At 65.2% G+C, this 57671-nt stretch carries 47 protein-coding genes (2 of these 47 cut by a window edge); 16 read left to right on the top strand and 31 right to left on the bottom strand.

Annotated elements, in window-relative coordinates:
- The 6 genes in view from G6N61_RS13820 to G6N61_RS13795 are tightly spaced (at most 45 nt apart) and all read right to left on the bottom strand, a layout consistent with a single transcriptional unit that may run on beyond the window.
- On the bottom strand, window positions 1-24 hold the beginning of the coding sequence (locus G6N61_RS13820) for an endonuclease/exonuclease/phosphatase family protein (RefSeq protein WP_163919045.1). The gene continues 951 nt to the left of window position 1, outside the view; 24 of the gene's 975 nt are visible here — the first part of the coding sequence; it begins with the start codon at window positions 22-24; the stop codon falls past the left edge of the window.
- The gene (locus tag G6N61_RS13815) at window positions 21-929 is read right to left on the bottom strand and encodes an SDR family oxidoreductase (protein WP_163919044.1); all 909 of its coding nucleotides are present in this window, start codon (window positions 927-929) and stop codon (window positions 21-23) included. Before G6N61_RS13815 ends, G6N61_RS13820 begins: the two co-directional genes overlap by 4 nt.
- Window positions 930-950: 21 nt before the next feature.
- A complete protein-coding gene (gene rfbA, locus G6N61_RS13810; RefSeq protein ID WP_163919043.1) occupies window positions 951-1820 on the bottom strand; it encodes a glucose-1-phosphate thymidylyltransferase RfbA in 870 nt (289 codons plus the stop codon).
- Between the two features lie 33 nt (window positions 1821-1853).
- Window positions 1854-2375 carry an arsenate reductase/protein-tyrosine-phosphatase family protein gene (locus G6N61_RS13805; protein WP_163924808.1) on the bottom strand — a complete coding sequence of 174 codons (522 nt, stop codon included), beginning with the start codon at window positions 2373-2375 and terminating at the stop codon, window positions 1854-1856.
- A 45-nt stretch (window positions 2376-2420) separates the two neighbouring features.
- Window positions 2421-3887, bottom strand: coding sequence for a sugar transferase (locus tag G6N61_RS13800; RefSeq protein ID WP_163919042.1), 1467 nt, complete (start codon window positions 3885-3887; stop codon window positions 2421-2423).
- Window positions 3888-3918: 31 nt separating this feature from the next.
- A complete protein-coding gene (locus G6N61_RS13795) occupies window positions 3919-6240 on the bottom strand; it encodes a UDP-glucuronate decarboxylase (RefSeq protein ID WP_163919041.1) in 2322 nt (773 codons plus the stop codon).
- A 596-nt stretch (window positions 6241-6836) separates the two neighbouring features.
- On the opposite strand from G6N61_RS13795, the gene G6N61_RS13790 reads away from it, so the two are divergent.
- Window positions 6837-8114, top strand: coding sequence for a glycosyltransferase (locus tag G6N61_RS13790; protein WP_163919040.1), 1278 nt, complete (start codon window positions 6837-6839; stop codon window positions 8112-8114).
- Between the two features lie 49 nt (window positions 8115-8163).
- Here the strand turns inward: G6N61_RS13790 and G6N61_RS13785 are convergent, their stop codons facing one another.
- Window positions 8164-8571 carry a hypothetical protein gene (locus tag G6N61_RS13785; protein WP_179973622.1) on the bottom strand — a complete coding sequence of 136 codons (408 nt, stop codon included), beginning with the start codon at window positions 8569-8571 and terminating at the stop codon, window positions 8164-8166.
- 347 nt (window positions 8572-8918) lie between these two features.
- Here G6N61_RS13785 and G6N61_RS13780 point away from each other — a divergent pair, with 347 nt between their 5' ends.
- Window positions 8919-9740, top strand: a complete 822-nt coding sequence (locus tag G6N61_RS13780; protein ID WP_163919039.1) for a class I SAM-dependent methyltransferase — start codon at window positions 8919-8921, stop codon at window positions 9738-9740.
- A 51-nt stretch (window positions 9741-9791) separates the two neighbouring features.
- Here the strand turns inward: G6N61_RS13780 and G6N61_RS13775 are convergent, their stop codons facing one another.
- The 7 genes from G6N61_RS13775 to G6N61_RS13745 all read right to left on the bottom strand — a co-directional run bounded on the left by G6N61_RS13775 (window position 9792) and on the right by G6N61_RS13745 (window position 17096).
- Window positions 9792-10844 (bottom strand): glycosyltransferase family 4 protein, encoded by a 1053-nt coding sequence (locus G6N61_RS13775; RefSeq protein ID WP_163919038.1) that lies wholly within the window; start codon window positions 10842-10844, stop codon window positions 9792-9794.
- A 20-nt stretch (window positions 10845-10864) separates the two neighbouring features.
- Complete coding sequence (locus G6N61_RS13770) at window positions 10865-11593, bottom strand: FkbM family methyltransferase (RefSeq protein WP_163919037.1); 729 nt, start codon at window positions 11591-11593, stop codon at window positions 10865-10867.
- Between the two features lie 134 nt (window positions 11594-11727).
- On the bottom strand, window positions 11728-12510 hold the full coding sequence (locus tag G6N61_RS13765) for an FkbM family methyltransferase (protein WP_163919036.1): 783 nt from the start codon (window positions 12508-12510) through the stop codon (window positions 11728-11730).
- A 176-nt stretch (window positions 12511-12686) separates the two neighbouring features.
- Entirely contained in the window at window positions 12687-14159 is a 1473-nt protein-coding gene (locus G6N61_RS13760; RefSeq protein ID WP_163919035.1) for a lipopolysaccharide biosynthesis protein, read from the bottom strand.
- Window positions 14160-14225: 66 nt separating this feature from the next.
- Window positions 14226-15353 (bottom strand): glycosyltransferase, encoded by a 1128-nt coding sequence (locus G6N61_RS13755; RefSeq protein WP_163919034.1) that lies wholly within the window; start codon window positions 15351-15353, stop codon window positions 14226-14228.
- A gap of 85 nt (window positions 15354-15438) precedes the next feature.
- A complete protein-coding gene (locus tag G6N61_RS13750) occupies window positions 15439-16029 on the bottom strand; it encodes an acyltransferase (RefSeq protein WP_163919033.1) in 591 nt (196 codons plus the stop codon).
- A 275-nt stretch (window positions 16030-16304) separates the two neighbouring features.
- Window positions 16305-17096 (bottom strand): hypothetical protein, encoded by a 792-nt coding sequence (locus G6N61_RS13745; RefSeq protein WP_163919032.1) that lies wholly within the window; start codon window positions 17094-17096, stop codon window positions 16305-16307.
- 237 nt (window positions 17097-17333) lie between these two features.
- Between G6N61_RS13745 and G6N61_RS13740 the strand changes: the two genes are divergently transcribed.
- Both G6N61_RS13740 and G6N61_RS13735 read left to right on the top strand, forming a co-directional pair.
- Complete coding sequence (locus G6N61_RS13740) at window positions 17334-18137, top strand: class I SAM-dependent methyltransferase (RefSeq protein ID WP_163919031.1); 804 nt, start codon at window positions 17334-17336, stop codon at window positions 18135-18137.
- A gap of 137 nt (window positions 18138-18274) precedes the next feature.
- Complete coding sequence (locus tag G6N61_RS13735) at window positions 18275-19222, top strand: NAD-dependent epimerase/dehydratase family protein (RefSeq protein ID WP_163919030.1); 948 nt, start codon at window positions 18275-18277, stop codon at window positions 19220-19222.
- Between the two features lie 12 nt (window positions 19223-19234).
- On the opposite strand, the gene G6N61_RS13730 is transcribed toward G6N61_RS13735, so the two are convergent.
- From G6N61_RS13730 to G6N61_RS13655, 16 genes are all read right to left on the bottom strand, one after another.
- Window positions 19235-20161 (bottom strand): class I SAM-dependent methyltransferase, encoded by a 927-nt coding sequence (locus G6N61_RS13730; protein WP_163919029.1) that lies wholly within the window; start codon window positions 20159-20161, stop codon window positions 19235-19237.
- The gene (wzy, locus tag G6N61_RS13725; RefSeq protein ID WP_163919028.1) at window positions 20154-21692 is read right to left on the bottom strand and encodes an O-antigen polysaccharide polymerase Wzy; all 1539 of its coding nucleotides are present in this window, start codon (window positions 21690-21692) and stop codon (window positions 20154-20156) included. The genes G6N61_RS13730 and wzy overlap by 8 nt, the downstream gene beginning before the upstream one ends.
- A gap of 139 nt (window positions 21693-21831) precedes the next feature.
- Complete coding sequence (locus tag G6N61_RS13720; protein ID WP_163919027.1) at window positions 21832-22740, bottom strand: class I SAM-dependent methyltransferase; 909 nt, start codon at window positions 22738-22740, stop codon at window positions 21832-21834.
- Window positions 22741-22825: 85 nt separating this feature from the next.
- Window positions 22826-23806 carry a GDP-L-fucose synthase family protein gene (locus tag G6N61_RS13715; RefSeq protein WP_163919026.1) on the bottom strand — a complete coding sequence of 327 codons (981 nt, stop codon included), beginning with the start codon at window positions 23804-23806 and terminating at the stop codon, window positions 22826-22828.
- On the bottom strand, window positions 23806-24855 hold the full coding sequence (gene gmd, locus G6N61_RS13710; protein WP_163919025.1) for a GDP-mannose 4,6-dehydratase: 1050 nt from the start codon (window positions 24853-24855) through the stop codon (window positions 23806-23808). The genes G6N61_RS13715 and gmd overlap by 1 nt, the downstream gene beginning before the upstream one ends.
- Window positions 24856-24910: 55 nt before the next feature.
- The gene (locus G6N61_RS13705) at window positions 24911-26437 is read right to left on the bottom strand and encodes a tyrosine-protein kinase domain-containing protein (RefSeq protein ID WP_163919024.1); all 1527 of its coding nucleotides are present in this window, start codon (window positions 26435-26437) and stop codon (window positions 24911-24913) included.
- A gap of 142 nt (window positions 26438-26579) precedes the next feature.
- On the bottom strand, window positions 26580-28319 hold the full coding sequence (locus tag G6N61_RS13700; protein ID WP_163919023.1) for a DUF4012 domain-containing protein: 1740 nt from the start codon (window positions 28317-28319) through the stop codon (window positions 26580-26582).
- A gap of 181 nt (window positions 28320-28500) precedes the next feature.
- Entirely contained in the window at window positions 28501-28983 is a 483-nt protein-coding gene (locus G6N61_RS13695) for a hypothetical protein (RefSeq protein ID WP_163919022.1), read from the bottom strand.
- 254 nt (window positions 28984-29237) lie between these two features.
- Entirely contained in the window at window positions 29238-30134 is an 897-nt protein-coding gene (locus G6N61_RS13690; protein WP_163919021.1) for a cyclopropane mycolic acid synthase family methyltransferase, read from the bottom strand.
- A 140-nt stretch (window positions 30135-30274) separates the two neighbouring features.
- A complete protein-coding gene (locus G6N61_RS13685; protein WP_163919020.1) occupies window positions 30275-31147 on the bottom strand; it encodes a cyclopropane mycolic acid synthase family methyltransferase in 873 nt (290 codons plus the stop codon).
- A gap of 115 nt (window positions 31148-31262) precedes the next feature.
- On the bottom strand, window positions 31263-32141 hold the full coding sequence (locus G6N61_RS13680) for a cyclopropane mycolic acid synthase family methyltransferase (protein ID WP_163919019.1): 879 nt from the start codon (window positions 32139-32141) through the stop codon (window positions 31263-31265).
- Between the two features lie 122 nt (window positions 32142-32263).
- Window positions 32264-33172: an alpha/beta fold hydrolase gene (locus G6N61_RS13675; RefSeq protein WP_179973621.1), complete on the bottom strand. Its 909-nt coding sequence runs from the start codon at window positions 33170-33172 to the stop codon at window positions 32264-32266.
- A gap of 4 nt (window positions 33173-33176) precedes the next feature.
- Window positions 33177-34565 (bottom strand): ABC1 kinase family protein, encoded by a 1389-nt coding sequence (locus G6N61_RS13670; protein WP_163919017.1) that lies wholly within the window; start codon window positions 34563-34565, stop codon window positions 33177-33179.
- Between the two features lie 69 nt (window positions 34566-34634).
- Window positions 34635-35633 carry an oxygenase MpaB family protein gene (locus G6N61_RS13665; protein WP_163919016.1) on the bottom strand — a complete coding sequence of 333 codons (999 nt, stop codon included), beginning with the start codon at window positions 35631-35633 and terminating at the stop codon, window positions 34635-34637.
- A gap of 45 nt (window positions 35634-35678) precedes the next feature.
- Entirely contained in the window at window positions 35679-36275 is a 597-nt protein-coding gene (locus G6N61_RS13660) for a DinB family protein (RefSeq protein WP_163919015.1), read from the bottom strand.
- Window positions 36275-36829 carry a DinB family protein gene (locus tag G6N61_RS13655; RefSeq protein WP_163919014.1) on the bottom strand — a complete coding sequence of 185 codons (555 nt, stop codon included), beginning with the start codon at window positions 36827-36829 and terminating at the stop codon, window positions 36275-36277. Before G6N61_RS13655 ends, G6N61_RS13660 begins: the two co-directional genes overlap by 1 nt.
- 95 nt (window positions 36830-36924) lie before the next feature.
- Here G6N61_RS13655 and G6N61_RS13650 point away from each other — a divergent pair, with 95 nt between their 5' ends.
- Together G6N61_RS13650 and G6N61_RS13645 are read left to right on the top strand one after the other, a co-directional pair.
- Complete coding sequence (locus tag G6N61_RS13650) at window positions 36925-37392, top strand: DUF2243 domain-containing protein (RefSeq protein ID WP_163919013.1); 468 nt, start codon at window positions 36925-36927, stop codon at window positions 37390-37392.
- Window positions 37393-37431: 39 nt separating this feature from the next.
- A complete protein-coding gene (locus tag G6N61_RS13645) occupies window positions 37432-38388 on the top strand; it encodes a helix-turn-helix transcriptional regulator (RefSeq protein ID WP_163919012.1) in 957 nt (318 codons plus the stop codon).
- Here the strand turns inward: G6N61_RS13645 and G6N61_RS13640 are convergent.
- Window positions 38379-38540 carry a hypothetical protein gene (locus tag G6N61_RS13640; protein ID WP_163919011.1) on the bottom strand — a complete coding sequence of 54 codons (162 nt, stop codon included), beginning with the start codon at window positions 38538-38540 and terminating at the stop codon, window positions 38379-38381. The genes G6N61_RS13645 and G6N61_RS13640 overlap by 10 nt on opposite strands.
- Before the next feature lie 140 nt (window positions 38541-38680).
- Between G6N61_RS13640 and G6N61_RS13635 the strand changes: the two genes are divergently transcribed.
- The 10 genes from G6N61_RS13635 to G6N61_RS13590 all read left to right on the top strand — a co-directional run.
- Window positions 38681-42886, top strand: coding sequence for a glycoside hydrolase family 38 N-terminal domain-containing protein (locus G6N61_RS13635; RefSeq protein WP_163919010.1), 4206 nt, complete (start codon window positions 38681-38683; stop codon window positions 42884-42886).
- Entirely contained in the window at window positions 42883-43491 is a 609-nt protein-coding gene (locus G6N61_RS13630) for a DUF7158 domain-containing protein (protein WP_163919009.1), read from the top strand. The genes G6N61_RS13635 and G6N61_RS13630 overlap by 4 nt, the downstream gene beginning before the upstream one ends.
- Entirely contained in the window at window positions 43491-44411 is a 921-nt protein-coding gene (locus G6N61_RS13625) for an ROK family protein (protein WP_163919008.1), read from the top strand. Before G6N61_RS13630 ends, G6N61_RS13625 begins: the two co-directional genes overlap by 1 nt.
- A 285-nt stretch (window positions 44412-44696) precedes the next feature.
- On the top strand, window positions 44697-45236 hold the full coding sequence (gene rplJ, locus G6N61_RS13620) for a 50S ribosomal protein L10 (protein WP_163919007.1): 540 nt from the start codon (window positions 44697-44699) through the stop codon (window positions 45234-45236).
- Between the two features lie 47 nt (window positions 45237-45283).
- The gene (gene rplL, locus G6N61_RS13615; RefSeq protein WP_163919006.1) at window positions 45284-45673 is read left to right on the top strand and encodes a 50S ribosomal protein L7/L12; all 390 of its coding nucleotides are present in this window, start codon (window positions 45284-45286) and stop codon (window positions 45671-45673) included.
- A 200-nt stretch (window positions 45674-45873) separates the two neighbouring features.
- The gene (locus G6N61_RS13610; RefSeq protein ID WP_163919005.1) at window positions 45874-46977 is read left to right on the top strand and encodes an ABC transporter ATP-binding protein; all 1104 of its coding nucleotides are present in this window, start codon (window positions 45874-45876) and stop codon (window positions 46975-46977) included.
- Between the two features lie 18 nt (window positions 46978-46995).
- Window positions 46996-47745: a class I SAM-dependent methyltransferase gene (locus G6N61_RS13605; protein WP_163919004.1), complete on the top strand. Its 750-nt coding sequence runs from the start codon at window positions 46996-46998 to the stop codon at window positions 47743-47745.
- A gap of 80 nt (window positions 47746-47825) precedes the next feature.
- Window positions 47826-49931: a lipocalin family protein gene (locus tag G6N61_RS13600; RefSeq protein ID WP_235887530.1), complete on the top strand. Its 2106-nt coding sequence runs from the start codon at window positions 47826-47828 to the stop codon at window positions 49929-49931.
- A gap of 391 nt (window positions 49932-50322) precedes the next feature.
- Window positions 50323-53823: a DNA-directed RNA polymerase subunit beta gene (gene rpoB / locus G6N61_RS13595; RefSeq protein WP_163924806.1), complete on the top strand. Its 3501-nt coding sequence runs from the start codon at window positions 50323-50325 to the stop codon at window positions 53821-53823.
- A gap of 64 nt (window positions 53824-53887) precedes the next feature.
- Window positions 53888-57671: the 5' portion of a DNA-directed RNA polymerase subunit beta' gene (locus G6N61_RS13590; RefSeq protein WP_163919003.1), read on the top strand. The gene runs 170 nt beyond the window's last position; the window shows 3784 of its 3954 coding nt (coding positions 1-3784); it begins with the start codon at window positions 53888-53890; its stop codon lies beyond the right edge, outside the window.

Raw genomic sequence — 57671 nt, 5'->3', positions numbered from 1 at the left:
CCCCGCGGTTCCGCGACGTCTCATGCCTCGCCGCCCGAGGACGCGCGGCCCTCGACGTATCGTTCGACGTAATCTGCCAGTGCCGTATCGGCTTTCGCAGGCGTGAAACCCGCAGCGGTGATCTTGGCCAGGTCCAACTCGCTGTTCCCCGGCCGTGGGGCGACGGGGCCTGAGGCCCGCGCGAAGTAGTCCCGCGTGCTGACGCCGGTGACACGACTCGGATCGTGGCCGGCGAGCGCGAAGGTGGAGCGAGCGACGTCGGCCCAGGTCGTCGTCGCGCCTGCTCCGGTCACGTTGTAGACGCCGTACGGCGCGCGCCTTCGAGCGAGGTACCCGATGGCACGGGCCAAGTCGGTGGTGAAGGTGAGCCGGCCCCGTTGGTCGTCGACGACGGCGGGGTCGATGCCGCGCTCCGCCAGCGACAACATGGTCGAGACGAAGTTCCGACCGTCGCCGATGACCCAGGACGTGCGCACGACGTAGTGGTGGGGGACCGTTGCGACCACGTAGTCGGCGGCCGCCTTCGTCTGCCCGTACACGCTCAGCGGTGCGACGGGGTCGTCCTCGGTGTAGGCCCGCGTGGCGGTGCCGTCGAACACGTAGTCGCTCGACACGTGAATCAACGTGATGGCGTGCTCGGTGGCGATACGCGCCAGTGCGGTGGTGCCTGCGACGTTGACTGCCCAGGCCGACGCACGGCCTTCCGGCGTCTCCGCCGCGTCGACGGCGGTGTAGGCCGCGGCGTTGACGATGGTGTCGTAGTCGGTCCAGCGGCGGGCGTCGACGAGCGAGCCGGACGTCAGGTCGATGTCGGCGCGCTCTGCGAACTCGACGTGTGCCGAGCCTTCGTGGGCCACGCGCAGCGCCCGGCCGAGTTGCCCTCCCGCACCGACGACCAGGGTCTTGCGAGGTGGGAGGTCACCGGCCACCGTCGGTCACTGGCCGCACGATCACCGACCCCTTTCCAACAGCTCCAGTAGGTACGCGCCGTAGCCGGACTTCGTCGACTCCGCAGCACGCGCACGCAGCTCGTCGTCGGTCAGAAAGCCCTGCCGCCAGCCGATCTCCTCGGGTACGCCGATCTTGAGTCCGGTTCGCCGCTCCATGGTGCGGACGAAGTCGGCGGCATCGGTCATCTGGTCGAACGTGCCGGTGTCCAACCACGCGGTCCCCCGCGGCAGCACCTCGACCCCGAGTCGGCCTTGCCGCAGGTACTCCCGGTTGACGTCGGTGATCTCGTATTCACCTCTGGCGCTGGGCGCCAAGTCGCGAGCAATTGCGATCACGTCGTTGTCGTAGAAGTAGAGACCCGGCACCGCGTAGTTGCTTCTGGGGTTCTTGGGCTTCTCCTCGATCGAGGTCACCAGACCGCTCGCGTCGAAGTCGACCACGCCGTAGGCCGACGGTTCGGCAACCCAGTAGGCGAAGATCGCCCCGCCGTCGACGTCGGTGAAGCGCTTCAGTTGAGTGCCCAGCCCCGGTCCGTAGAGGAGGTTGTCACCCAGGACGAGCGCAACCTTCTCCGTCCCGATGAAGTCGGAACCGATGGTGAACGCCCGCGCGAGTCCGTCCGGCGAGGACTGCGTCGCGAAGGTGATGGAGATTCCGAATCGAGACCCGTCGCCGAGCAGTCGTTGGAAGCTCGCAGCGTCGTGCGGGGTCGTGATCACGAGGATGTCCTGAATTCCGGCGAGCATCAGCGTGGACAACGGGTAGTAGACCATCGGCTTGTCGTAGACCGGGATCATCTGCTTCGACGTTCCCAGCGTGATCGGATGCAGTCGGGTCCCCGAACCCCCGGCCAAGATGATCCCCCGCACGGAGTCATCGTGGCATAGGTCGGGGGGAAACGCTCACGGCCCGCGTGTGCAGATTTCGAGTATCGGAGGTAGCAGTTCGGCGATCCGAGCGCCGACGGTGGTGAAGACGTCGGCGTCTCGGCCGATCGGATCGGCGATGTCCGTACGGTCGATGGGGGAGAGCTGGGGTCGAAGCGCCGCTAGGTCGTCGACGTCGCGCGCGCCGTGATGGGACACGAGTCGAGCGGCTTCGCTCATGGTGAAGGTTCTCTTGAGTTGGCGCGGCGCGAGTTCGAGCACGGCGTCTCGGTGCGCCCTCGTCATGGTGAGAATCAGGTCGGCGTCGCCGGCCAATCGTGGGGTCAGTTGCCGTGCGGCGAAGTTCGACGTGTCACCGCCGAGCCCCGACAACACGCGCGCCGCCTCGTCGTGGATCGGATGGCCAAGCACCGCACGGGTTCCCGCGCTGGACGTCCGCAGATCCGTGATCCCCGACCGCGCGCCGTAGGCGATGGCGAGTCGCTCGGCTGTAGGTGAGCGACAGATGTTCCCAGTGCAGACGAATAGAACGTGCAGGAGATCCCCCTCGGCTAGGCACCCAGGATATCGGGATCGGTCCGATCAGTAGGCGCCCTTGCGAGCGAACACGACGTGCGGTGTCTTGGCGATGATTCGGACATCCCACATCAGCGACCACGACCGGACGTAGACGGAGTCGAGGTGCTGCAGATCGGCATAGGTCAGGTCGCTGCGGCCGCACACCTGCCAGAGTCCGGTGATGCCCGGCTTGACGTCCAGGCGGGCCAGTCCGGCACCATCGATGCGGTCGGATTCCTCTGCGGGCAGAGGTCGCGGGCCGACCAGGGACATCTCGCCCCTGACAACGTTGATGAGCTGGGGGAGTTCGTCGAGACTCGTCTTGCGGATGAAGGCCCCCACCCGGGTGACCCTCGGATCGTTGGCCATCTTGAACAGCGGTCCGTCGACCTCGTTGAGCTGTGCCACCGTGTTGCGCTGTTGCCACGCGTCGGCCGTCATCGAGCGGAACTTGAAGATGCTGAACGGCCTACCACCGCGGCCAATGCGCTCCTGCCGGAAGAACACCGGCCCAGGGCTGTCGAGCTTGATGGCGACTGCGATGACGAGCAGTACGGGAGCCGCGGCTATCAGCGCACACGTCGCAAGCGTCATGTCGATGAGCCGCTTCATGATTCGCGCCCGCGGCCCAAGGGATGCCGTTGGCAGGTGCATGAGGGTCAGCCCCTGGAGTTCCTCTGCTTCGCTACGCCAGTTGTGCAGTTCGAAGTAGCGCGGGATCTCCGATACCGGTACCTGGCCCTGGAGTTGGCGAAGCGCCTCGAGGACGATGGCATCGCTGGTGTTCGGGAAGCCGACGATGACGCGGTCGATCTGGTACGCCGCACAGACCGCCTGCAAGTCGGCGAGACCGCCGAGCAGGGGAGTGCCCGGCGCGGCATTGTCGTCGACGTGACCGACGACCAGCGTGTCCGGGCATCGTTGCAGCCGAGACGTCAGGCGCTCGGAGATGGGGCCCGTTCCGATCACCAGGATCCGGCTCACGGCCGGGTCGAACATCTTGACGACCAGTCGTCGGCCAAAGGGGACGAGGACCGCGGCGGGCAGTGTCATCGCCACGGCTGCGGTCAGGGTCATCGAGCGCCCGCCGCCGAGGACGAACGCGTCCGCGGCAAGGGCGAGTAGCGCCGCGGTCGGTAGGCATCGCGCGATGACTGCGGGCCGCCACCACTCGCTCGGTCGCAGCCGTGCTGCGGGGCGTCGGTACAGCCCGTGAACGTGTAGTGCGACCGCCATTGCGATGGAGGCGAGCAATACCTCTCGGATACCGAGGTTTCCGGCGCGCACCGCGCTGATGTGGCTCAGCACCACCGCGCCCAGGCACGCCGAAGCCGCTGCGGTGACGAGGTCGGCGGCCTGCAGTGAGTAGCGATGCTGAAGGCCAACGTGTTGTGCCTGCTGGGTATCGCGGTTCGGGGCGTGTGCCGTCGGCGAGAAGCGCCTGCTCGCAAAGGACGTCTGCGGGCGTTTTGGCGGTAGTTCAATGGTCATGCGGCCCCCCCAAGGACTATCAAATGCGTTGTCACCAGCCGAATCCGACCAGCCGTAGGCCCGATCCGGCGAAACTGTGTTCTGGCAGGCAGTTCCGCCCATCGACCACGAGATTGCCGCGCATGGCGCGACGAAGGCTGTCGGGGTCGATGGCGCGGAACTCCGGCCATTCCGTGGTCACCACCACGGCGTCGACCCGGTCGGCCGCCTCGTAGACGTCGCGCGTCAGTCGTATCGCCGCGAACTCGTCCGGCAGCGACTTCACGACGGGGTCGAACGCGGACACGACGGCGCCGACGGCGAGCAGTCTGCGGGCGATGTCGAGGGCAGGAGCGTCGCGGAGATCGTCGGTGCCGGGTTTGAAGGTCAACCCCAGCAGTGCAATTCGGCGACCCTTCAGCATGTGCAGTTCGCGCTGGAGTTTGCGAACGGCGCTCTCGCGCTGTGCGGTGTTGATGCCAACGGTGGCCTGCAGCATCGACGGCGTGTAGCCGTACTCCTGGCTCGACGAGATCAGCGCTGCGACGTCCTTGCCGAAACACGAACCGCCCCATCCGACACCGGGGTTCAGGAAGGCGTTTCCGACGCGGTGGTCGGCTCCGATTGCGGGTAGAACCTGACGCACGTCGGCACCGAACAACTCGCACATCTGTGCCATCTCGTTGGCGAAGCTGATCTTGGTGGCCAGAAAGGCGTTGGCCGCGTACTTGATCATCTCGGCCGATGCCAGTTCCGTGGTGATCAGTGCTGGATGAACCTCCCGGCGGCCGGCCTCGAACGACTGATCGAGCACCGGCTGGTACAGCTCGGCGACGCGGGTGACGTCCTCGCTCGAACCGCCCAGCACGATGCGATCCGGGTACAGGAAGTCGTCGATGGCGCAGCCCTCACGAAGGAACTCCGGGTTCGACACCACGTGAAAGGAGAGTTCGCGGTTCCCTTCGAGGGCGTCCTCCAGGATCGTCCGAGTCCAGTTTCCGGATCCCACGGGAACGGTGGACTTGTTGACGATCACGACGTTGGGGCGCAGGTATGGCGCCAGCGACTGGATTGCACTCTCGAGCTGTGCCAGGTCGGGTGACCCGTCGGGGCCGGGTGGGGTTCCCACGCAGAGGAACACGAACTCCGCGTCGGACAGTGCCTCAGCCGGGTCATCGGTGAACGCGAGCCGTCCCGAGGACAACGTCGCCTTGAGGATCTCGGGGAGCCCGGGCTCGACGAACGGCGCCTGCCCGTTGTTCAACTGTCCCGCGCGCGCGGAGTCGCTGTCCAAGCCGCAGACGTCGTGGCCGAGGAAGGCAAGACAGGTGGACGTGACTGCCCCTACGTATCCGGTGCCGATCACGGCCACCTTGTGGCGGCGCTGGGTGGCGTTTCCTGGATTGAGCGCGGCAGGAGAGAAGGTGGGCTGATCGTCGGCGGCCCGATCTCGGAACCAGGAGATGGTCTTCGTGAGGCCCGTTACGACGTCGACCGCCGGCTCCCAATGCAGTTCGGTGCGGGCCAGAGTGATGTCGGGCTGACGCTGCGACGGATCGTCGGTGGGGCGGTCGACGAATTCCAGCGGGCTCGTGGACCCCGTGAGTTCGCGGATGAGTTCCGCCAGTTCGAGGATCGTCATCTCATGCGGGTTGCCGACGTTGACCGGCCCGGCCAGATCGGAGAACAGCAGTCGCAGCGCCCCGTCGACGAGGTCGTCGACATGGCAGAGCGATCGCGTCTGGCTGCCGTCGCCTTGGACGGTCATGGGGGCGCCCGACAGTGCCTGCGTGACGAAGTTCGGGATCGCGCGACCATCGTTCGGACGCATTCTCGGACCGTAGGTATTGAAGATCCGCATGATGGCGGTGTTGACGCCGTGCATCTTGCGGTACGACACGGTGAGTGCCTCGGCGAATCGCTTCGCTTCGTCGTAGCAGGCTCGTGGCCCCACCGGATTGACGTTGCCCCAATAGTTTTCAGGCTGCGGGTGGACCAGGGGGTCACCGTAGGTCTCCGAGGTGGACGCCAGTAGGTAGCGAGCGCCCTTCTCCTTGGCCAGGCCGAGGGTGTGCAGCGTTCCGAGCGAGCCGACCTTCAACGTCTGAATCGGCAGCTCGGCATAGTCGATCGGTGACGCCGGCGACGCGAAGTGCAGGACGTAGTCAACGGTCCCCGGAATCGAAATATAGTCGCTGACATCGACTTTCATCAAACGGAAACCGTCGTGCCCCTGCAGGTGCGCGACGTTGTCTGCGCTTCCGGTCACGAAGTTGTCGAGGCACACGACGTCGACTCCCTGGGCGAGCAGGCGTTCGGCGAGATGCGAGCCGACGAATCCCGCGCCACCGGTCAGTACCGCACGTTTTCGCATGTCTCCCCTTATGATTCAGTACTCAAGACCAACTGTTCTCCTCAATGACATCGATCGCTAAAGGCGTCCTAGAGCTGTCATCCCGCGTTGCCGCCTCGGTCGTAAAAGGCGTTGCAGCGAGGTAGAGGGCCTGCGGAAGCGCGCAAATACCACTAGAGATCCCCCGCTTTCGATTCACTGCGTGGAGCCCTCAGTGATTCGGCTCACGCCCCTGTGGCCTGAGGCTAGCACCGACGGATGGGCCCAGCAACCTGAATTGTTATCTTCGTCAAAACTAGGCGGTACCTGCGACGACGTGGGTTTCAGTACTATTGGTATGTGTCAAAATGGTCGATAAGCAGCAAGTATGTGCGGTCAGCTCGTATTTACCGCCTGCGTGAATATTTGGTCCGTATTTCGAGTTTCAGCAAACTATCGGATCGTCTTTCGCCGCCGCTGTTCAAGCGACGTCCGGGCTAGGGTGCCGGGGTCGGCAAGGGGTCCATCTGGTGATCGGTCGCATACGAGTCGTGACGATTTGATGCGGCAGTTCCGTTTAGCCCCATGGTGGTAGGCATTCAGCGGCATGAACGGCAAGTGAGTTGTACTGTCACGCCATGGCTGTAGATCGAGTCTCGATACTGAGCTTGCACTACCCGCCGGACGCCACGGGCATAGCGCCCTACGCTGGGGCGCTCGCGGCCGGCCTTGAGGCTCGTCATCACCGCGTGTCCGCGTACGTCGCGCATCCCTTCTATCCCGAGTGGAGGATCCGCAAGGGATACGGTCAATGGAGCAGAACCGAGAACGTCGATGGCGTAGCCGTTCATCGCGTGCGCCATTACGTACCTAGGCCACCGAGAGGTATTCGCCGACTGGTGTCGGAGCTTAGTTTCGGCGCGAGGTTGTTGTTTTGCAGATTCGGTTCCGACTCGGTTGTCGTTGCCGTTTCGCCAGCCCTATTCGCCACTGCAATGGTTGCGCTGCGAATTCGGTTGATGCGGTCGCGTCCGAGGTTAGTCGTATGGGTGCAGGACATATACACGCTTGGATTGGCGGAAACCAAGGAGGGTGGCGGTCTCACGGCGCTCGTCACGAAATTCGTCGAGAGATTCGCGCTTTCTGCCGCAGATAGTGTGGTGGCGATCCACGCGAGGTTTGCTGAGTACTTGGTCGCGGCCCTCGGGGTCGATGCTGAACGCATTTCGATCATCCAGAATTGGACCCACCTCGCGCCCGCGCCTGAGATGTCGCGTCGGGACGCCAGAGCGGCTCTGGGATGGCCCACCGACGTGCGTCTGATCGTCCACACCGGGAACATGGGGGCGAAGCAGGGGTTGGAGAACGTAGTGGAGGCGGCGCGACTGGCAGATCGCGATGGGGCTCCGGTGAAGTTCGTCCTGGTGGGTGACGGTGGTGAGCGGGCGCGACTCGAGGAGCTAGCGGCCGGTATCGAACGGATCCAGTTCGTGGACCCATTGGACGAGGTGGATTACCGGCGTGCGCTGGCTGCCGCTGACTGTCTCTTGGTCAACGAGCTTCCGGGAGTCGCCACGATGGCAGTCCCGAGCAAGCTCACGTCTTACTTCGCCGCTTCCCGGCCGGTCCTCGCCGCCACCGACCCCACGGGCATCACTGCCGGTGAGGTCGAACGTGCGGGTGCAGGTGTCGCGGTGCCCGCAGGCGAACCGCGGGTGCTCCTCGATACCGCGCTTGACCTGGTTGAAGATGTCGATGCAGCGGTCGTTTACGGAAGTGCTGGACGGCGCTACTGCCAGGATGCTCTGGGCGCTGAGGCGGCCTTGGACGCGTTCGATCGAGTGATACGCGACGTTGCGGCGAGGCGTGCGGACCGGTTCGCGGTGCAAAGGAGCATCGCGACGTCGAACGGCTAGTCGCGGGCGCCTCGGCGGTCGCGCTACCGCCGGTGAGGCCGGGCCTGGTCTAGCTGCCGGTGTAGGTGCAGAGTTCGGTGCGTTCGCACAGGCTGATGCACCACTCGGTGGCGTCGTCGGACGTCTCGCAGATGGAGGAATCCTTCGTGATGTTCGCGGCGCGCTTCGCGTCGAGCTTCGCTTGTTGACCCGCAGGAGTCGTCACCGAGTTGCCCGCGTCTCCGGCTGTCGCCACCGTCGCGTTGCAGTTGAGGTAGACGAGAGCTTGTTCCTTATTGCTGCTGTTGAGCTGCCAGTGGGTGACGATGCACTTGTCCCTTTCGAGCTGGTCGCCGACGACGGTCGCGATGACGACCTCCGAGCCAGTTTCGCTGAGGTATTCGGATGCATCCGCATAAGTCTGTCCGCTGATCGCGTCGGCCGAAGCCAATCCAGAGCCCTGCATGACGACGAGCATGGCTGTCGCGCTCATTACGACGGCTCCGCGTGCAACGATTCTTCTCATGAAGCCGGCCCTTCCGAATCATCTGGGACGCTTAGCCCAAGGTGGGCCGCAGCTGGTGGTTACGTTACCCGAATCCAGCACTGCCCGTCCTTCATTGAGAATGTGCCTTGTCATTTTGCTGCGTAATGGATGGTGTCATCGATGAGGTATGTCCTGTGATGCTTGCTGTGGTTTGATTCAAGATGAGGAGCGTGCGCCGAGAGCACTCAATGCCGGTTTTTGAAGAGTCAAGTACGCAACCCGGTGACGGTCGGTTCACGAGACCCGGAAACGGGCTCCAATGGTTGGAGGGACGGCTGATGGCGCCAGATGCAGAGCAGCGTGCGGTCGAGCACGCGCAGGACATCGCACACGGGGATGGCCATGACTACACGATTGGCAGCCCCCACCTACGCCATGCCGCGCTGAGGAAGCGCATCGACGCTCGCATCAGCGGTGCAGTCGAGGAGATCGTCAAGCGTCAGGGTGGTTGCGCCGTGCTCGAGATCGGAGCTGGACACGGTTCGTTCACGGATACGGTTCTGGCATCTGGTGGTTCGGCGACTGTCACCGAGATGTCAAGAGCCAGCTATGAATACCTTGACGCGAAGTTCTCCGGCAACACGTCCGTGCGCGTCGTGTACGACGCAGATGGCAACGCTCCCTTCGATGACGGTGCACAGTATGACCTCATTCTGTTGATCTCCGTCATTCACCACATACCCGATTACGTCGATGTGACGACGAGGCTGTGCGACAACGTCCTTCGGCCGGGTGGCACTGTCGTGACGTTCCAGGACCCGGTCTGGTACCCACGACAGAAGCGCTGGCACAGGGCGCTGACGTGGGGTTCCTACTTTGCGTGGCGGGTATTCCAGGGAGAACTCAGACGCGGACTCGCAACCAGGTGGCGTCGCGTGCGCGGTGTCTACTCCGATTCGAACCCGTCCGATCTCGTCGAATATCACGTGGTGCGTCAGGGCGTCGACGATCACGCTTTACAAGACTTGTTCAACGAGCGCTTCGCCAATGTCGAAGTGGATCGGTACTTCTCGACACAGTCTCCGCAGCTCCAGAGTTTGGGTGGAAATCTGTTCCCATGCAACACCTTCGGGATCGTTGCACGCGGCCACGGGCAGTAGTTGACCAGCAGGTCCGGTCTGTCGGCCTCCATGCGACTTCGTACTAGGGAGTCAGCCGGTCGCCAGTTGCGTCGCAAGGACGGCGAGCTGTTCCTGGGACTCAGCGAGTGACCTGGTGAACGCTCGTCTCGACTCTCGCGACGCAGCGCACGACCCCGTCGCGCCGATCAACGCCGGCAGCGTTTCCTGGACGAACGTGTCCTTGCTCAGGGCAAGTATGCCGGGACTGCCAGCCAACTGCTCGGGTATCGACCCCTGCCGGGTCGACACGCACACCGCACCTGCTGCCATCGCCTCGTAGAGAACCAACGGCACCGACTCGTGGACGTACCGCGACGGAAAGACGAAGTGCGTGATGTCGCCGTAGAAGGCATGTTTCGCGTCCCCCGACAGCGGTCCGCGATACTCGAAGAGGGCCCCGAGTTCCCGTGCGGCGCGGCTGAGGTGCCGGCGCGCCTCCACGTCGGTGGTGGGGCCGCCGACAATGAGACGAGCCGGCGTGCGGGCATTCTTGAGTGCCAGCGCAAGGTCGACGACTTCAGCGATCCCCTTGTCCAAGTAGAGGTTGCTCAGGTGGCCGAGCACCAGCTGGCTACGGTCTGCCCTCAGGGGTACGTCGAGCAGCGTCGTGTCCACCAGTGCGGCGTTGCCGACGATCAGAGTGCGCCGAATCTCCGGCATGACCGCTTTCAGATCCCGCGCCATGGATTTGGCGAGCACGATGTGATGTGCGCGCGGTCCCGCGACTCGCGCCAGCGCGACCATCCGAGGCTTTCGTTCCCGGACGTAGCAGTACGAGTGGTGATGTAGGAACACCCGCGCCCGGAACAGCCGGGCCACCGCAGCCGTCGCCGTCGTCAGCCACATGCCATGGTCTGCCTTGACCGCTATGTACACCGCCCGCGAACCCGGAATGGACCGCCACGCGCGCACCGATCGACCAACTCCGACGAAGCGCCCCAGCCGTCCGCCGGTCTGCCCCTCGCCGATGTCTGCTACCCGCATTTTCGCGAACTGCGGTGTTAGTTTCCCGACGACATGGCTCATCACCACCGACTGCCCGTTCACCGGCGGAGGCATCGGACCGATGAGCGTGACCCTCATGCCGCGCTCGACGACGCAATTCATCCGGCCTGCGTCTGGCCCCGGGCACTCGACGCGAAGAATACGGCGTCTGCCTGCAACAGCTGCCCGGACTTCGGGTCGGCGAAAACGGGATCGAGGCCCATGAGCGTCATCCCCATCGCTTCAGCGCGGTCCAGCCCCTCTCTGTACGTCATGGCTCCGCCGTAGAGCGGCACCAACGAGAGTTCCAGCTGAAGGCCGATGATCGTGCCATCTGCGAACAGCTCGGCCGCGCCGTCGAGTACCGCACGCTCGTAACCCTGAACGTCGACTTTCAAGAAGGTGCGGCTGTCTCGGCCGATGCCGAGCTGGGGGAGGAGGGTGTCGAGGCGCTCCTGGCGCACGGTTTCGCTACCGACGTAACGCGATGTCGGCTCCACATTCGTGTGGGTTTCCAGCATCGGCAGTACCGAACTGGAGAGACCGTCGTTGCCGGAGACGTTGATCGTCACCTCGCTCTTCACATCGCCGACGGCGCACTGCACTGTGTCCCAGTTGCCGTCGTTGGTCGCCTTGCGCTGAACCGAGGTGAAGGGCGCTTCCAACGGTTCGAAGGAGATGATTCGTCCGGCGTACCCGAGTCCTCGGATGGCAGTGGCGAACCCGCCATCATTGGCGCCGACGTCCACCACGCAATCCACGCGATGGTGCTCCAGTAATCGCGCCGTACGTGCCAGCGGGCTACTCAGGGGATAACGCACCACGTCAATGCCGTAGCGATTGACCAAGTTTCGTAGCTCGTGTTTCAGCCTCATCGCGGGTCGGGGCGCGGTGCCGAGTGCAAGGAATTCACGCCCTCACCTCCTCTTGTCTCGTGGTCCTGTGCGTCTCGTTGGGCCTGTCCAGCGCGCACCGGTGACGCCTACTCGTGCCGCACGTAGATGAGGTTCTCCCCCGAGAGCATCATCTGAAAGGCGAGGCGGCCCATCGTTTCCTGCAGGTGGCGGCTGGTATGCCGGTCTGGATACTTCCAGTCGTGTGGCTCGATCATGATGGCGTACGCCTTCTCGACCCATTCAGTGCCCGATGCGAAGAGATCTTCCTCGAAGCCCTCGATGTCGATCTTGACGATGAGGAGTTCGTGATCTGGGCCGCGGCGCTCCAGGATCTCCGCGACCGTGACGACGGGCACGCCGCCGTCGACCGACCTGGTCGCGGTGTAGGACACGCTGGCCATGTCCGCCGTGTCGAGGCAAACATGGCCAGGCGCACCGCCAATCGCTCCCGTGATCACTTCGACCGCGTACCCCTCGGTGTTCAAGCGGCACATGCGAGCGTTGTCGGCGTCGGGTTCGACGGCGACGATGCTCGCCTCCGGATACTCGCGTGCGAACCAACGGGCAGAAGCGCCGTTGTTCGCTCCCAAGTCCAGGATCAGTGGACGATGCCCACGACCCAGGATGTCGCGGTACGCCTGCAACAGGCGAGCATGTTGCGGAAACTGACTGGTGTCGTACTGCAACCAGCTGAACACCTGGCTCACGACCGCTGGATCGGCCGACCGGGGCCGTAGCGCGATGTTGCCGACATCCTTGACGCGAACGAGAAACTCGCGCTTGTCGCGTCGGTGAAGATGCCGAGCCTGATACGACAACCCGAGCCGCTGCAGGTCTTTGGCGTACCACAGCGCCTTCGTCTTCAGCATTGCTCTCGAAGTCACCTGAGTGGCCCCCATTCTCCCGTGCACATCACACTAGTTATCCGCCCCGTCCGAGGTGGACTGAACGACGGTTTGGGTCGGGCAGATCGGCCCCCACGTGGCGTCGATACGCCTGCGAAGGCGGTGCGCCGTTGCCCATCGGTCGCCGGAATGGTGGGGCGTCAACCGGACCGCCGGTCGATGAAGGCGCGGACCGTCGCCTTGGGCAGGAGCCCGCACCACGACACGATGCCGGCTAAGGCGATCCATCCCACGGCTAGTGCGGAATTGGCTGCAAAGGAACCGCTCTGGGTCAGCACTCCGATGCCATAGGAGACGATGAGAAGCACACCCGAAAGGATGACGGGCGGCCACGGTACAGCGGATCCCGGAATGGAACGGCCCACGAAGACAGGGTAGGCAACGTTGCTGACGAGCCGCATGACGATGATCGCGACGAGTGCTGTGGCGATGTCTTGGCTTACCGCAAACGCAATGCATCCGGCAGCGATTCCGCCTGCACTACTGAACAATCCGACCAACACCTTCGGCGCGATGCGCATCGTGACGTCGAGGATCTGTCCATCGACCCGGATCAAGGTCAGCTGCAGCCCGGCCACGATGAAGAGAGCGTTCAGGGTCGTGCCGAGGAACTGATCACTGCCGACCCACAGCGCGACGAACGTCCCGTTGAACGCCAGAATGGCACCGCTGCCGAGCACTGCCACTCCGATGACCAAATGCCGGACGGATCTGGCCAACTCGGCGGCCTCGGTCATCTTCGTTGCGCCAAGCTGAGAACCAAGCTTGGGCATGAACCCGCTAGCGGTGACGAGTGCAATCGACAGGACGAACTGCATCACGAATGTGGTGAAGGTGTACTGGGTGACCGCGACGGCGCCGACCATGACGCTGAGAACGATGAGTTCGCAGGTGAGGAAGAGCTTGTCGACCAAGACCCAGCCGATCGTCCACGAGCTGTACCCGAGGACCCTGCGCAGGTCGGGCCTGGTAGGCCGTGAAACGCCCCACCAGGGCACCGCACGCCGGGCAACCAATAGGGTGCATGCAGCGTTGACGACCGCGGTCGCGAGCACGATCACGGCCAGCGACCACAACGGACCGCCGGAGAACGCAACGATGATGATCGCGCCGTTGCTGACGACGAAGGCCGCCGTCGTGACGAGCATCGACTTGTAGCCCTGGTTGACTCCGACCAGAACCGAGTCGGGGATGGCGAGCAGTCCGGCGAGGACGGTGTTCGCAGCGAGGATCGCTGCGGTGGTGTACGCCACGGTGCGAGCGTCGTCCGGAATTCCCTTGATGAGCAGGGGTGTCGCAAAGGCCAACGCCGCGGCTGCGAGAGCCGCCATGGGAAGCCATCGAACCCACACGATGACCGCTGCGCCCACGTCGCGACGCCTCTCGGCATCGGTAAGCGTCGTCCTGCTGGCCACGATCCACTTCAAGGCCTGCGCGGCGCGACCGTCCGCGACCGTCGCGAAGTCGAGGTAGCGCTGCAGCGACCTCCATACGCCGAACATCACGGGACCGAGCGCGCCGAGCAGAAGGGGGTTGACGATGAAGCCCACCGCCGCAACGACGAGGAAGTTCAGGTAGTAAGCGCCGAGATTGCGACGGGTGTCAGAGTCCACGACAGACGCCTTGGTCTTCGCCGGTCTCGACGCCAGCCGGAGGGGTCCGGCGTCGCCCCGCATCGGTCATGAACGAGTCTGGCCCCGGCCGATTCGATCCAGTCGAAGCGCCCGATCGTTCTCCCTTGCAACGACGTCCGCGAAGGCATCGACATACGCTGCCACGACCCTGTCTGGACTCGACGCTCTCAGGACGCCGCGCGCGAATGAGTAGGCATGCTCCACCATCTCGGCCCCAGACGTCCAGGCTGCGCTGATGACCTCCGCGGCTTCGTCTGCGGTCGCATCGAGGCGCACGTAGAACGGGTAGTCCGCCCCGAGCAGCGCCCGGTGCTCCGGAATGTCCGATACGACGGCCGGCAGGCCGACTGCCACGGCTTCCATCACGACGTTTGGCATGCCCTCGTTGAGGCTGAAGGACAGGAGCACCCGTGCAGCCGCCATCAGTGTTGGTACGTCGCTCCGAAACCCAAGCAAATGGACCCGACTTTCCATGCCGGCACTCACTGCGATTCGTCTCACGTCTTGGTCATGTGTTCCACTTCCCACGACGACGAGCTTGGATTGTGGATGCACCCCGGCGAATCGGGTGAACGCCGCGGTCATCGCACTGACGTTCTTCTGGCGTTCGAGCCGGCCGACGAACAAGCAGTCGACCGATGGTGTTCCATCGTCAGCAGTTGCGGGTGGCAACTGGGATTCGAGCACCATGTTGGGAATAACCATCACTCGGCCCCGGGGTGCGAGGGACTCCCACAACTCACTGCCAGGGCGTGAGTTCGCGATGATCGCCGCGGCCCCACGACTGCCGAAGCGTTTCCTGACGTTGTAGACCGCCTCGTCGGGGTAGGTAGACCCGCGCTCGGTGAGCACCCAGGGCACTCGCCGAATTACCCGGGTGGCCGCGTACGACCAAATGTCGGCCGGATGAAGCCAGGAAATCAGTAGATCCGGTCGAAGACGGCGCAGTGTGCGGATCACGAAGACGAGCGACCTGGGGTCTGCGAAGTTCCTCACTTCGGTGCGGTGCACGCGCAGTCGAGCCAGTTCGAGAGAGGACTCGTGTTGTCCAGGACCGAGAAGTATCAAGTGCAAGTCGATTTCCGTCGTGTGCTGAAGTGCGTTCAGCAGCGCGACGCATTGTCGTTGTGCACCCCCGTCTCCGAGGTTCGCGATGAAGAAGCAGACCCTCATCTGCAACCTTCGGCAGGGTGCGCGTCATGACGAATACGGCTCGAGGGATAGCCGAAACTTCGGCAGACCTCGTCGTCGCGGTGGGTCACGTGCGCGGCCGGACGGTCGTCACACTGCCCAGTTGTCGCTGAAAGTACTGCCCGGTGAGGTCGGGCTTGACGAGCACGGCGCGTGGCTGAACGTACAGACCCGGTTCGGCGAGATTGCCTGCGACGGTCGCGCCCATCCCGACGACGACGCGATCTCCCACCACTGAGCCCGGGGTCACGTTCACGTTGGAAGACAACAGGCAATATTCACCGATCTCGATCGAGTCATAGGTCTGGTCTGAGGTCACCCAGGAGATGCCGTGAGTGAGGAGGGTCGATCGCTCGCCGGCGATCGTGCTGTACGCGCCTACCCGCACACCACCGGTGCAATCAACGTAATGCCTTGACGTGATCGATGATTGTGGGCCCAAGGTCAGCGTTCCGGACCCGCCCGCTTGCCGCATGTGACCCGATGCAGTGAACCAATTCCACTGGCCTAGGCGAACGTCGTCCCCGCACTCGAGGCCGGCCAAATTCCGAAACACGTTGAACGGTCCGATGCTGACGCCGTCGCTCAAGCGTGCCTGCTCTACCGCCACGACGAGGCATGAACCGATTCGAACGTCGTGGCCGATGGTCCACCCCATGCGGCGGAGCGCAGCGTTCTTGAGACGGCTAGCCGGTAGTAGACCGACGATGGCCACCAAGGCTGAACGAAGCGTCATGGTCAGTCCTTCCTCGAAGTCATGTCGCTCGGGTATCAAGCGCCAGTGATGCGAACGATCCGCTGCATCAAGCGAGGAATTGCTCCTGCCCGACTCGAAATACGCAGGGGCAACACTTTACCCACGGGAGACGTCGGCCGGGCTCTATCGGACACCTCGTATCCGGCCGACCAACGCGGTCGGTGCAGTATCGGCGGCTACCCCTTGGCCGGGCGTTGCGAGTACGCCCACATGCTCAAGAACTCGGGATAGCGAGCAGTTTCGGCAGTGCCCTTGTTCGCATAGTGCTCCACCATCACGACGTCGGAGCCCGAAACGGTGTCGGCAATGGTGGTGGCGGGAAGGTCAACCGCCCCGAGAGCGTCGGCGATCTCGCGGTCGGTGAGTGTCACGAACCGTGATCCAGTCTTCGCATCGTCACCTGGCAGCGTGAGGTAGGCGATGCCTGCATCGGGATCGAGGAACACCGCGGTCTCCCACACCGTCGCGCCGTCGAAGGCGGGGGGCGAGAATGTCCCCGATTTGACGACCTTGAGGTGCTGCGATCCGCTGCCGCCACCATCGCTCACCCACCATTGCCACGCACCGGTGGTGGTACTGAAGGTGATGTGACCAGGCGTCTTTGGCACCGGACCTGCCGCCTCGTAGACGTCGGCCCATGCCGCTAGCGTCGTGTAACCCTGGCCAGCCGTACCCTCGCTCGCGTCAACGGTGAAACTGGCACCGTAAGCGTGACAGTCGCCGTCGAGCCGGGCCTGGTAGTAATTCGCGAAGTTCCTCGAATCCCCCGGCGCGGGAAGTTCCCCGTGTACGAGTCTGCCGTCCACGATCTGTGGCTTGCGTCCGTTCATGGACTGAAGGACGTAGTCCACTGGCTCGCCGGAATCAAGGATCGGTGGTGGGTCGCCGTTCGGCTTCGTCGTGAAGTCAACGGACGAATACTCGAAGGTCTCTTCGTTGCGATCGCCACCACAGCCGACGAGCAGCAACACCGTGCAGACGATCGCCAGAACCGACTTGATGAGACGGATCTGGTTTCCGCCAGTTTTGACTGGTTGGCCCTGGGATCGAAGTCTCCACCGGGGCCTCGCTGGGTCGGGCCCACTCGAGACTGGTCGCCTGTGAGCCATCAGGCAAGCATAGGGTTCCGGCGTCCCGGTGTCGCTGGTATGCAGACGACCTTGTAGCACCTGGTCTTTCGCCACTGTGCGTGGTACGAACGGTTCATGGACCTGCCGTCCCTCAACGAGCACGACGGCCACGTAAAACTCAGCCCTCTACAGGGGGCAAGCGATCCGGGGCCGTCGATCGCGAACTGGCTGTTCAGGGTCTCTGATGGCCGCCAGCGGTCATCGCTGCGAGTGCTCGACGTCGGGTGTGGACGTGGTGACACTGTCGCCTGGCTCGTCGAGCAGGGATTCGATGCGCTCGGCATCGATGTCCGCGCCGATTACGTGGCGAACGGTCGCGACTATCTTGGGCCCGATCGACTGGCGGTGCTCGAGGGTGAGGTCTACCCGTTTCCGGACGATCACTTCGACATCGTCATATCCGATCAGGTCTTCGAGCATGTCGCAGACCTCGCGCAGCTCGCGAAAGAAGTTGCACGGACAACGAAACCGGGTGGCGTCGGGCTGCATGTCTTCCCCGCGAAGTGGATCTGGACGGAACCCCACCTTCGTGCCCCGGCCGTGCATTGGTTGCCAAAGGGAAGACTCCGTCGTGGGGCGATCAAGCTGGCGCTGGCCACTGGCCGGACGGCGCCCTACTTCACCGAATGGACGCTGGCGGAACGCACCCGAATCTTCTCGGACTACAGCGAACACGAGACGTTCTACCGCCGTCCTGCCGAAATTCGTCGCGTGCTGGAGGCTGCCGGTCTGTCGGTCAATCTGCGCGACGCTTCCCGACAGCGCGTGCTCTTCAAGCTCGGTTACCCCGGGCTGCCTGCACCCCTGATCCGGTTGGCGGCCTGGATGTATCGCAACACACGGGTCATGTACTTGACGACTTCGAAAGCCAGCGAGTAAAGGTCGTCCAACCTCGCGCCATCCTCTGTAGGGTTGCATCGTCGACGCTTGGATGGGCGGGCTCGGTTCGGGTAACTACCAAGGCGATGATTCGGTAGTGACGGCCACCCCGATGACGAGGGCGAGGGAGTCGGTGTATGCATGCCTTGGTAACTGGCGCGGCAGGATTCGTGGGGAGTCACCTGGCGAAGCGGCTTCGGGACGACGACCACGACGTCGTCGGCCTCGACTCGTTCACGGACTACTACGACGTTGCGCTCAAGCGTGCCAACGCCGATGGGGCTGTTCGCGCCGGCGTGAAATTCGTTGAGGCGGACCTCAATGAAGTCGATTTGCGTGGCGTCCTCGATGGTGTCGACGTGATCTTTCATCTCGCCGGGCAGCCCGGTGTGCGCTCCTCCTGGGGTGATGAGTTCGCGACCTACACTCGCTGCAACGTCGAAGCTACCCAAAAGCTGTTGGAAGCGAGCCGAGATAGCAGGTCTCTTCGGCGTCTAGTGTTCGCGTCGTCGTCGTCGATCTATGGCGATGCGGAGCGGTTTCCGACGAGCGAGTCCGACCGACCGCAACCGATCAGCCCCTATGGGGTGACGAAGCTTGCCGCCGAGCACTTGTGCAGCCTGTACGCATCAAGCTTCGACATCCCAACGGTGTCGTTGCGGTACTTCACGGTTTATGGTCCTGGCCAACGTCCGGATATGGCGTTCACACGTTTCGCTCAGGCGGCTGTTCGTGGTAGCGAGATCACCATCTTCGGTTCCGGAGAACAGGTTCGCGACTTCACCTACGTCGATGACGTAGTCGAAGCGAACGTACTCGCCGCAACCTGCGATGTTACGCCCGGGACGGTGTTGAACGTTGCCGGCGGGTCCTACACCTCGGTCAACGAAGTCCTAGACGTCTTCCGCGAACTCGCCAGTACCGAACTGACGGTCACTCGGGTCGAGGCCATGGCCGGCGACGTTCGCAGGACGGGCGGCGACACTGCCGCTATCCGGTCGGTGCTTGGTTGGCGGCCCGTCGTGGGCTTGCGAGAAGGAATTGAAAGGCAGCTGAAATGGGCTGCTGAGAGTGATCTTCGCTGACGCGTCGTCACCTCAGCGCTGCTCGAACTCCGTCTCCGTCGATTCCATGGCGCGAGCGTAGACATTCAGGATGTTTCGGGGCAGCAGCCCAACGTTGGCGCCGGTCTCGAGGACCCTTCCAATCGGCTTCGCGACTGCGCTCGGGAGACCGATGGAGCGAAGGTACTCCTCCATGTGGAGTCCGTATCCTATGGCTGGTTCGACGGAGATTGGCATCAACCGCTCTCGCCGCAACATGGCCTCCATCCCGCGGCGAGAGTATTGGCGTCGATGGAGATGGTTGATCCGCCGATCGAAGACCCGGCGATACCTGTCGAATGTCAGCCGACGCAACCAAAGAGCAATCCAGTCGATCGCGCAGTACCTCGGCGTACTGAAGAACAGTATTCCCCCCGGACGCAGAAGCATTCGCGCCCCGCGCAACAACTCGTCCGGATCGTCGACGTGTGCGATGACGCACCACATGGTTACCGCGTCGTAACTGGGGAGGTCCGCTGCCAATGACCTGAGGTCGTCTCCCAAGGCCAGGTCGATTCCATGGCGTTCGCGGCAAGCGTCGATGGCGGGCTGAGACACTTCGTTCCCGTGAATGCGAAAACCGCGATCTCTTGCCATGGCCAAGAAGTCGCCGCCACCCGCACCGATGTCGAATACCGCGGGCCGATCCACGCCGCGGAGCATTTCCTCGAGTCGGGTGATCGTCTCGTCGAATCGCTGCGTGCACGAGGTCTCGTTGGCCGCCTCTAGGTAGCGCTGATAGTTGGCCTCGACGTTGTACTGGTCGCTATGACTCACGGCGACCGCGGTGCCAAAGTGAAAGAACGCTGAGCCGCACGACGAGCACCGCTCGACGTACTGTGGACGGGGCTCGCTGAGCACCCGCATCTGCGACCCGCCGCACGCGGGACACGATTCGGCCATCAGGTGCGCGCTACTCATTTCCCGGATCCTCATGGGCCGCTGACTTCACGACGAACGGCGTGCGCCGCTGGCCCTGTTCGTTTCTGGACACGAACTCCTCCGTCGTAGTCGATGTCTTGGGACGGGCGCCGCTGCTGCCTGGACGTCGCCGTTTGTGCAATCGTCCTGCAGTCGCTTTGATGACCGTGCTGAGTATCAACGCCCAGGCAAGGAATCTGATTGGCACTTCGATGGCGTAGCGGGGAAGTTCGGCGAACAGTGCCAGTGCGAGCAAGTACATGACCACGCGGTGGGGGTCGTACGGGTCACGGGCCACGTAATTGCGGATCGCCCTCGCCGACAGTCCGAGAGCGAACATGATTGCCACCACGCCCAATACGCCGAAGTCGAGGTAGGAGTCCGAGATGACATTGGTGCCGGTGCCCCACGTGGCGCGGCGGCCCAGCAGTATCTCGGTGAGCATCTCAGCCGAGTTCGAGTACTCCGGTTTGAGGTAGGGGAGATAAAGCTTGCCGCTGAACGGAATAGCCGACGAAGCCTGGATGACCTTCAAGACGCCATACATGAAGTCATGACCGTCGGGGACCACCTCCACGGTGGCGCGCAGCGTGATGGTGGTGACGTTGAAACTGTTCTCGCCCGACGCCCCCTGTTGGTACTGGGAATACTCGAGTGCCTGCATGAAGTTGCCTGTGCGGTACCAGTTGGGGATGGTTCGGAGCACTTCAATCGCGTAGTACAGGATCATCCATACTCCGAATGAACCGGCTAGCACGATCAGTGAGGCTCGACGTACGAAGGTGAAGTAACCCCCGACCAGTACCAACGCGACCAGCAGGAACGAGTTGCGGTCGCCAAGAAGCAGAAGTCGCACAGCCCAACCAACTGTCACCATCAACCCGATCACGAGGATGGGCGGCGTATCGAGGGCGTTCGCCCTTGCGTATACCCAGAGTGCCGCGACCATCATGCACAGCACCAGGACGGCGGTTGAGGTGCCCTCGATGCCCAAGGCGTTGGTCGTCGTTCCGGTGTACCGACCCTCCCCCGCGGACCGCCATCCGGCAAGTAGGTAGATCGCGACGAGCATCAGGAGCAGTGCGCTCGACGCAATGGCCAAGGGGCGGAAAAGCGACCGCCGGCCCCCGTCGTCTCGATCGGGCTCCGTTAGGTCGGCGTCATCGGCCCCGAGGCGACCAGCTCTGCCCAAGATCCTGTGTCCGATCGTGAATGCCAACATGCCAATAGTGGTCAGTGTGATGGCCTTGTTCGAACCGTCGACGAAGGAGTTCGAAACAAACCTGCTGACCCTGAGATCCGTCGCACCCAAGACGAACAATTGGTAGGGGTAGTAGAAGATGAGGTAGCTATAGGCGAAGAACAGCACCTCCACCGTCAAGTAGCTCGGTAACCGCGGCAGAAGACGATCCGGGTTGGTGATTGCGCGGAGGAACAACGCGTAGAAGGTCGCGAGATTCGCGATGAGCACCCACGACGTGGCCCCATCGGGGACGAGGAAGAACAGCGCGATGAAGGCCGCAAGCCCCACGGCTTCCAAAGTTCGAGCAGGCCAACGAAGGTCGGATGCCGAATGCCCACGGGGTGGCACTACACCGCTGCCGCGGGCATTGGGAGGGCGGTGAGCACATGCCGATGCCGCACGGTGGTCACTGGTCACTACGGGCGCCTCAGCCGCGTCGTCCGGGAGTCCATCGCTGTCTCTCGTAGACGCTCTTGTTGCCGAGGGAGAAGACCCGCTTTTGGTGGAAGCCTTGGATGGGAGCGCGAACCGGAAGGGGGAGGGAGCGCATGACTTGTTTGACTCTCTCGCGCCAATGCAACGCCCTTGCCACGTCGGTGCCATCCCACATGACGACGTAATCGCTCTGTTGCGGCGGTGTCGTGAACATTGGCACGTCGCGAATCTTTGCCGCTTCCACCATCATCATCACAGGCTTCTTGTTGAGTAAGCCGACCCTTTGGCGGGCCTCGCTCGGATCCATGACCTTGAAAACCGTGTGTTTCTTGGTCAGATCCAATCCGGGGTAGCGAGCCTCGTAGAGAAGTACGTTGCGGATCGCGAACCCATTCTCGTCTGAGAAGATCCGGTACATCAGCTCAGGACTGAACTGGTAGAACCCGTGACCCATCATGTTGTTGGCCGGCGTATTGATGAAGATCGTCCCACCCACCTTGAGCATGTTGCCGAGGTTGGCGAACGCCGTTGGGACGTCGAAGATGTGCTCGAGCGAACCTCCGTCGATCACCACGTCGTACCGACCGTGCCATGCCTCCGGTACCGGTGCGTTCATGTCGTGGATGGTGTCGGCATCCTCGAAGTCGGACACATCGAGCACGTTGATCGTCTTGGTCCCGAGAAACCGACGGAGAAAGTCGTCGACGTAATCGTTCCAACGGTTCTCGGTCAGGACGGTAGGCGCCGTGCCGACGGCGGATCGATAGACGTTGCGGAAGTAATCCACCTCGGACGGGAAGAGCCGTAGCGTTTGATGGCCGAGGGTCAGTACTTCGTCGAAGCAGACACCGCGCTGCTTTGCGTCCCACATCATTCTGGCCCCGAGATAGCTAATCCCCACGATGTCCGTTCTCCCTGAGGTCGTCGCAATTGGAAGCGCCCTGAAGCGTCGCCGCCGTCGCGTCATGCATTTCAGGTGGCATGGTTCACGAACGTCCTCTGAGTGCGCCGACATGGTCGCGATACCAGGCGACCGTGCGCTCCAATCCGTCACGCAAGCCAATCTTGGACGTCCAACCGGAAGCGGTTAACTTCGAGACGTCGAGCAGTTTCCGCGGCGTCCCATCGGGTTTGGTGGAATCCCACTTCGTTTCGCCAGTGAAGCCGACGACCGAGGCGACGACGGCGGCGATCTCCCTTATGGTGGCGTCCGTCCCACTGCCGACGTTCACGTGTTCCGGGCCGTCGTAGTGCTCGAGCAGATGCAGGCAGGCGTCTGCGAGATCGTCCACGTGCAGGAATTCGCGACGCGGTGAGCCGCTGCCCCAGTTAGTGACCGATGGCGCGCCGGATGCAACGGCCTCGTCGTAGCGACGTATCAGTGCAGGCAGCACGTGCGAATTCTCCGAGGAGAAGTTGTCGTTGGGCCCGTACAGGTTCGTCGGCATCGCCGAGATCCATGGGCGGCCATACTGTCGCCGTATCGCCTGGACGTGCATGATTCCTGCGATCTTCGCAATCGCGTAGGCGTCATTGGTCGGCTCGAGGTGCCCGGTGAGCAGCGAATCCTCGCGAATCGGCTGTTCGGCGTGTTTCGGATAGATGCAGGAAGAGCCAAGGAACAGCAGACGTTCGACGTCCATGGCCTGGGCCGCATCGAGCACGTTCACCTGGATGCGTAGGTTGTCGCTGAGGAAGTTCACCGGGTGATTGCTGTTGGCCATGATGCCGCCGACTCTTGCTGCGGCCAGGACGACGTACTTCGGTTTGACGTCGCTGAAGAGATCGACGACCGCGTCACGGTTCCTGAGATCCAACTCGTCCGAAGTCTTGCCGACGACATTCTCGAACCCCGCGGCCCGTAGTCGTCGCACGATCGCCGAGCCGACCATGCCGCGGTGCCCGGCGACGTAGAACGTCGCGTCTCGGTCAAGTCCGCGAGGCGTGAACCGCTCGCCGAATGTCATTACACGACTGCTTCTCGAACGGCCGTTCCCCACGACGCGAGCAGGACCTTGTCGATCCAAGACGTGCCGACGTGATCGAGTGCCTCGACGTCTGCGTCGACCATGAGCCTGGCCAGTTCGCGTCCGTGAACCGTTGGTACCCAGCCGAGCTTCTCTCGAGCGTGTGATGCGTCGCCGATCAGTGAGTCGACTTCGGTTGCGCGCAAGTATCGTTCGTCGAATCTGACGTGATCTTGCCAGTTCAGACCGACGTGGCCGAACGCGATCTCCAGGAACTCTCGGACCGTGAAACCCTCGCCGGTCGCAAGTACGTAGTCGTCGGGTTCGTCGACTTGGAGCATCCGCCACATGCCCTCTACGTACTCGGCGGCGTATCCCCAGTCGCGCACCGCATCGAGGTTCCCCATGTAGAGGTACTCCTGCTTACCGGCCTTGATCGCGGCCACCGCTCGGGTGATCTTGCGGGTCACGAATGTCTCGCCGCGACGGGGTGATTCATGATTGAACAGGATGCCGTTGGCTGCGAATAGACCGTAGGCCTCACGGTAGTTCCTGGTGATCCAGTAGCTGTACAACTTGGCCGCGCCGTACGGTGAGCGCGGGTAGAACGGTGTGTTCTCATTCTGTGGCGGAGGTGTCGCTCCATACATCTCCGACGACGAGGCCTGGTAGAAGCGGGTCTTGATACCCGACAACCGCACGGCCTCGAGGAGACGGATCGTCCCCGATCCGGTCGTGTCAGCAGTGTGCTCGGGCTCGTCGAATGACACCCGGACGTGGGACTGTGCGGCGAGGTTGTACACCTCGTCCGGGTCGATCTCTGCAAGCAAGGTCACCAAGCGGACGCCATCGCTCAGGTCGCCGTAGTGAAGGAAGAGCTTGGCGCCGGGTGAGTGCGGATCGACGTAGAGATGGTCGATTCGCGACGTATTGAACGTGGAAGCGCGGCGTATGACGCCGTGGACCTCGTAGCCCTTGCCGAGCAACAGTTCCGCCAGGTAAGACCCGTCTTGGCCGGTGATACCGGTGATCAAAGCTCGCTTCGTCATGGGTGCCTCAACTCCGGTGGATGGCTGTCGGATGCTATTCGAATGGTGGTGTCGTTTAGTCGGCTGACGCATGGCCGTGCCTGCTGGTCGTCTGTGGAACGACCGCGACGCCGTTTGACTGCCGTGGCGGATCAACCTTCGGGGGCGCGGCATTGAGTTCTGGAGTGGGAGCTCGTGTCGGCGCATCGTCCTGCGACTCAACGGGCGTCGCCGCACGCCTGGATCGCGACGACGCGTCGTCGCCGTAGTAGCTATAGCTATATGACGAGCTGCCCCGATCAGGTGTCATGGTGAACACCGCACCGAGAACGCGGGCGCCGACGTCCTCGAGGTTCCCCACCGCATGCTGAAGCTGATCGCGCTTCGTCTGGCCGAACCTCGCCATGATCAGTACGCCGTCGGACCCCGCAGCCAGGATTGCGGCATCCGTGACTGCGAGCAGCGGGGACGAGTCGACTATGACGAAGTCGAACTTCGCCCGCAGTTCACTGAGTACCTTCTTCGCAGCCAGCGACCCGAGTAGCTCGCTCGGGTTCGGCGGCGTGCCGCCAGAGGTGAGGACCGTCAATCCGGGGTACTTGGTCGCTTGCAGTACTTCGGAAAGCGACGCCCTGCCGCTGAGCACGGTACTCAACCCCACGGTTCCCACCAACCCCAAGTACTCGTTCAACTTGGGGCGCCGCATGTCGCCGTCGACGAGCACGACGCTGTGGTCGGCTTCGGCCAGAGCGAGGGCAATGTTGATGGCCGTGGTCGACTTTCCCTCGCTCGGCATGGAGCTGGTGACGACGATGACACGCGGCGGATGGTCGACTGCGAGGAACTGCAGATTCGTTCGCAGCTTGCGGAAGGCCTCCGCGATGGCCGAGTTGTCGCTGCCGAAGGATATGGCCGGCTCGGTCCGCCGCTCCTTGTCGAGGGGAATGCTGCCGACCAGTCCGACGCCGGTCATCTCCTCGAGGGACTCCCGGTCCTTGACGGTGTTGTCGAGAGATCCCCGAAGGATCGCAAGGCCGGTGCCGGCGAGCAGACCGATGGCAAGACCGGCAAGCAGGTTCAGGGTCCAATTCGGCGATGCTGGGGTGGTGGGCAGGGAGGCCCGTTGCTCGACGACGACCCGTGCATCTGGTCTCGAGCCGTCTTCGGGTGTCTCGAGTTCCCTTACCATGGACACGAACTCGTCGGATAGTGCGTTGGCGATGTCGCGGGCTCGAACGGGCGACTCGTCGAGTACGTCGACGTCGACGAGAACCGTGTCTGGTTTGGCACTCGCTTTGACGTGTTGACGCAGCGTCTCAGCTTCCATGTCGAGCCCGAGCTTGTCGATGGTGCGCTGCGCCAGCGTTTCGCCCATGATCAGTTCGGTGTATGAGATGACACGCTCCTGGGATAGCCGATTCCCTTGGTACATCTCGGCGACGGAGGCGCCGCCGGCGGCCGACACGTAGAGCCGCGTGGATGCTTGGTAGAGGGGAGTCGTGAGGAGGGTCAGTGCGACGGCCCCGAGCACGGCCACCGTGACGGCCACGCATACCGTAATCCACTGCGATCGAAGCATCTTCACGAAATCTTGAATCTTCATTGCCAACCCTCCACCGCTACGGCCTCGGCCCCTTCGCGGTCATTCGCCGTTGCGCGGAAGCATACCGCTGGCAAACCCCGCGGCGTCCGGAAACTGATGGCATCAAGCGCTTTTGATTGATTGGCAACCGTGCATGTGCTCGTCAGGACGAGCATTCTGGTACCGATACCTTGGGAATGACGTTGTCCACCAACGGTTGGATTGGAACGCGCGGAATGCCTGGCGACGTGGGTTCGGACAAGCGGAAACTGATCTCGCCCGACTTGCCGGGCGGTATGGCCACCTGCACCTCGAAGCTCGGATGTCCGCGCTCCGCGCTGGTGATGACCGGGACCTTCTGACCACTCGCGAGTGCGCTTACGAGCGTGGCACCCTTGGTAGCAAGAAGTTTGACCGACGCGACATTGGTTCCGCTGGGAACCCGAATGGGTATCTCGGGTGCGATACCGGGTGCGCCGGCCACGAAATCCGGAAGTGGCTGCTGCGGCGTGTCATTGGTGAGACGAATCGTGACCGTCGAGAGCCGTGTGTCCCCGGAACAGCCGTCAGCCGCGTATTCGATACCGCGATCGAGGTAGTAATCCATCTTGTTTCCGCCGAGGTTGTTGAGCACGACCTCGGCATATGGTGCGGGATCGTCGGGGATGACGTGCGCAAGGGGGGTTTCCTCGAGCATCGCCTGTTCCTCCGGCGACGAACTCCACACCGAGATGCGTCGCTCGCTGACCGCTTTACCCAAAGCATCGAGCAGAGCGCGTGGCGACTGAATGGGCCCGGTCATCTTCTTGACGACTTCGCTCGCGATGTCTTGAAGATATTGCTTACGGGCCAACTGATCCGTTGGGAAACGCGAATATGCCGTCGACTCGGTGAGTTCTACGACGTTGTCGCGGGTTACCACCTCGCCGTCTGGCATCGTGACGGATCCTGCGGCACCGAGTATGTAGCTCAGGGCGATGGGGTCGAGAGCGATGACTCCATCGATGCCCATCGCGGACTCTTGCTCCCACATGGACTTCCAGATCTGTGCTGCATACGGGAAGTGCGAACTCAGATTGCTGTTTCGGAAGTCTGTGAAGGGGTTGGCGAACCCGTACTGGTCGGCGAACTCGCGCCCGAGATCGACAGGTGCAGAGGCTCTTACGAGTTCGCGATTGGTGGCGAGGGTGTCCACGGATGGCGCGCCGTCGTTGAACCGCAGTATCCCGAATCCGCCCAACAGTCCGCCGGTGCCGCGCGCTTCGGCGTTCGTCTGGAACGCCATGAAGTACGTCCGGGGGCCGTCTGCACCCATCATCACAGGAGCCAACCGTGAGGCGAGGGCGGTATTCTCCAGAAGACTTGCCACGTCCGCCGTTTGGCCTTGCAGCTGTGTCCGGGCATCCTCGAGTACTGACAGGTAACCCGGGTCGCCGATGGACTGGGCGTCGGCATCGAGTCGAGCGGATGCCTCGGCGAGTTCGCTCAACGTCGGTTCCTGGTCGCGAAGGAGTTGTACGTCTACGCGGTTGCCCTGCAGCAGGCGGTCGGGCGACAGCGCAGTGCCAGTACGCGCGGACGGCTGCAGGACGTCGGCGGTGAGGCCGAGTACGACGTCGGAAATCTGCTGACCGGTCCTAAAAGGTGTGCCGAGCCAGGGGATGGCCGCGGTGACGTCCCACGGAAGGGAGTGAGTGGCATCGCGCGCTGACTGCGCGTGCGATGCGGCGTTGTCCGCCCGCCGTGTCGCCTCATCGGTATTGCCCTGCAACAAAGCATCTTTGGCCTGCTGGGCGTTGAGGCGGGCCTGCTCGAGGTTCGACTTCGCGTCGAATGCTTTGATCCCCAGCCAGCACCCGAAGGCGACGACGACCACGAGCAGCAGGACGCCGGCGAACGCCATCTTGCGTCGACGTCGGCGACTCTGGTCATCGTCGAGCGCAACGTCACCGTCGTCGCTATTGGGTTGGTCCTCAGAAGGCCGTCTGGAAAATAGCTTCACTCACCGATTCCCGTGCTCGAGCGGCCAGCACTGAATCAGGTGACCACGACAGTGCTGACTGGGCGGCTACAGGCGTCGCTGACTAGCAGCCCCGAGTGAGGGAGCCCGAGACCGTCCCGTACGGACCGATCTTGATGGTGGCGCCGAGAATGCAGGCCTCGAAGTTGAGGTTCTGCGTGAACCACCCGTAGAGCGGGCGCAGGAATCCCGGGATCAGCGGCAGCGGCGTGAAGACGAAGACCGTGCTTCCCGGTGGGGGCGTCGGGTTGGGGGTGCCGAACCAGAAGAAGCGGTTCTGGAAGATCGACGTGATCGTCGACGGGGCGAGCAACGCGGCAGAAGGGGCGGCGATTCCCGAAGCGCTTCCGCCGTCTGCGGCGTTGTCGAGGAACCACAGGGTGTTGTCCGAAGCCGACGCGCCGACGGATTCCACGACGGGTGCGAAGCCGGGATGCGCCTCCGCGATGGCCGGCGTGAGGGTTGCGGCGGCTACCAGTGCGACTGCCGCGGCACCGACCTGAACCTTTGTACTGACGTTCGAGAACTTGGCGGCAACGGTGGCCATTGTCTTCCCCCCTACGTTGAGTCTCCTGAATAGAACCTGAGAGTAATGGGAAGCATGGCAGCTTTTGTCATGGTCGTCAATACGAAAACCGCAGGTCAAACTACGTTTCAAAGGTACGTAACGCCGCGGGCGGAAATAGTGACCGCCTCCGGCGAGCGTTTCGACACCCCACAATGCACAAAGCGATTGAGCGAGTGGGCACAGCAAACAAAACCCCGGCACCAATTGGTACCGGGGTTTTGGGAGATTTCGGACTAGGTTGCTGCGCCCGGCTTCAGGTAGGTGACCAGGCTGACGTCGATGGCCTCGTCGACGAAGTAGAACTGGCACCCGGTGAGATACTTCATGTACCGCTCGTAGTTCTCGACGCCGGCTGCGGCGATTGCCTCGTCCTTGTGGTGCTCCAACCGCGCGGCCCAGATGCCAAGGGTCTTGATGTAGTGGTTGCGCAGTGAAATCGGTTCCGGCACAACGAAACCGGCCTTCTCGCCGTGAGCGACCATCATCTTGGTGCTGGGAATGCGGCCACCGGGGAAGATCTCGGTGATCATGAACTTCACGAAGCGTGCCAGCTCGAAGGTCAGCTTCTTGCCGCGTGCCTGCAGGTCGTCGGGGTGGTAGCCAACGCTGCTCTGGACGGTCATCCGGCCGTCGTCGGGCATGACGTCGAAGCACATCTTGAAGAAGTCGTCGTACCGCTCGAAGCCGAAGTGCTCGAAGGCCTCGATCGACACGATGCGGTCGACGGGGGAGTGGAACTGCTCCCACCCCTCGAGGCGCACGTCGAACGTCCGCTCGCTCTTCACGCCGGAGAGTAGCTGGCTGCAGTACGCCTGCTGGTTCTTCGACAGCGTCAGACCGATGACGTTGACGTCGTACTTCTCCATCGCGCGCAGCAGGGTAAGACCCCAGCCGCACCCGACCTCGAGCAACGTCATGCCTGGCTTCAGGTCGAGCTGTTCGAGGTGCTGATCGACGTTGGCGATCTGAGCCTCGGAGAGCGTGACGTTCGGGCCGGTGAAGTAGGCGCAGCTGTACTTGCGCGTGGGGTCCTGGAAGACGCCGAAGAAGTCGTCCGACAGGTCGTAGTGAGCCTGGATGTCCTCGAAGTGAGGAGTCAAGTCCTTGAGGCCGGTCGTGGTGTCTGCCATGTCTCTCCTGATGGCCCTTTCCTCGCATGCGCTGCGAGCAGCCGAATGTTCGATTAACCTGCGCAACCGCACCCTACGGGCACATCTGCCACGTCAGGCGCAACTAGGCAAACACCCTAGCGTTTCGCCTGTGTTCGGCACTAATTCGCCGTGCCCTTGCGCAGGGTGAACTGGTTGACGTCGATGTAGCCCCGCCGGAACATGTCGGCGCAGCCGGTGAGGTACCGCATGTACCGCTCGTAGACCTCTTCGGACTGGATGGCGATCGCGTCGTCACGACGCGACGACAGCGCTGCCGCCCACAGGTCCAGCGTGCGTGCGTAGTGCAGTTGCAGCGACTGAACGCGTTCGACCGCGAAACCGACGTCGGACGCGTGCGCCTCGACGTCCCCGATGGCGGGCAGCTGACCGCCCGGGAAGATCTCTCTGGCGATGAACAGCGTGAACCGGGCGACGTCCATCGTCAACGGGATGCCGCGTCGCTTCACCTCGGCCATCATCAGCCGGGTGATCGTGTGCAGCAGCATCACGCCGTCGTCGGGCAGTACGCGGTTGGCCATCTCGAAGAACGGCACCCACCGGTCGGCACCGAAGTGCTCGAACGCACCGATCGACACGATGCGGTCCACCGGCTCGTCGAACTGCTCCCAACCCTGCAGCAACACGCGCATCGACCGGGAACTCGTCGAGGCCTCGAAGGCCGAGCGGACGTGTGCGAACTGGTTCTCCGACAGCGTCAGCCCGATGACGTTGACGTCGTACCTCTCCACCGCGCGCAGCAGCGTGCCACCCCAGCCGCAGCCGACGTCGAGCAGCGTCATCCCCGGCTCGAGTCCGAGCTTGCCCAGCGACAGGTCGATCTTCGCCTTCTGCGCCTCTTCGAGCGTCATGTCGTCGCGCTCGAAGTACGCGCAGCTGTAGGTCTGCGTGGGGTCCAGGAACAGCCGGTAGAAGTCGTCGGAGAGGTCGTAGTGCGTCTGCACGTCCTCGAAGTGGGGCGTCAATTCGGACAAGAGCAAAGTCCGCCTTCCAGTGGTGCGCCGCCCCTCCAGCTAAGTGAAGGACGCGGAATACGGTCGCCTGAGTCCCGCTCACGCTACCTGGGCGGGAGGTGGCCGCCGGACGCGCCTACTTGGCCAGAGTGAACTGGCAGACGTCGATGTACCCGTCCTTGAAGCCTTGCGCGCATCCGGTCAGGTAGTGCATGTAGCGCTCGTAGACCTCTTCGGACTGGATGGCGATCGCCTCGTCCTTGTGCGCTTCCAGCGCAGCCGACCAGTGATCCAGCGTCCTGGCGTAGTGCTTCTGCAGCGACTGCGTTCGGGTCAACTTGAAGCCGGCCTTCTCGGCGTGCTCACCTGCCAGCTCGGTGGTGGGCAGGTACCCGCCGGGGAAGATCTCGGTGAGGATGAACTTGACGAACTTGGCGATGGAGATCGTCAACGGCAACCCGGCCGCGGTCATCTGCGGCAACGTGAGCGCCGTGATGGTGTGCAGCAACATCACGCCGTCGTCAGGAAGCACCTTGTACGCCGTCGCGAAGAAGTCGTCCCAGCGGTCGCGGCCGAAGTGCTCGAATGCGCCGATCGACACGATGCGGTCGACGGGCTGATCGAACTGCTCCCAGCCCTGCAGCAGCACCTGCTTCGAGCGAGGGCTATCCGACTCCGCGAACACCGTCTCGACGTGGGCCTTCTGGTTTTCGCTGAGCGTGAGGCCGATGACGTTGACGTCGTACTTCTCGATCGCGCGCAGCATGGTCGAACCCCAGCCGCAGCCGACGTCGAGCAGCGTCATGCCCGGCTCGAGGCCCAACTTGCCCAACGCGAGGTCGACCTTCGCCAGCTGGGCTTCCTCGAGCGTCATGTCGTCGCGCTCGAAGTAGGCGCAGCTGTAGGTCTGACTCGGGTCCAGGAAGAGCCTGAAGAAGTCGTCGGAGAGGTCGTAGTGTGCCTGTACGTCCTCGAAGTGCGGCTTCAAGCCGCCCCTACGCGTGCTCTTTGTCATGTCAATGGTGCCTTTCTGGCAGTTCGGTGGCTCGTCGACGTCGGCGATGGACCCGGCAAGCCCCCCAGCTGCGGTCTCGAGGTGACTCTACGCCGCAGCCCTGATGGTTCGATAACGGCGAACTACGCCGCCTCGGCGAACGTCTTCTGCAATTCGGTCACGATGTCGTCCCACAGCGGCTCGGGCAGCTCGTGGCCCATCCCGTCGAACAGCACCAGCCTCGCGTTCGGAATGGCTTTGGCGATGGCCTTGCCGCCGGACGGCCGCATCAGCTTGTCCGCCTTGCCGTGGATGACCACGGTGGGTGCGGTGATCATGCGGTCGTAGCGCAACAGGCTGCCGCTGCCGGTGATTGCGTTGAACTGCCGAGCGATGCCCTGCGGGTAGTGCGCGCGGTCGTAGAAGGCGATCGCGTCGGCGCGCAGCCTGTCGTCGGTCGCGGGGTAGCCGGGGCTGCCGATGATCCTGCTCACCCTCATAGAGTTCTCGATGATCACGTCGCGCGGTGAATCCGGCGAGGGGCCGGTGACGACGGCAAGCAGTTGCTGCGGCCCCGGCGGCGGCAGGCAGGGCTGGTTGTTGGACGAGAAGACGATGCCGAGACCCCGGGTCCTGTCGGCGTGCCTAGCGGCGAAGACCTGCGCGATCATCCCGCCCATCGACGCGCCGACGACGTGTGCCCGGTCGATGCCGAGGTGGTCGAGCAGCGCCGCGGCGTCGTCGGCCATGTCCTCCAGCCGGTAGACCGACGGGCTCCGCACGCCGAGGAACGACCGCACCATGTTCCCGACCTGCGAGCCCTTGGTGCGGCGGCCGTCCATCTTTCCGGAGAGCCCGACATCGCGGTTGTCGAAGCGGATGACGCGCAGCCCCTGATCGATCAGCTTCTGGCAGAACTCGTCTCGCCAGAACACCAGCTGAGCGCCCAGGCCCATGACCAGCAGCACGGCCGGGTCGTCGACGTCGCCCATGTCCTCGTAGTGGATCTCGATGCCCTGTGTGCCCTTGGCCTTGCCCTCGCGGACGTCCACGCGGTCAGACCCCCAGCTCGTCGATGTCATGCTCCTCGCGCAAGCGCTCGTCGATACCGTGCTCCTTGTGTTCCCGGCTCACGTCCACCATGAAGTTGGCGAAGTAACCGGTGAGCTGCGGGTCGCTCATCATCTGCCACTTGGGCGCGAGCAGCTTCATGTAGCGCTCGACGTACAGGAACTGCTTGCCGATGAGCACCAGCTCGCGTGGCAGCTTGACGTCGTAGGCGTCGGCGAGCGCCGACAGCTGCTTGCCGATCTCGGCGTAGCCGAGGTCCCCGAGCGACTTGGTGGTGAGTGGCGTCGCGAACTTCTCCAGGTCCTGCGCGGCCTGAGCCTCGGGTTTCATGGTGCCGACGGCGCCCATCAGCACGACGATCTTGCCCGCGGCGGCGTGGTCCTTCTTCACCAGCAGCGCGTAGACCAGTTCGCGCAGCAGCCAGCGGGTCCGCGGATCGACGCGGCCCATGATGCCGAAGTCGAAGAACACGATCTTGCCGTCGTCGTCCACGTACAGGTTGCCCGCATGCAGGTCACCGTGGAACAGGCCGTGGCGCAGCCCGCCCTCGAACACGCTGAACAGCAGTGCCTTGACGAGTTCGGTCCCGTCGAAGCCCTTCTTGCGGATGGTGGCGACGTCGTCGATGCGCGTGCCCTGGATGCGCTCCATCGTCAGGACGCGTTCACTCGTCAGGTCCCAGTACACCTGGGCCACGCGGATGTTCTCGCCCAGCGGTGAGGCGTGCATGTGGGCCACCCACGCGTCCATCGATTGCGCCTCGAGCCGGAAGTCGAGTTCCTCGGCGAGGTTGGACGCGAAGTCGGCGACCACGTCCTGGGCGGACAGTCGCTGCCCGAGCTTCGCGAACTCGACCAGACGCGCGCCGCGCTTGAGGATCTGGAGGTCGGCCGCGACTCGGCGGCGGATGCCGGGCCGCTGGATCTTGACGACGACCTCCTCACCGGAATGCAGTGTGGCGTAGTGCACCTGGGCGATCGACGCCGAGGCGAACGGTTCGTCCTCGAAGTGCTTGAACAGGTTCGCCGGGTCATCGCCCAGTTCCTCCTTGAAGAGCGCGTGCACCTCGTCCTTCTTGGCGGGGGGCACACGGTCGAGGAGGCTGCGGAATTCGCGGCTCAGTGGCTCTCCGAACGCGCCGGGGCTCGACGCGATGATCTGGCCCAGCTTGACGTAGGTGGGACCCAGATCGGCGAACGTCTGGGGGACCTGCGCGACGATCTTCTCCTGCAGGGATCCGCGGCCGGCCAGCTTGGTGACGACCCGCGCGCCCGTCCGGGCGATCTGCCACCCAGTCGCGCCGACGCGGGCGGCCTCGACCGGCAAGGGCACCCGGTCCAGCTTGGCAACCTCGCGGTGCTTAGTCGTAGTCATGAATGCAGTGTCTCAAAAGTGTCCGGAGCACGGAAAATGCGTGTGCAGCAGGTCACACCCGCGCGGATGTCACGCGAAGGTGAACTCCACGTCGTCCCGGGTCCGCACCGGGTCACTGCCGAGCACGTAGCGGGGCTCGGTGTGCGGCGCCAGCGCAGGGTCGACGCCGTCGGCCACCCGGGCCTGGGCCTGGGTGAACTCCGGGATCGGGCCCGCCGCGGCGTGCAGGCCGTTGATGACCGTCCAGACCGCCGCCCGGCGCGCGGTCCGCTCGACCACGTTGGGAGAGCGGTGGCCGATCAACTGCTTGGCCCACGTGGGCATGGTGTCGCGGATGGCCCAGTCCACGGCGCTCTCGGGCATCGGCAGGTGGTGACCGGTCGCCATGGCCGCGCCGTGGGTGAGTGCCAGCTTGGGTGTATAGGACTTCAGGCAGTCGTGCGTCTCGGCCTTCGTGGTCGGCAGGTCGGTGCCGCCGAGCGCGTGGCCCACGCGGACGAACTCGCCGTAGTACTCGTCGAGCTTCCTGCCGCGCAGCGGACGGGGGTGGTACATCTCGTGCGCGGTCGCCAGGCCCCACACCACGGTGGCGTAGTTCCAGCGCAACCAATCCGGGTCGTCGGCGTCGTAGGGGGCGCCGTCGGGCCGGGTTCCCTTGATCGTGTGGTGCATGGCGCGCACCGTCTGCGCCAGCCGCTCGGCGGTCTCGGTCGTGCCGTAGGCGGTACCGATGAAGAACGCGATCGAGTGGCCCAGCCGGACGGCCAGGCCCCTGGGATCGATCCGTGGCGGTGTGGCGGGGTCCTCGGAGCGCTCGACCAGCCGCGAATGGTGCACGCCCATCCAGTAGATCGACGGGTCGAGCCGCTCCAGGTACGCCGCGCACTGCAGGCCGAATATCAGCGTCTCGAGATGCGAGTGCACGTGCCAGACCGCGCTGCCAGGCCCGAACCAGCCGGGGTCACCGGCCGGCTCGGCGAACTCCATGCCGCGGAAGTAGTGCTGCCGCACGTTGCGGTCGAAGTGGTTCTGCAGCGACTGCTCGACGATCTGATGCGGCAACAGCACGGTGACTCCCCAAGTTTGGCAACGTCTGTTGTCACCTTACCGGCGTCAGCTGGCCGGGCGCCACCGCTTGATGAAGTCGGTCTCCGGCCATTCCTCGCGCGCGGCCATCAGCTCGTACATCGTTGCGCGGTCGATCGACTCGCGGATGATGTCGGCGTGCCCGGCGTGCCGGCTCAGCTCCTCGACCAGGTGCAGCGCCACCCAGCGCACCGGCCAGCTCTCGACGTCCTTCGGGAACCACGGCACCTCGGCCGGGACGGGGACGGGCGTGTCGAGATCCTTCTCGGCGAACACCGCGAGGATCTCGGCGTTCGTCTTGCGCAGATCCTCGAGCAGGTCGTCGAGCGTCTCGTCGTCGCGCATGACGTACTGGTCCTGGAAGTCGGCCATCTGCTCCTCGATCGGCCGGGGGTCCGGCGGCGGGAAGTCGGGCGCGCACGCCGCCCGTTCCGTCCAGCCGCGCTGCACCTCCGTGGCGTGTTTGATCAGTCCGCCGACCGACAGCGCGCTCACCGATGGCGTGGACCGGGCCTGCTCGTCGGTCAGGCCGTGGGCGACCGAGAAGAACGCGTTCTGGTTGAACGCGAGGAACTCGATGAGCGTCTGGCGCTCGCCGTCGGCGGGTGGGGGCATTCCGGGCATCAGCGGTTCTCCTCGGTGTTGTCGTTGTGGTTGATGCTGTGGACGTAGAGGTCGCGCAGGAGCGCCATCTCGGCGCCGTGGTGGATGACTTCGCGGTTGATGTGCAGGATGAGCACGCTCATCGGGTGGTCGGCGTACGGACCTTCTGCGGGCCCGCACGGCCGTGCCAGGCCGTCGTCGTCGAGGTCGCGAACGCCCGAGATCCAACGGGCGTACTCGTCGTCGAGCTGCCGTAGCGCCGCCGCGGCATCGGTGGCATACCGCCACGACTCGTAGGACGCCGGTGGGCCGCCGAAGTGGGAATGGCTGCGCATCGCGAACACTCCGACGATGACGTGGGCCATCCGCCACGCGATCGTGGTGAACGGCTCCGGTCGAGGCGGCGGGTGGCTGAAGTCGATGCCGCCGTCGGGATGCACGGTCCAGCAGTCGGGGACCGGCTGCCAGAAGTACTCGTCGTCGGAGAGGCCGTCGAGCCGTGGGCGCAACTGCTGCGTCCAGTGGAATTCGAGCTGATCGGCCAACTGCGAGGTGAGGGTCGTCGGGTCGGGCATGGCACAAGCGTCGCACCCGCATAGGACAGATTCGGTCCTAAGAGTTCGAACTGCTTGAACCGGCGTGGCGCGGGCATGCGGTAAAGGTGAATGAGATGCCGTCGAAGGCTCCCGGTCTCCTGCTCGGCCTCGGGCTCGGCGGATTCGTCGACGGCATCGTGCTGCACGAGATCCTGCAGTGGCACCACATGATCAGCAGCACGCGATCGCCGGACACACTGGCGGGCCTCGAAATGAACGTCGTGGCAGACGGCCTCTTCCACGTCGGCACGTGGCTGCTCGTCATGGCCGGCTCCACCATGACCGTCGTGTCCTGGCGGCAGCGTCGACTGGCGCCCAACTGGTCGTTCCACTTCGGGCTGCTACTCGCGGGCTGGGGCGTGTTCAACGTGGTCGAGGGTCTGATCGACCACGTGCTGCTCGAGGTGCACCACGTACGCGACGACCTCGGCGGCCCGCTGGCATGGGACGTCGGGTTCCTGGCGTTCGGCGTCGTCCAGATCGGCGTCGGCTGGCTGCTGCACCGCCGAGGCGTGCGGCAGTTGGAGACCGTCAGAAGTTAGAGGACCGGAACGGTCCGCTATGTCTGGCAGGCTGGGGCCGTGTCCGAGACCACCGGCCGTGTCCTGCAGTTGCTCGGCCTGCTGCAGTCACGACGGGTGTGGACGGGCGACGAACTCGCCGAGCGCCTGGGCGTCACCGGGCGCAGCGTGCGCCGCGACGTCGACCGCCTCCGCGACCTGGGTTATCCGGTACACGCCAGCAAGGGCCACGGCGGCGGCTACCAACTCGGCGCGGGCGCCGCTCTGCCGCCCCTGCTGCTCGATCCCGAGGAAGCCGTCGCCATGGCTGTCTGCCTGCGCGTGGCCGCAGGTGGCAGCGTCGCGGGCGTCGGCGAATCGGCCCTGCGCGCACTGTCGAAGCTCGACCAGGTGATGCCTGCCCGCCTGCGGTCGCAGGTCGCCGCGGTGCACGACGCCACCGTCACGTTGACGTCCGGCCAGGGCGACACCCCGGTCGAGCCCGACGTCCTGATGACCCTGGCCCGCGCGAGCCGCGACCACGAACACGTCACCGCCGGCTACGTCGACGTCCGGGGCAACGCCACGCAGCGCCGCCTGGAGCCCTATCAACTGGTCACCACCGGCAGGCGCTGGTACGTCCTCGCGTTCGATCGCGACAAGGACGATTGGCGCAGCCTGCGGCTCGATCGCATGGCCGACGTCAAGGCGGTCGGCAGCACGTTCACCCCGCGGGAGGCGCCCGACGCGGCGGACTACGTACGCCGCGCCGTCAGCACGTCGTCCTACCCGTACGTCGCGCGCATCCGGTACTTCGCGTCGGCCGACGTCGTCGCCGCCGCGTTCCCGGCCACCGCAGTACAGGTCCAGCCCGACGGACCCGAGCAGTGCATCGTCACCACGGGCGCCGACGACCCCGCGCACATGGTGCCGTGGCTGGCGATGCCCGGCATCGACTTCGAGGTCCTGGAGCCACCCGAGGTGGCCGAGGCCGTGACCGTGGTGGCCGACCGCCTACGGCGCGCAGCTCAGGGGTGAGTGCTCGGCGCGCGACGGGACTTGCGGCGGGTACTGGTGGCGTCGTGCAGCCGTAACCGGAGCAGCAGCAGACCGCGATGCGCCTCGAAACCCAGCGAGAGCGGATCGCGCCTCTTTGGCGTCGGCCCGGGTGCCGTGTCGTATTCGTTCACAATGACACCACTGTGACAGATTTCGACCGACCCGGCACGTCACGAAATGCACACGCCGGCTGACCGTGAAATGAATTGCTGCCCAACGCCGGCGCACGGTTCTCTCGCGAGGAAGCGGACGCCGACCGTACAGTGCGCTCATGGCCGTCGTCCCCGAGGTGTCAGCCGAGTCGACCGACCTCTTCGTCGGGCCCGAGGACGCGCTTCGGCAGGTGGTGCGGGTTCACCTCCCGCCGGGTTCGGCCGCCGCGGCCGTGCGCATCGACGGTGACGGTCTCACGTGCGACGACGTACCCGCGCAACCCGGCACCGAGATCGTCGAGGTCGCCGTCACCGTCACGGATCCGATGCCCGGCCGTTCGCGGGAGGCTCGGGTGGTGGTCGGCGACGCGTCAGTCCCGTTCACGTTCGTCGACGCCGAACCCGGCTGGACGATGTACATGATCAGCCACTTCCACTACGACCCCGTGTGGTGGAACACCCAGGCCGCCTACACGAGCACCTGGACCGAGGACCCGCCCGGACGCTGCCGCCAGACCAACGGCTTCGACCTGGTGGCCGCGCATCTCGACATGGCCCGCCGGGAACCGGAATACAAGTTCGTGCTCGCCGAGGTCGACTACCTCAAGCCCTACTGGGACGCCCGTCCCGAGGACCGCGCGGAACTGCGCCGGATGATCGCCGACGGCCGCGTCGAGGTGATGGGCGGCACCTACAACGAACCCAATACGAACCTGACCAGTCCCGAGACGACCATTCGAAACTTCGTACACGGCATCGGCTTTCAACGCGACGTGATGGGCGCCAACCCCGCCACCGCATGGCAGCTCGACGTGTTCGGGCATGACCCGCAGTTCCCCGGCATGGCCGCCGACGCGGGTCTCACGTCCAGTTCCTGGGCGCGTGGCCCGCACCACCAGTGGGGCCCGATGGCCGGTGACGGCGATCCCGAGCGAATGCAGTTCGCCAGCGAGTTCGAATGGCTCGCCCCGTCGGGTCGCGGCCTGCTGACCCACTACATGCCCGCCCATTACGCGGCAGGCTGGTGGATGGACTCATCGCCGACGCTCGCCGAGGCGGAGGACGCGACCTACGCGTTGTTCGCCGGACTCAAGAAGGTCGCGCTCACCCGCAACGTGCTGCTCCCCGTCGGCACCGACTACACGCCACCGAACAAGTGGGTCACCGAGATTCACCGCGACTGGAACGCCCGCTACACGTGGCCCCGCTTCGTCTGCGCGCTGCCCAGCGAGTTCTTCAGCGCCGTCCGCGCCGAAGTCGACGAACGCGGTGCCGCCCCCGCCCCGCAGACCCGCGACATGAACCCGATCTACACCGGCAAGGACGTCTCCTACGTCGACACCAAGCAGGCCAACCGCGCCGCCGAACACGCCGTCCTGCAGGCCGAGCGGTTCGCGGTGTTCGCCGGCCTGATCGCGGGCGCGGCCTATCCGCACTCGGCACTGGCCAAGGCGTGGGTGCAACTGGCGTACGGGGCCCACCACGATGCGATCACCGGCTCGGAGTCCGACCAGGTCTACCTGGACCTCCTGACCAGCTGGCGCGACGCGTGGGACCTCGGCCGGACGGTCCGCGACAGTGCGATCGACGTGTTGACCGGCGCGGTCGAGGGCGACGTCGTCGTATGGAACCCGTTGGCGCACAACCGCACCGATGTCGTCACGGTCCACCTCCACGAACCGATGACCGGCACGATCGTCGACACCAACGGCGCCGAGCTGCCGACGTTGATCGAGCACGGCGGCCACACCGTCAGCTGGCTCGCACACGACGTACCGTCGATGGGGTGGCGCGCGCACCGGACGTCCAAGGGAGCGCCGACGGCATGGGAGACGATGCCGGGCAACGAGATTCAGAACGCTCACCACCGGATCCGGGTCGACGCTGCGCGCGGTGGTGGCGTGACGTCCTGGACGGCTGCGGGCCGGCAACTCATCGCCGAGGGCAGGGTCGGCAACGAGCTGGCCGTCTACGACGAGTATCCCGCGCACCCCGAAGCGGGGGAGGGGCCGTGGCACCTGCTGCCGAAGGGCCCGCTGCGCACGTCGTCGGAGGACACTGCAGACGTTCGCGCCGAACGCTGCGCGCTGGGGGAGCGGCTGACCATCGACGGCCGGATCGATGGCGTGCTGCGCTACACGCAGACCATCACACTGTGGCGTGGCGTCGACCGGGTCGACTGTCGCACCGTGATCGACGAATTCACCGGCCAGGACGCGCTGCTGCGCCTGCGCTGGCCGTGCCCGGTGCCCGGCGCGATGCCCGTCAGCGAGGTCGGGGATGCCGTGATCGGCCGCGGTTTCGGGCTGATGCACGAACCCGGCGACCACGCGCACGCGGTGGACAGCGCTCGACATCCGCACACGCTCGACAACCCGGCCTACGGCTGGTTCGGCCTGTCGTCGGCGGTGCGCATCCGCGTTTGCGGGGCGGGTCCTGGCGGCGACGAGGCCGACGGAGTCCGCGCCATATCGGTGGCCGAGATCGTGACAGCGGTCGGCGCGGAGGCGTCGCCCGCGGTGCGGGACCTCTCCGTCGCGCTGGTACGCGCGGGAGTCACGACCACCTGCAGCCACGCCGGCAAACCGCGCTACGGCGACCTCACCGTCGACTCCAACCTGCCCGATGCGCGAATCGCCCTGGGCGGGCCCGAAGTCAACGCCTTCACCGCTGCCCTGCTGGCGGCTGCCGAACCCGCGTACGCCGCCGAGCTGCGGCGCCAACTCGACGACTCCGGCGTGGCGCGAGTGTGGGTTCCGGCGTCACGCGCGCTGGCCGAGCGCTGGGTGCCGGGCGCCGACCTGCGCGACGTCAGGGCGCTGCCCGTCCTGGTGCTTGCAGCGGAGGCGGGCATCGAGTCGATCGTCGCGGCGGTAGTCGACGACCTCGCCGACGCCGAGATCGCCGTCTCGCAGCAGACCCCGCACGACATCGGCGAATTCGACGCGCGGACGGTCGCGGTCATGAACCGCGGCGTGCCCAGCTTCGCCGTCGATTCGGACGGCACACTGCACACGTCGCTGATGCGATCGTGCACCGGCTGGCCGTCTGGGACGTGGATCGACGCACCGCGCCGCACGGTGCCCGACGGCTCGAACTTCCAGCTACAGCACTGGACTCACGACTTCGACTACGCGCTGGTGGCCTCGGTGGGCGACTGGCGCGACGCCGGCTTGCCTGCCCGCAGCGCGGAGTACTCCCAGCCATTGCTCGGGGTCGTCTCGCGACACCGAGGCCACGCGGGCGGATTGCCCGCGTGGGGTTCGATGCTCGAGATCGAACCGGCAGGCCAGGTCGCACTGGCCGCGTGCAAGGTCGCGGGCAACGCGATCGCCCACGGCACCAGCAGGCACGTCGAGCCAGAGGACGGCATCACGCTGCGGCTGGTCGAGACCCACGGCCGGTCGACCGAGGTCTCTCTGCGATCGGGGCTGCGGTCGGTGTCCGCGGCGCAACGGGTGGACCTCCTCGAGAGTCCCCTGACCAACGCGGACGGCGCTGCGCTGCACGGATACGAGATCGCCACCATCCATGCCGAACTGAACCTGCCGCGGCTCGACGGCGCCGGGCCGGTCGGCCTCGTCACGGACGCCGAAGCGGCGCAACCGCTCTACGCCAGGTACTGGCTGCACAACCGCGGGCCCGCCCCGATGGGTGGGCTACCCGCCGTCGCACACCTGGAACCTCAACGAGTGACCGCGGCACCCGGGTCGACCGTCGCGCTGCGGCTCACTGCAGCCAGCGACTGCACCGACGCAACCCTGCACGGCCACGTGCGGCTGGTGTGCCCGGCCGGTGTGTCCGCGACCCCCGACGAACTACCGTTCCTCCTGCCACCCGGCGAATACCTGAAAACCGCGGTCTCCATCGACATTCCGGCGGGTACCGCACCGGGCCGCTACCCGGTCCGCGCCGAACTCGCCGTCACCGGCCACTCCGACATACCCCCTTCGTGGCGGCAACTCGTCGAGGACGTCTGCTGGATCACCGTCGGCGACGGCACCGATGACGTGCTCCGACTCGTCGGTGGCCCCGAGCCGATCGACGTCCCGGCGGGCGGCAGCGCCACCCTGAGCGTCACCGTGGGAACCGACGCAAAGGCAGACCTCTCCATCGAAGCGCACCTCATCAGCCCATGGGGCACCTGGGAATGGGTCGGACCGTCGGCCGTCGGCGCAGACCTGCCCGCCGGGGGAACGGCTCAGCTGCACTTCGACGTGTCGCCGCCGGCCTGGGTTCGGCCCGGCCAATGGTGGGCACTGGTGCGAGTCGCGTGCGCAGGCCACCTGCTCTACACGCCCGCGGTCGCGGTGACGGTGCGATGACTACGCCCGTCGCTGCCACGGTCGGCGGCAGTGTCGTCACCGTCGCCGAGGTCGACGACCGCGAAACCGAGCTGCGTGCAACGGTATTGGCATCAGCGCTACCCAGGACCGACACCAGCGAGGGGCGACAGCTGCGCCGCTGGCTGACCCAGCTCATCGTCGCCGAACGCGTGGTCGAGACCGAACCCGTCGACGTCGGTCCCGCCGACGTACCCGCCGAGGACGACCTGCTGCCCGACACGGCGGCGCGGCTGGAGATCGGCAGCATCGCCGCGTCGGTCCTGCGCACTCGCCGCGCGCGTGCGGTGTTCGTTCACGTCACCGCAGGCGTCCGGGTCGACGACGTCGAGGTCGCGGAGTACCACGCGCGCAACCCGAGTCGGTTCAGCCCACCGGTGATCGTCGAGGGCGGATGGCATCATCCCCCCGTGCCCCAAACCCTCGACGAGGCCCGGCCCGCGGTGGCCGCACACCTGCTGGCATCCGCCCGACGGCGACGGTTCCGCCTCTGGCTCGACGCCAGGCGGGCCGAACTCGTCGCGCTCGCACCCGGCTACGAGCACCCCGGTGACCCCAGCCAGCCCGACAACACGCACAAGCACTGATGGCCAACTCTTCCTCGGGTGCACCGACACTCGCCGTCGATGTCGGCGGCACCAAGATCGCCGTGGGACTAGTCGACTCCGACGGCACCCTGGTGCATCGCGAGCAGCAACCCACGCCAAAGTCCGACGCGCAGGCGATATGGGCAGTCGCCGAGGCGCTCATCGTCGACGCACTGCGCATCGCGGGTGGGTCGGTCGACGCGGTCGGCATCTCGTCGGCAGGACCGATCGACCTGCCGACCGGAACGGTGAGTCCCATCAACATCACCGCGTGGCAGCGGTTCCCGATCGTCGAACGGGTGGCCGCCGTCACCGGTGGTCCGGTCCGGCTCGGCGGTGACGGCCTCTGCATGGCGCTGGGCGAACGGTGGCGCGGGGCGGGCAGGGGAGCGGACTTCCTGCTCGGCATGGTCGTCTCGACCGGCATCGGCGGCGGACTGGTGCTCGACGGCGCACCGTACGACGGCCGCACCGGGAACGCGGGCCACGTCGGCCACGTCGTCGTCGACCCCGACGGCGGGCCGTGCACGTGCGGTGGCAAGGGCTGCGCCGAGACCATCGCATCGGGACCGAACCTCGCCCGCTGGGCGCTGGCCAACGGCTGGGACGCCCCACCCGACGCCGACGCCAAGCAACTCGCCGACGCCGCCACCGCCGGTGACGCCGTTGCCTTGCGCGCATTCCGGCGGGGGGCGACGGCCGTCGCGGCGACCATCGCGTCGGTCGGTGCGGTGTGCGACCTGGATCTCGTCGTCATCGGCGGCGGGGTGGCCAAGTCCGGACCGTTGCTCTTCGACCCACTGCACGAGGCGCTCGCCTCCTACGCCGGGCTCACCTTCATCCGCGACCTGCGCGTGGCCCGCGCCGAACTCGGCGGTGACGCGGGCCTCGTCGGCGCCGCCGCCCTCGCCAAGGCGTGATTCGTGCACGAAGAGGCGCGCTGACCGCGCCGGAACGTGCACTAATCGCCGTTTTGGCTGATGGGCTGCCGATCCGCTACTCTTGGCTGGTTCCACCGAAGACCGTCGGTCACCGAGAAATCGGTTGAAGGTCCTGGATTGCCAGGCGGCCCACGCAGGAGGACGAGGTAGACGTAAACGCGTGCGCCCCGACCTGTCTGTGTCGGGGCGTTTTTTCGTTCCAGGCTCGCCAGCCCCTCGCGCCCCGTTGGTCGGTGGACATCCACCCAACACGAGGAGGCAAGCATGGCCAAGGCTGACAAGGCCACAGCGGTCGCCGACATCGCCGAGAAGTTCAAGGAGTCGACGGCCACCGTCGTCACCGAGTACCGCGGCTTGACGGTTGCCCATCTTGCCGAGCTGCGCAGGTCGCTGGGAGACGGCACCACCTACACCGTCGCCAAGAACACCCTGGTGAAGCGGGCGGCGAGCGAGGCCGGCGTCGACGGCCTCGACGACCTGTTCACCGGACCGACCGCGATCGCGTTCATCAACGGTGAGCCGGTCGACGCCGCCAAGGCGATCAAGAAGTTCGCCAAGGACAACAAGGCCCTGATCGTCAAGGGCGGCTACATGGAGGGCCGCGCGCTCTCCGTGGACGAGGTCAACCGCATCGCGGACCTCGAGTCGCGCGAGGTGCTGCTGTCCAAGCTGGCAGGCGCCATGAAGGCCAAGCAGTCCCAGGCCGCGGCGCTGTTCCTTGCGCCCGCGTCTCAGATCGCACGTCTGGCTGCAGCTCTGCAAGAGAAGAAGGCCGGGTCGGAATCGTCCGACCCCGCCGCATGACCCGTACACCACCACAAGCAGCACACAAGTAAGGAAGGACCATTCACATGGTCAAGCTCAGCACCGATGAATTGCTCGACGCCTTCAAGGAAATGACTCTGCTCGAGCTCTCCGAGTTCGTGAAGCAGTTCGAGGAGACCTTCGACGTCACCGCGGCCGCCCCGGTCGCCGTCGCAGCTGCCGGCCCCGCCGGTGGCGCGCCCGCCGAGGCCGCTGAAGAGCAGAGCGAGTTCGACGTCATCCTCGAGGGTGCCGGCGAGAAGAAGATCGGCGTCATCAAGGTCGTCCGCGAGATCGTTTCCGGCCTGGGCCTCAAGGAGGCCAAGGATCTCGTCGACAGCGCCCCCAAGGCACTGCTCGAGAAGGTCGCCAAGGAGGCCGCCGACGACGCCAAGGCCAAGCTCGAGGCTGCCGGCGCCACGGTGACCGTCAAGTAGAACACCCGCGCCCGCCGGCCGAGCCGGCAAGCGCATCCTGTGGGGTCGACCTGGCAAACAGGTCGGCCCCACAGTTGCGTTTACTGGAGTACCGCGGCCGACCGGCCCATACGGTGTTGCCGGTTTCGCTCGTAGGCTACAGTGACTCAAGCCACAGGCAGGTGTCGTGGTGGGACGGAACAGTGGCGGAAGGATCGCGCGTGGGCATCGGCATTCAGGTTGAGGGACTGACCAAGTCCTTCGGTTCCCAGCGAATCTGGGAAGACGTCACGTTCGACATCCCCGCCGGCGAGGTCAGCGTTCTGCTCGGCCCGTCGGGTACCGGCAAGTCCGTGTTCCTGAAGTCGCTCATCGGCCTGCTGCGCCCCGAGCGCGGCAAGATCATCGTCGACGGCACCAACATCATCGAGTGCTCCGCCAAGGAGCTCTACGAAATCCGCACCCTGTTCGGCGTCATGTTTCAGGACGGCGCGCTGTTCGGCTCCATGAGCCTCTACGACAACACCGCATTCCCCCTTCGTGAGCACACGAAGAAGAAGGAATCCGAGATCCGTCAGATCGTGATGGAGAAGCTCGACCTGGTCGGTCTGGCCGGCGACGAGACCAAGTTCCCGGGTGAGATTTCCGGCGGTATGCGCAAGCGCGCCGGGCTGGCCCGCTCGCTGGTGCTGGACCCGAAGATCATCCTCTGCGACGAGCCCGACTCCGGTCTGGACCCGGTGCGCACGGCGTACCTGTCCCAGCTGCTGATCGACATCAACGCCCAGATCGACTGCACGATCCTGATCGTGACGCACAACATCAACATCGCTCGCACCGTGCCCGACAACATGGGCATGCTGTTCCGCAAGCACCTGGTCATGTTCGGTCCGCGCGAGGTGCTGCTGACCTCCGACGAGCCGGTGGTCAAGCAGTTCCTCAACGGTCGCCGCATCGGCCCCATCGGCATGTCCGAGGAGAAGGACGAAGGCACGATGGCCGAGGAGCAGGCCATGGTCGACGCCGGTCACCACGACGGTGGCACCGACGAGATCGAAGGCGTGCCGCCGCAGGTCATGGCCACCCCCGGCATGCCCGAGCGCAAGGCCGTCGGTCGTCGCCAGGCCCGTGTGCGCGAGATCATGCACACCCTGCCGCCGGCCGCCCAGGAAGCCATCCGCGACAGCCTCGACGGAAGCGACAACCGCGACCGCAACGGCAACGGTCATGGGAACGGTAGCTACGCGGCGGACGACACGACCACGCGTCACCGCACCGACGAAGAGGCGCCCACCGCGTCGATCCCGGTGCAGCGCGAGGCCTAGCCTCCGGTACCCCGCCTGATGCCCGACGCCGATCGGTCGGCGGCGCTCACTCGCGTGCGCGCGCTACTGTCCAAACCCGCGTCAGTGGTCGACGGTTACCTCGACGTCATGGGCGCTGACCGCGTTCCCCAGTCGACGGCTCAACGCGTCATGGGCTCGACGCTCCTGCCGCGCATCTACGAGCGGCTGTGGCGCCCCGTGCTGTTCTTCGGCTTCACGATGCGCAACACCGCCGACGAGGACAGGCTGAAGCTGCGGCTGCTCGACATTGAGGCCGGCGACTCCGTGCTCGACGTCGCTTGCGGACCCGGCAACACGACGCGCACGTTCGTCGGCGAGGTGGGCTCGCACGGTCTGGTCGTCGGCGTTGACAGCTCCCCGACGATGCTGGCTCGCGCAGTCTCCGATACGCCGCCGGGTGATCCCCTGGCGTACGTGCGCGCCGACGGCTCGGAGCTGCCGTTCGACGACGCCACCTTCGACGCCGTGAGCTGTTACGGCGCGCTCTACCTGATGGACGATCCGTTCGGATCACTGCGCGAGATGATCCGGGTGCTCAAGCCGGGAGGGCGGATCGCGGTGCTCACGACGTGCGCCCGTGGCCCCGCGCCGGTGCGCCGGCTCGAGGTCGCTGCCTCGCGGATCGCGCCGCTACGGCTGTTCGACGCCGACGAGATCACCGACGCGATGCGCGACGCGGGTCTGGTCGACGTCACCTGTCGGGTGACTGCCGCGTCTCAAACCGTCAGCGGCAGACGCGGACTCTGAGCCGCGGCCGCCATGTCGAAATTCTGACGTCGGCGGCAATTGGATTCCGCGACGCAGATGCCAGCGGTTAGGGTCCGGCCGTGACGCCGGAGAAGATGTTGCGCACGCTGTGGATCGCTGCGGCGGGGGCGTGCATCGCGCTGAGCGCAGGCACTGGAGTGGCCGCCGCTGAGCCCGATGCGTCCGACGGCGCCGCGGACTCGTCGTCGGCCGAGTCCCCGTCGGGTGCGCAGTCCGATTCGCCGCCTGGTTCGCAATCGAGTGCGCAGCCCCCCGCTAGTGACCCGTCATTGATCCCGGAAGTTGGTCAGCGCGAAGATGATTCGGCCGACGGGCCGACGAGCGTCGACAAGCCGGAGAGCACCGTCAGTGCGTCCACGGTGACCGTGCGGCGCGACGACGCCGCGACGGTCGAGGCCGCCCCGCAGGTTGCGCCCGGCACCGCGACCGAGGACGAGACCTCGACCGGCCCCGAGCCTTTGGCCGACACCGAGACGTCCGCCGCGGAGACCGCGCCCACGGCGACGGCGCCGCCAACCGTCGTGGAACCCGCCGGGGTCGAGCCGGCCGTTGTCGAGCCGGCCTCGGTGATCGACCAAGCCCCGGCCGTTCCCGTCGCCGCACCAGCGACCGGCGAGATTCGCAGCCTGGCCGCACCGGCAGCGGCCGCCCGTCCGACCCCGGGGCCGCTGGCGACCGTGGTGATCAGCCTGCTGTCCGCGTTCGGCCTGATGCCGTCGCTGCCGCCTGCGCCGGTGCCCGTCGTGGGCATACCGACGCAGCCCATCCCTGGCACGTCGTCGATCAACGGGGTGACCGGTGTGAAGGTCGGCAGCTCCAACGTGGCGATCCCGATCGGCTCGACGACCTACACGGGCGCCGCCGACTGGTACTTCCCCACACAGGCCGACGGCACGGTGCAAGCCCAGGGAGTGATGCTGCTGCAGCACGGCTTCTTGGGGTCCAAGTCCTGGTACTCCGCCCTGGCCCAAGACCTGGCGGAGCGCACGAACAGCATCGTGGTGGTGCCGAACATTCCATCGTTCGGCTTCTTCACCTGCAACGGGTGCACCCTCAGCTCGGTCGCGATGCAGCAGGGCGTCGCCACGCTGTTCGTCGATCCCAGCCGGGCGTCGCTAAGCGCGAGCGCAGCGGCCGCGGGCTACCAGGGAGTGCTGCCGGAGAAGTTCGTGCTCACTGGCCACTCCGCAGGCGGGGGACTGGCGACGGCCGCCGGCGGCTTCTACGCCTCCGCCGTGGCGCCGTCCGACAACGATCTCCTCGGGGTGGTGATGTACGACGGAGTCTCCTCGAACGGCACGTTCGCCGGAGCGTTGGCCGCACTGAGCGCGCTGAGCATCCCGGTGTACCAGATCGCCGCCCCGCCGCAGCCATGGAACGCCAACGGCCAAACCACGGCCGACCTCGTCGCGCTGAAACCGGGCCAGTTCGTCGGCGTCACGCTGGCGAACGGCTCCCACGTCGACTCCCTGATCGGTGGCGTCCCGATCATCGACTTCGTCAGCCAGCTCGTGATCAAGCGGTCGCCTCCGGGCAACACCCAAGCCGTCTACACGCTGGCCAACGGCTGGATCAACGACATGTACGCCGGCGTGGGACCGGCCAATCCGGTCTACGGCATCTACGGCGCACCGAACCAGTACGTCGTCCTGGGCCAGGCCGCCGCCGTCGTGCTCGGACCGCCGCCGGCCGTGGACCTGAACGACTACCTCGGCACCTGGTACGAGGTCGGCAGCGTGAAGCAGTTCTTCTCGATCGGGCTGGTCAACACGACCGCGGTGTACAGCCTGAACGCCGACGGATCCATCCGGGTCGTGAACTCGGGCAACTACCTCTTCGACGGCGGGCCGCAATCGCGCATCGTCGGCACCGCGCTGCCGGTCAGCGCCACCAACGACAAGCTGAACGTCACCTTCTTCGGTCCGCCGTCCGCGGACCCGCCGGGGAACTACTGGATCGTCGACCTGGCTCCGGACTACAGCTGGGCGGTCGTGAGTGACGCCCGCGGCCGCACCGGATTCCTGCTCAGCCGCACCCGCGTCGTCTCCGACGATCTGTACCGGGAACTGCTGGACCGAGCGTCCGTCGACGGTGTCAACGGCTGGATCACCCGTACCCGGCAGCCGGCGGCGGCGGCGGAGTCGAATGTCGCCGTCCCGGTTTGACGACGCTGCCACGCGGCAACATCCCGGAGCAGGACGCGGAGCGAGATCGAGAATTCCACAGCCGACACGGCTCTATCTCTTGACGAGAGGCGGCAAACGGGCCAATCTGTTGGTCAGCATGGATGCACGAGTTAGGAACGCCAGCCAGCGTCTTGTTCGCCGCTGCATGCGTTAGTTGAGGAATGCACCGTCCTGCGCTATCGTTGGACGTTGCGCTGGCTGCATCCTGCCCACCTCACTCGCACATCGTCTAGCCTGAGTCTTTGCTCAGCATCTAGACGCGTGCCGTGCTCCGGGAAGCCTGATGGAGCCAGCCGAACCGACGCAGATATAGCGGCCACGGTCCGGTTCTCCGGCACTTGAAGTCGCATGAGGTGCTGGAAGGACTCATATCTTGGCCTCTCGCCAGATCAGTTCAGTAGATCCCAATAACTCCGTTCCTGGAGCACCCAACCGAGTCTCCTTCGCAAAGCTCCGCGAACCTCTCGAGGTTCCGGGGCTTCTCGACGTTCAGACGGACTCCTTCGATTGGTTGATCGGCGGCGAAGGGTGGCGCGCCAAGGCCATCGAGCGCGGCGAGCCGAACCCCAAGGGTGGCCTCGAAGAGGTCCTCGAGGAACTCTCGCCGATCGAGGACTTCGCAGGCACGTTGTCGCTGAGCTTCTCCGACCCGCGGTTCGACGAGGTGAAGGCACCCGTCGACGACTGCAAGGAGAAGGACCAGACCTACGCAGCCCCGCTGTTCGTCACCGCTGAGTTCATCAACAACACCACCGGTGAGATCAAGAGCCAGACGGTCTTCATGGGGGACTTCCCGATGATGACCGAGAAGGGCACCTTCATCATCAACGGCACCGAGCGTGTCGTGGTGAGCCAGCTGGTGCGTTCGCCGGGCGTGTACTTCGACAAGTCGAAGGACAAGGCCACCGACAACGACCTCACCAGCGTGAAGGTCATCCCCGGTCGCGGCGCCTGGCTCGAGTTCGACGTCGACAAGCGCGCCACCGTCGGCGTGCGCATCGACCGCAAGCGTCGCCAGCCGGTCACAGTGCTGCTGAAGGCGCTCGGCTGGACCAGCGAGCAGATCGCCGAGCGCTTCGGCTTCTCCGAGATCATGATGTCCACCCTCGAGAAGGACAGCACCGCAGGTCCCGACGAGGCACTGCTGGACATCTACCGGAAGCTGCGCCCGGGCGAGCCGCCGACCAAGGAGTCGGCGCAGACCCTGCTGGAGAACCTGTTCTTCAAGGAGAAGCGCTACGACCTGGCTCGCGTCGGCCGCTACAAGGTCAACAAGAAGCTGGGCCTCAACCCCGGCGTGCCGATCACCAGCTCGACGCTGACGCCCGAGGACATCGCGGCCACCATCGAGTACCTGGTGCGCCTGCACGAGGCCCCGCAGGACCAGATCACCTACATGACCGCGCCCGGCGGCATCGAGGTTCCCGTCGAGGTCGACGACATCGACCACTTCGGCAACCGTCGTCTGCGTACGGTCGGTGAGCTGATCCAGAACCAGATCCGCGTCGGCCTGTCTCGCATGGAACGCGTCGTGCGTGAGCGCATGACGACCCAGGACGTCGAGGCGATCACGCCGCAGACCCTGATCAACATCCGTCCCGTCGTGGCGGCGATCAAGGAGTTCTTCGGCACCAGCCAGCTGTCGCAGTTCATGGACCAGAACAACCCGCTGTCGGGTCTGACCCACAAGCGCCGCCTGTCGGCGCTGGGCCCCGGCGGTCTGTCCCGTGAGCGCGCCGGCCTCGAGGTCCGCGACGTGCACTCGAGCCACTACGGCCGCATGTGCCCGATCGAGACCCCGGAAGGTCCGAACATCGGTCTGATCGGGTCGCTGTCGGTCTATGCGCGGGTGAATCCGTTCGGCTTCATCGAGACGCCGTACCGCAAGGTCGTCGACGGCAAGGTCACCGACGAGATCCACCACCTCACCGCCGACGAGGAGGACCGCCACGTCGTGGCGCAGGCCAACTCGCCGATCGACGAGGACGGCAACTTCACCGAGACTCGAATCCTGGTCCGACGCAAGGGCGGCGAGGTCGAGTACGTGTCGTCCGCCGAGGTCGACTACATGGACGTCTCGCCGCGCCAGATGGTGTCGGTCGCGACGGCGATGATCCCGTTCCTCGAGCACGACGACGCCAACCGCGCCCTCATGGGTGCCAACATGCAGCGCCAGGCGGTTCCGCTGGTGCGCAGCGAGGCACCGCTGGTCGGCACGGGCATGGAGTTGCGTGCCGCGATCGATGCCGGCGACGTCGTGGTGTCCGCGAAGTCCGGTGTCGTCGAGGAGGTCTCGGCCGACTACGTCACCGTGATGGCCGACGACGGCTCGCGGCACACCTACCGGATGCGCAAGTTCGCCCGCTCGAACCACGGCACGTGCGCCAACCAGCGCCCGATCGTGGACTCGGGCCAGCGTGTCGAGTCCGGCCAGGTCATCGCCGACGGTCCGTGCACCGAGAACGGTGAGATGGCGCTGGGCAAGAACCTGCTCGTCGCCGTCATGCCGTGGGAGGGTCACAACTACGAGGACGCGATCATCCTGAGCCAGCGGCTCGTGGAGGAGGACGTGCTCACCTCGATCCACATCGAGGAGCACGAGATCGACGCGCGTGACACCAAGCTGGGCGCCGAGGAGATCACCCGGGACATCCCGAACGTCTCCGACGAGGTGCTGGCCGATCTCGACGAGCGCGGCATCGTCCGCATCGGCGCCGAGGTCCGCGACGGCGACATCCTGGTCGGCAAGGTGACGCCGAAGGGCGAGACCGAGCTGACCCCGGAGGAGCGCCTGCTGCGCGCCATCTTCGGCGAGAAGGCCCGCGAGGTCCGCGACACGTCGCTCAAGGTGCCCCACGGCGAATCCGGCAAGGTCATCGGCGTCCGCGTGTTCTCACGCGAGGACGACGACGAGCTGCCCGCCGGCGTCAACGAGCTGGTCCGCGTCTACGTGGCCCAGAAGCGCAAGATCTCCGACGGCGACAAGCTCGCCGGACGCCACGGCAACAAGGGCGTCATCGGCAAGATCCTGCCGATCGAGGACATGCCGTTCATGCCGGACGGCACGCCGGTCGACATCATCCTGAACACGCACGGTGTGCCGCGACGGATGAACATCGGCCAGATCCTCGAGACGCACCTCGGCTGGGTGGCCAAGGCGGGTTGGAACATCAACGTCGCCGAGGGCACCCCTGAGTGGGCCGCGAACCTGCCGGAGCGACTGCTCTCCTCCGAGCCGGACAGCATCGTCGCCACCCCGGTGTTCGACGGCGCCCGCGAAGGCGAGCTGGAGGGTCTGCTCGGCTCGACGCTGCCCAACCGCGACGGTGACGTCATGGTCAACGCGCAGGGCAAGTCGCAGCTGTTCGACGGACGCAGTGGCGAACCGTTCCCGTACCCGGTGACGGTCGGCTACATGTACATCCTGAAGCTGCACCACTTGGTCGACGACAAGATCCACGCCCGCTCGACCGGCCCGTACTCGATGATCACGCAGCAGCCGCTGGGTGGTAAGGCGCAGTTCGGTGGTCAGCGGTTCGGTGAGATGGAGTGCTGGGCCATGCAGGCCTACGGCGCGGCGTACACGCTGCAGGAGCTCTTGACGATCAAGTCCGACGACACCGTCGGTCGCGTCAAGGTCTACGAGGCGATCGTCAAGGGCGAGAACATCCCCGAGCCGGGCATCCCCGAGTCGTTCAAGGTGCTGCTGAAGGAGCTGCAGTCGCTGTGCCTCAACGTCGAGGTGCTCTCCAGTGAGGGCACTGCGATCGAGATGCGCGACACCGACGACGAGGACCTGGAACGCGCTGCTGCGAACCTGGGAATCAACCTGTCCCGCAACGAGTCCCCGTCGGTCGAAGATCTCGCATAGAGACCTCCGTCCAGCCACTTCTTAGTAATTTGATTCGAAATCCCGCAAGGGGAAAGGGAGTTACGTGCTAGACGTCAACTTCTTCGATGAACTCCGTATCGGTCTCGCGACCGCGGACGACATCCGCAACTGGTCCTACGGCGAGGTCAAGAAGCCGGAGACCATCAACTACCGCACGCTCAAGCCAGAGAAGGACGGCCTGTTCTGCGAGAAGATCTTCGGACCGACTCGCGACTGGGAGTGCTACTGCGGCAAGTACAAGCGCGTCCGCTTCAAGGGCATCGTCTGTGAGCGCTGCGGCGTCGAGGTGACTCGCGCCAAGGTGCGTCGTGAGCGGATGGGCCACATCGAGCTGGCCGCACCGGTCACGCACATCTGGTACTTCAAGGGCGTGCCGTCGCGGTTGGGCTACCTGCTCGACCTGGCGCCGAAGGATCTCGAGAAGATCATCTACTTCGCCGCCTACGTCATCACCGCGGTCGACACCGAGATGCGTCACAACGAGCTGTCCACGCTCGAGGCCGAGATGGTCGTCGAGAAGAAGGCCGTCGAGGACCAGCGTGATCTGGACCTCGCCGAGCGTTCGCAGAAGCTCGAGAACGATCTCGCCGAGCTGGAGAAGGAAGGCGCCAAGTCCGACGTTCGCCGCAAGGTGCGCGACGGTGGCGAGCGCGAGATGCGCCAGCTCCGCGACCGGACCCAGCGCGAGCTGGATCGCCTCGACGAGATCTGGACGACGTTCACCAAGCTCGCTCCCAAGCAGCTGATCGTGGACGAGGTGCTCTACCGCGAGCTGCAGGACCGCTACGGCGAGTACTTCGAGGGCGCCATGGGCGCGGAGTCGATCAAGAAGCTCATCGAGAACTTCGACATCGAGGCCGAGGCCGAGAGCCTGCGCGACACCATCAAGAACGGCAAGGGCCAGAAGAAGCTTCGCGCCCTCAAGCGTCTGAAGGTCGTCGCCGCGTTCCAGCAGTCGGGCAACTCGCCGCTGGGCATGGTGCTCGACGCCGTGCCGGTGATCCCGCCGGAGCTGCGTCCGATGGTTCAGCTCGACGGTGGCCGCTTCGCCACGTCCGACCTGAACGACCTGTACCGCCGCGTGATCAACCGCAACAACCGGCTCAAGCGACTGATCGACCTCGGTGCGCCCGAGATCATCGTCAACAACGAGAAGCGCATGCTTCAGGAGTCGGTGGACGCGCTGTTCGACAACGGTCGTCGTGGCCGTCCCGTCACCGGGCCGGGCAACCGTCCGCTCAAGTCGCTCTCGGATCTGCTCAAGGGCAAGCAGGGTCGGTTCCGCCAGAACCTCCTCGGCAAGCGCGTCGACTACTCGGGCCGTTCGGTCATCGTGGTCGGCCCGCAGCTCAAGCTGCACCAGTGCGGCCTGCCGAAGCTGATGGCACTCGAGCTGTTCAAGCCGTTCGTGATGAAGCGTCTGGTCGACCTGAACCACGCGCAGAACATCAAGAGCGCCAAGCGCATGGTGGAGCGTCAGCGTCCGCAGGTGTGGGACGTCCTCGAAGAGGTCATCGCCGAGCACCCCGTGCTGCTGAACCGCGCACCAACGCTGCACCGCCTGGGTATCCAGGCGTTCGAGCCGCAGCTGGTGGAGGGCAAGGCAATTCAGCTGCACCCGCTGGTGTGTGAGGCGTTCAACGCCGACTTCGACGGTGACCAGATGGCCGTGCACCTTCCGCTGTCGGCGGAGGCGCAGGCCGAGGCACGCATCCTGATGCTGTCGAGCAACAACATCCTGTCGCCGGCGTCGGGCAAGCCGCTCGCCATGCCGCGTCTGGACATGGTGACCGGGCTGTACTTCCTGACCACCGAGATCCCCGGCGACCTGGGCGAGTACACGCCCGCCGCCAAGGATCAGCCGGAGACGGGTGTCTACAGCACGGCCGCCGAGGCACAGATGGCCGTCGACCGCGGCATGCTGTCGGTCCGCGCCAAGATCAAGGTTCGGCTGACGCACCTGCGTCCGCCGGCCGACATCGAGGCGCAGCTGTTCCCCGAGGGCTGGAACCTCGGTGACGCGTGGATCGCCGAGACGACGCTGGGTCGCGTGCTCTTCAACGAACTGCTCCCCAGGGGCTACGCGTTCGTCGACGAGCAGATGCACAAGAAGGTCCAGGCCAGGATCATCAACGACCTGGCCGAGCGCTACCCGATGATCGTGGTGGCGCAGACCGTCGACAAGCTCAAGGACGCCGGCTTCCACTGGGCCACCCGCTCGGGAGTCACCGTGTCGATGGCGGACGTGCTGGTGCCGCCGGACAAGGAAGGCATCCTCGAGCGTCACGAGGCCGAGGCAGACCGCATCGAGAAGCAGTACCAGCGCGGCGGTCTGAACAAGGAAGAGCGCAACGGCGAGCTGGTGAAGATCTGGCAGCAGGCCACCGAAGAGGTCGGCAAGGCGCTGGAGGAGTACTACCCCGAAGACAACCCGATCATCACGATCGTGAAGTCCGGTGCCACGGGCAACCTGACCCAGACCCGCACGCTCGCGGGCATGAAGGGTCTGGTGACCAACCCCAAGGGTGAGTTCATCCCGCGTCCGATCAAGTCCTCGTTCCGCGAGGGCCTGACCGTGCTCGAGTACTTCATCAACACGCACGGCGCCCGTAAGGGCCTGGCGGACACGGCTCTTCGTACCGCTGACTCGGGTTACCTGACCCGTCGTCTGGTGGACGTCAGCCAGGACGTCATCGTTCGCGAGCACGACTGCGACACCGAGCGCGGCATCAACGTCGTGCTCGCCGAGGCCGACGCCAACGGTGCCCTCATCCGGGACCCGCACGTCGAGACCGCGGCGTTCGCACGCACGCTCGCCAGTGACGCCGTCGACTCGAACGGCAACGTGGTGATCCAGCGTGGCCACGACCTGGGCGATCCGGCGATCGACGCACTGCTCGCCGCCGGCATCAACTCGGTTCGCGTCCGCTCGGTCCTGACGTGCGCGAGCGCGTCCGGCGTGTGCGCGATGTGCTACGGCCGTTCGATGGCGACGGGCAAGCTCGTCGACATCGGCGAAGCGGTCGGCATCGTTGCGGCGCAGTCGATCGGTGAGCCCGGCACGCAGCTGACGATGCGTACCTTCCACCAGGGTGGCGTCACCGGTGGCGCCGACATCGTCGGTGGTCTGCCCCGCGTCCAGGAACTGTTCGAGGCTCGCGTGCCGCGCAACACTGCGCCGATCGCGGACCTGTCCGGACGGGTTCGCCTGGAGGAGACCGAGAAGTTCTACAAGATCACGATCGTGCCGGATGACGGCAGCGAAGAAGTGGTCTACGACAAGATCTCGCGTCGCCAGCGGCTGAAGTCGTTCAAGCACGAGGACGGCGAGGAGCGGTTGCTCTCCGACGGCGATCACGTCGAGGTCGGTCAGCAGCTCATGGAGGGTTCGGCCAACCCGCACGAGGTTCTCCGCGTGCAGGGTCAGCGGAGCGTCCAGCAGCACCTCGTCAACGAGGTGCAGGACGTCTACCGCGCCCAGGGTGTGTCGATCCACGACAAGCACATCGAGGTGATCGTGCGGCAGATGCTGCGCCGCGTCACGATCATCGATTCGGGTGCCACCGAGTTCCTGCCCGGTTCGCTCACCGAGCGTGCCGAGTTCGAGTCGGCGAACCGTCGCGTCGTGGCCGAGGGCAACGAGCCCGCGGCCGGACGTCCGGTGCTCATGGGCATCACGAAGGCCTCGCTGGCCACCGATTCGTGGCTGTCGGCGGCGTCGTTCCAGGAGACCACTCGCGTGCTCACCGATGCGGCGATCAACTGCCGCAGCGACAAGCTGCAGGGTCTGAAGGAGAACGTGATCATCGGTAAGTTGATCCCGGCCG

The sequence above is a fragment of the Mycolicibacterium arabiense genome (assembly GCF_010731815.2).
GTDB classification, from domain to species: Bacteria; Actinomycetota; Actinomycetes; order Mycobacteriales; family Mycobacteriaceae; genus Mycobacterium; species Mycobacterium arabiense.
The sequence above is the reverse complement of the archived record's forward strand: the minus strand, read 5'-3'. Positions and strand labels throughout refer to the sequence as shown.

Coding starts and splice junctions, on each gene's coding strand:
- G6N61_RS13655 (WP_163919014.1), bottom strand. CDS start 36,829: ATGCCCGACCCGACGACCCTCACCTCGCAGTTGGCCGATCAGCTCGAA.
- G6N61_RS13785 (WP_179973622.1), bottom strand. CDS start 8,571: ATGCTCGTCGTCATGCAGGGCTCTGGATTGGCTTCGGCCGACGCGATC.
- G6N61_RS13635 (WP_163919010.1), top strand. CDS start 38,681: ATGGCCGTCGTCCCCGAGGTGTCAGCCGAGTCGACCGACCTCTTCGTC.
- G6N61_RS13800 (WP_163919042.1), bottom strand. CDS start 3,887: ATGACCATTGAACTACCGCCAAAACGCCCGCAGACGTCCTTTGCGAGC.
- G6N61_RS13715 (WP_163919026.1), bottom strand. CDS start 23,806: ATGACATTCGGCGAGCGGTTCACGCCTCGCGGACTTGACCGAGACGCG.
- G6N61_RS13730 (WP_163919029.1), bottom strand. CDS start 20,161: ATGAGTAGCGCGCACCTGATGGCCGAATCGTGTCCCGCGTGCGGCGGG.
- G6N61_RS13670 (WP_163919017.1), bottom strand. CDS start 34,565: ATGACTACGACTAAGCACCGCGAGGTTGCCAAGCTGGACCGGGTGCCC.
- G6N61_RS13650 (WP_163919013.1), top strand. CDS start 36,925: ATGCCGTCGAAGGCTCCCGGTCTCCTGCTCGGCCTCGGGCTCGGCGGA.
- G6N61_RS13695 (WP_163919022.1), bottom strand. CDS start 28,983: ATGGCCACCGTTGCCGCCAAGTTCTCGAACGTCAGTACAAAGGTTCAG.
- G6N61_RS13765 (WP_163919036.1), bottom strand. CDS start 12,510: ATGCTGAAGACGAAGGCGCTGTGGTACGCCAAAGACCTGCAGCGGCTC.
- G6N61_RS13625 (WP_163919008.1), top strand. CDS start 43,491: ATGGCCAACTCTTCCTCGGGTGCACCGACACTCGCCGTCGATGTCGGC.
- G6N61_RS13740 (WP_163919031.1), top strand. CDS start 17,334: ATGGACCTGCCGTCCCTCAACGAGCACGACGGCCACGTAAAACTCAGC.
- G6N61_RS13795 (WP_163919041.1), bottom strand. CDS start 6,240: ATGCGAAAACGTGCGGTACTGACCGGTGGCGCGGGATTCGTCGGCTCG.
- G6N61_RS13690 (WP_163919021.1), bottom strand. CDS start 30,134: ATGGCAGACACCACGACCGGCCTCAAGGACTTGACTCCTCACTTCGAG.
- rplJ (WP_163919007.1), top strand. CDS start 44,697: ATGGCCAAGGCTGACAAGGCCACAGCGGTCGCCGACATCGCCGAGAAG.
- G6N61_RS13630 (WP_163919009.1), top strand. CDS start 42,883: ATGACTACGCCCGTCGCTGCCACGGTCGGCGGCAGTGTCGTCACCGTC.
- G6N61_RS13780 (WP_163919039.1), top strand. CDS start 8,919: ATGGCGCCAGATGCAGAGCAGCGTGCGGTCGAGCACGCGCAGGACATC.
- G6N61_RS13700 (WP_163919023.1), bottom strand. CDS start 28,319: ATGGCGTTCGCCGGCGTCCTGCTGCTCGTGGTCGTCGTCGCCTTCGGG.
- G6N61_RS13660 (WP_163919015.1), bottom strand. CDS start 36,275: ATGCCCGGAATGCCCCCACCCGCCGACGGCGAGCGCCAGACGCTCATC.
- G6N61_RS13605 (WP_163919004.1), top strand. CDS start 46,996: ATGCCCGACGCCGATCGGTCGGCGGCGCTCACTCGCGTGCGCGCGCTA.
- G6N61_RS13705 (WP_163919024.1), bottom strand. CDS start 26,437: ATGAAGATTCAAGATTTCGTGAAGATGCTTCGATCGCAGTGGATTACG.
- G6N61_RS13790 (WP_163919040.1), top strand. CDS start 6,837: ATGGCTGTAGATCGAGTCTCGATACTGAGCTTGCACTACCCGCCGGAC.
- G6N61_RS13680 (WP_163919019.1), bottom strand. CDS start 32,141: ATGACAAAGAGCACGCGTAGGGGCGGCTTGAAGCCGCACTTCGAGGAC.
- G6N61_RS13775 (WP_163919038.1), bottom strand. CDS start 10,844: ATGAGGGTCACGCTCATCGGTCCGATGCCTCCGCCGGTGAACGGGCAG.
- gmd (WP_163919025.1), bottom strand. CDS start 24,855: ATGACGAAGCGAGCTTTGATCACCGGTATCACCGGCCAAGACGGGTCT.
- rplL (WP_163919006.1), top strand. CDS start 45,284: ATGGTCAAGCTCAGCACCGATGAATTGCTCGACGCCTTCAAGGAAATG.
- G6N61_RS13750 (WP_163919033.1), bottom strand. CDS start 16,029: ATGGGGTGGACCATCGGCCACGACGTTCGAATCGGTTCATGCCTCGTC.
- G6N61_RS13735 (WP_163919030.1), top strand. CDS start 18,275: ATGCATGCCTTGGTAACTGGCGCGGCAGGATTCGTGGGGAGTCACCTG.
- G6N61_RS13755 (WP_163919034.1), bottom strand. CDS start 15,353: ATGAGGGTCTGCTTCTTCATCGCGAACCTCGGAGACGGGGGTGCACAA.